This window comes from Streptomyces sp. NPDC052020 (assembly GCF_040680575.1).
GTDB lineage: Bacteria > Actinomycetota > Actinomycetes > Streptomycetales > Streptomycetaceae > Streptomyces.
In genome coordinates this window covers 55,628-113,298 of the sequence record NZ_JBFAWY010000011.1, presented here as the reverse complement: position 1 = coordinate 113,298, position 57,671 = coordinate 55,628, and the positions used below count along the sequence as shown (strand labels likewise).

Sequence of the window (57,671 nt, the reverse complement as noted above, 5' to 3'; positions counted from 1 at the left end):
GATGCAGGCGGGCGCCGTCGGCGGTGCTCTGGCCCTCGACGTCCAGGCAGCGTCCGGACTTGACGTTCTTCAGGGTGCCGTCGGACTGGAAGGCCCACTTCTGGCTGTCCCAGCCGCCGCAGTCCCACAGATGCGCCTTGGTGCCGTTGGCGGTGGCGCCGCCTTCGACGTCCAGGCACGTGCCGCCGGACTTCACCTGCTGCCCGTCGAGCACCCAGCTCATCGAGGCCGCATCGGCGCAGGACCACTGCTGGACGGCGGTGCCGTTGGCGGTGGAGCCGCCGGCCCGGTCGACGCACTTGGAGGTCGCGCCGTTGACGATGTTGCCGCCCGTGACCGGGCCGGGGCCGGGGGTGCCGCCGCCCGGTCCCCAGGCGTTCCAGTTGTCCCAGGTCTCGGCGTCGAAGCCGAGCCGGCCCAGCTTGTCGGCGGCCCAGTTGGTGCCGGACTTCTGGATGACGGTGCCGCCGACGGTGTAGTTCTCCAGCTTCAGGCCGCGGCTGTCACGCGTCTCGTTGCCGAGGGTCACCTTCTGCCCGGCGCTGTTGCTGTAGCGCTTGAGCAGGCTGACCTGGGAGGAGGGGTCCAGCTGGTTCCAGGCGTCGATCTTGAGGTTCTTGACGTGGATGTTCTCGGTGCTGGACAGGGCGAAGACGCGGATGGCGCAGTTGGTCATGCCCTCGACGGTGATGTTCTCGAAGGTCATGTTCTTCACCCACGCGCTGGGGTCGGCCGTGGTGGTCGAGCCCGTGTTCTCCCAGTGAGAGGAGGAGTTCAGGACGCAGGTGTTGTACTTGACGTCTTTCCAGTACATCCGGTTGTGGATGACGTGGGTGTTGCTGACCCGGACGTTGTCGATGGTGCGGGGGGTCCAGCCCCACTGGATGACGGGACCGTTCTCGTTCTTCCAGATGACGGTGTTATCGATGCTGACGTCGCTGTGGTACATCTTCAGCACGTCGTCGTTGGCGTTGAAGAACGTGTTCTTCATGGTGCTGCCGCGGTACAGCTCGATGCCGTCGGTCTGCCAGTACCAGGACCCGACCTGCTTGTAGTTGTCGACCCGCATGCTGAAGGTCTGCTCGTCGCCGTAGACCACGAAGGAGTGGTACGGCGGCTCGTTGATGGTCACGCCTTGCAGGTCCAGGTGCTGCTGGCGGCCCTGCGCGGAGGCGAACTGCAGCATCTTCACGCAGCTGGTGTGGCAGTTGGAGGCGCCGGAGAGGTGGTCGTAGTTGTTGTTGGTGTCCGCCTCGTAGACGTACTGCTCACCGGAGAGCACGCCGTAGCCGGTCACCTTGTACAGGCCCTGGCTGTCGTCGGGGAAGCGGATGGCGCCCTTCACGTACGCGCCGGGGGCCAGGTAGACCCACTTGACCTGCTTGGGCAGCAGGGCGTGGTACTTGGAGGTCATGTAGTAGGTGCCGGGCCTGAAGTAGACGATCTCCTCGCTGATCGTGTTGAGGTTGGTGACCTGGCCCTGCTGCGGGTAGTGGATGCTGCCGGAGGCCGCCGTCGGGATCAGCCGGTCCTTCTCCGTGCCGGTGGGCGCCGGCTCGGCGAAGATCATCATGGAGTTGCGGGGCTCGGTGTGGACGGCCCGGTTGCCGCCGCCGCCCTGGGTGGTCAGCTTGCCGGCGTCGTTCGCGGGGCCGGACATGTCGTTGTAGGCCGTGTACAGCTGCGGGGCGAACTCGACGGAGAACCGGTAACCCTTGGCGCCGTAGGGGACCTTGACGCGCACGGTCTTGCCGTCGACCAGTTCCTTGGCGAAGTTCAGGCTGCTCGGCTTGATCCTGACCTGGTCGGCCGAGGAGATCATCTGGCCGGTGCGCAGGGAGACGTCGACCCACACGTCCGTGGAGTACTGGAAGGAGGACCAGCTCATGGTGAGGTTCGCCGACGAGGAGAACTCGGCCCCGTCCTCCTTGGTGTAGCCGATCTTGCCCTTGCCGCCGCGCGGGATGCTCATGTACGCGAACGAGTCGTACCTGGTCGTCGGGGCCGCCGCGGTGGCGACCCGCACGTCGTAGAACGACGACCGCCGCACCTTGTCGTTCGCCACCGGGCTGGTGGTGTTGAACTCGTGGTTGTCGTGCCACCACGTCTTGAGCTGTGCGCTGTCGGCTGTGATGACGTCCGCGGCCACGGCGGCGGAGGCCGCCTGTTCCGGGGGCGTCCCCGCACTCGCCGCGCCGGCGGGCACCACGGCGGTGGCCAGGGCGAGTGCCAGGCCGGCGGCGAGCGCCGCCAGCCTGCTCAGTCTTGCTGCGGGCATGACGAAGTCCTCTTCTCATTGCTGGAGGGGCGGCGCCTCGGGCACCGCGCCTGCCGCAAGCCCTGCGCTGTGCCCCCAGAGGGCAGGCGTCAGGCTGCCGGCAGGTGCGGGAAGTCACGGGAAGGTGAGTCGCGCCGAGGCGGGTATGGCTGGGTTCGGGGCGGACACAGGGGTGCGGCGCGCGCTGTCCGAGCGGCTGCGCGGGCCGTCGGTTGATCGAGCTCCCTTCGCGCCGGTGTACCGGATGCGGGGATGCGTCCGGGGTCGTCCGGGAGACCGGGACGGGGTGTGTCTCCGGATCGCCCGGGCCTGGGACGCTCCCCGGATACGGGGGCCGGCCGGAAGGGCCGCCGTCCATGCGCTTCCAGCCGCCCTGCGGCCGGTTGCCGCGCCGCGGTCGCCAGATAACGTCGCGTCATTTCTTCTTCGTGTCAATGAAATGAACAAGATCTGTTTCGCGGATCAGCCGAGGGCGTTGGTGCCTGTGGGACAAATTCGCCCAAAAGTCCCGCATGCCACCAAGGGGCGGCCGCAATCACGGTTGCGTAACGCACTGTTTTCTTTCTTGACGCACTAAAACGCGGAGAGTCAGACTCATGCCCTACGCAGTCGACCGCGGCCGCCCAGGCGGCCGTCGAGACACCCAGGGGGCCCGGCGGCACGGTCGCCGTACTCGCCCTGCCGTCGACGGCCCGACCGGTCGGCACAGCAGTGCGGAGCCCAAGTGATACCGGTACCCCTCTTGACCGATCGCTGCTTCGGAGGCATGTGTGATGAGCCCGTCCAAGATCCGTTTCTCGGAGCTTGTCGGTGAGCAGACCCGCGCGGAGATCTTCGCGACCGTCCTCACCTCGGGCCCCATCTCGCGCACCCAGCTCGCGCAGCGACTCGGGCTGGTGCCGTCCAGCGTGACGCGGATGCTGCCGCCGCTTCTGGAGCACGACTATCTCCGCGAAGCCGACACAGCCCCCCAGGGACGGGGCCGGCCGCAGAAGATGCTCCAGGTCAACCCGGACAAGCACATCGTGGTCGGGGTGAAGATCGGCCCTGCCCAGGTGTCCGCGGTGGTCACCGACATGGCGGCCAAGGTGCTGGCCCGCGCCGAGGAGCCGATCGCCGACCGCACACCCGAAACCGCCCTGTCCGCCGCCGCGGCCCTGACCAGCAGGCTCCTTTCCGAGGCGCCTGAAGCGGCGGACCGGGTGCTGGGCCTCGGGATCGGCGTCAGCGGCCACGTCGACTCCGGTGCCGGGATCTGCCGCTACTCCGCGCTGCTGGACTGGAACAAGGTGGACGTGGCCGGGCCGCTGCGCGAGGCGACGGGTCTGCCGGTGGTCGTGAACAACGACGTCAACACCCTGGTGGTCGCCGAGCGCTGGTTCGGTCAGGGCCGTGATGTCGATTCCTTCGCCGTCGTCACGGTCGGCCCCGGCATCGGCTGCGGCCTCCTTCTCGACGGCACGCTGTTCTCCGGCGCGACCGGCCTGGCCGGCGAACTCGGCCACCTGCCCCTCGATCCCGCGGGGCCGATGTGCAGCTGTGGCCGCCGCGGCTGCCTGGAGGCCCTCGCCGGTGACCGAGCGGTCCTGCGCCACCTCCAGGACGCCGGTGTCCCCTGCGCCACCATCTCCGAAGCGATCGACCTCGCCCGCTCGCCCGGCGGCTCGGCCCGGACCGTCGCCCGTTCCGCCTTCGCCGAAGCCGGAACGGCCCTGGGCCGAGGGCTGGCCGGCATGTGCAACCTGCTGAACCTTCAGAAGATCATCATCGCCGGAGAGGGAGCGGTCGCCCATGACCTCTTCGGCCCGGCCATGTCCCAGGCGCTGGAGGCCCACGCCTTCTCCACCGCCGCCCGCGACTGCGACATCCACGTCGACCCCGTACGCCACGACCTGTGGGCCCGGGGCGCGGCCTGCCTGGTCATCCGGGACGCGGTCGGAGCCGCTCTCTCCTGACCCGGCCGCCCGAGCAGCATCACCGAACACGACCAAGACCCACGATGAGGATGTGACGTGCCCGAAAACCCGGCCGGCCCGGCCGACTCCTGGTGGAGCAACGCGGTGGTCTACCAGATCTACCCGCGCTCCTTCGCCGACTCCAACGCGGACGGTATCGGTGATCTCCAGGGCATCATCGAGCGCTTGGACTACCTGTCCGAACTCGGCGTGGACGTGTTGTGGCTCTCCCCGGTCTACCCCTCGCCGCACGACGACAACGGCTACGACATCAGCGACTACCAGGACATCGACCCGCTGTTCGGGACGCTGGCCGACTTCGACCGGCTGCTGGCATCGGTGCACGAGCGCGGCATGAAGCTGGTGATGGACCTGGTCGTCAACCACACCAGCGACGAGCACGCCTGGTTCACCGCCTCCCGCGACGGCGGCCCGGACGGCCCGCGGCGCGACTGGTACATCTGGCGCCCGCCCCGCGAGGGCATGGCACCCGGAACGCCGGGCGCGGAACCCAACAACTGGGAGTCGTGGTTCTCGGGCCCGGCGTGGACTTTCGACGCGGCGTCCGGCGAGTACTACCTGCACACCTTCTCCCGCAAGCAGCCCGACCTGAACTGGGACAACCCCGAAGTCCGGCAGGCCGTGTACGCGATGATGCGCTGGTGGCTGGAGCGCGGGGTCGACGGCTTCCGCATGGACGTCATCAACCTGATCTCCAAGGATCCGGCCCTGCCCGACGGGATCGTTCCCGAGGGCGCCCGCTACGGTTCGGGCCACCCGTACTACGTGTGCGGTCCCCGCATCCACGAGTACATCGCCGAGATGCACCGTGAGGTCCTCGCCGGCCATCCCCGCAGGCTGCTCACCGTCGGCGAGATGCCCGGCGTCACGGTGGAAGAGGCCAAGCTCTTCACCGATCCCGCCCGGCGGGAGCTCGACATGGTCTTCCAGTTCGAGCACGTCGGTCTCGACCAGGGACCCGGCGGCAAGTTCGACGTCCGGCCCCTGAAGCTGACGGACCTCAAGGCCAGCCTCGGCCGCTGGCAGACCGGTCTGGGCGACACCGGCTGGAACAGCCTCTACTGGAACAACCACGACCAGCCGCGCGTGGTCTCCCGCTTCGGTGACGACAGCCCGGCCTACCGCGACCGCTCCGCCAAACTGCTGGCCACCGTGCTGCACCTGCATCGCGGCACGCCGTTCGTCTACCAGGGCGAGGAACTGGGGATGGCCAACGCCCCGTTCACCCGCATCGACGACTTCCGGGACATCGAGTCGCTCAACCACCACCGCGACCAGACGGCCCTGGGAGTCGAGGAGGAGCACGTCATGGAAGGGCTGCGTCACCGCAGCCGGGACAACGCCCGCACCCCCATGCAGTGGGACGCCACCCAGCACGCCGGCTTCACCGCCGGCACCCCCTGGATCGCGGTCAACCCCGACCACACGCACGTCAACGCCAAGGCCCAGCTCGCCGACCCGGACTCGGTCTTCCACTACTACCGGCGCCTGATCGCCCTGCGGCACACCGAGCCCGCCCTCACCCACGGTGATTTCCACATGCTCCACCCCGACCACGAACAGCTCTACGCCTTCACCCGCCACGACGCGGCCACCGGCACCGAACTGCTCGTCCTGGCCAACTTCAGCGGAGCCGACCTCACCGTCGACCTGCCCCACGGCTGGGAGCACAGCGAGACCCTCATCGCCAACATCCCCGCCACCGCCCCTCTCACGACCCCGCACACCCTGCAACCGTGGGAAGCCCGCGTCCACCGCCGCACCACCGGCTGAACCGCCCGCCCTTGCCGCAACGTCGCACCCCGAGGAACATCCATGAACAACCCGCGCATCCGCCCAGCCCTGCGCAGAAGGCCGCTCCTGCTCGCCGCCTGCGCCCTGGCCCTGCTGACCCCGCTGACCGCCTGCGGCGGCTCCGGCACCGCCGAGGGCGACGGCAAGACCCTGCGCCTGTGGCACTACGAGGACAAGGACGGCGCCCTGGGCAAGGCGTGGGCCGCGGCCATCGCCGAGTTCAAGAGGACACACCCCGACGTGAAAGTCGTCTTCGAGCAGAAGACGTTCGAACAGATCCAGCAGAACGCCGGCATGATCCTCAACTCCGACAAGGCGCCCGACGTCATGGAGTACAACAAGGGCAACGCCACCACCGGTCTGCTCGCCAGGCAGGGACTGCTCACCGACCTCACCGCGGCTGCCGAGGAACGCGGCTGGGACAAGAAGATCGGCGACAGCGCTTCCGTCACCGCCCGCTACGACGCCAAGGGCGAGATGGGCGGCGACAAGTGGTACGGCATACCCAACTACGGCGAGTTCGTCCTCACCTACTACAACGACGACCTGTTCAAGAAGCACGGTGTCGCCAAGCCCACCGACTTCAAGAGCTTCGAGGCCGCGCTGGCCAAGTTCAAAGCCGCCGGAATCACCCCGCTCGCCAACGCCGGCAACGACCACCCCGCCGGCCACTATCTCTACCTGCTCGCCCTGTCCAAGGCGAACGACACCTGGGTCGACGACTACCAGCTCTACAAGGGCGAGATCGACTTCCACGGCAGCGAGATGGCCTACGCGGTGAACAAGTACAAGGAGTGGCTCGACAAGGGCTACTTCGACAAGAAGGACGTCGGCCTCAAGGGCAGCGACATGACCGAGCAGTTCGTCTCCCAGAAGCGCCCCATCATGGTCGGTGGCAACTGGTGGTTCGGCGGCCTGTCCACCGACATCACGGATTTCGAGTGGTCCACCGCCCCCTACCCCGGCAGCGAGAAGACCCCCGGCTCCGGGGGCAACCACTGGGTCGTCCCCACCAAGGCCAAGAACAAGCGGCTCGCCGAAGACTTCATCGACATCACCATGTCCGAAAAGATCCAGAAGCTCATCGGCGAAGAGGGCAACGTCCCCCTCGCGGCCGAGGCGGACACCATCACCAACGCCAAGGCCAAGGAACTGATCACCGCGTTCAACGCCTACCAGGACAACAAGGGGCTGGCCTTCTACCCGGACTGGCCGGTGGCCGGCTACTACGACACGTGGCTGGGCGCCACCCAGAATCTGATGAACGGCGCCAAGCCCGACGCGGTCCTCGACGAACTCGCGGCCCCGTACGAGAAGTACATCGCCACCAGGTCCTGACGTCTCCGCGCCGGCCGCCGCTTCCCCGGCGGCCGGACACCCCGCGTTCCGGGGACGGCGCCCGGCCCGGCCGGACCGCCGTCCCGCCCACCTAGGAGCAACAGTGAAACCCACACGTCACCCGCGGTCCACGACGGGGTACGCCGCCTTCCTCGCACCGGGCCTGCTGCTGAGTCTGCTCTTCCTCGTCGTCCCGCTGGTGATGACCTTCTACTACAGCCTTACCGCATGGCAGGGCATCGGCGATCCCGTCTTCATCGGCGCGGACAACTACACCCGGCTCTTCCAGGACGCCGACTTCTGGGCTTCCTTCCGCAACATCGCCTTCGTCATCATCGGCATCGCCGTGGTGCCCACCCTGCTCGGGCTGTTCCTGGCCGCGCTGCTGTTCGACTACATCGGCAAGAAGCACGGTGACGCAATCGTCGGCGTCTTCCGCTCCGGCCTCTACCTGCCGCAGGTCATCCCCGTCGCCGTCACCGGCCTGATGTGGGGATGGATCCTCGCCCCCGAAGGCGCCGTCAACAGCATCCTCAAGACCATCGGACTGTCCTCGCTGGCCCAGAACTGGCTCGGCGACCCCGACCTCGCCCTCTGGGTCGTCCTCGGCGTCCTGGTCTGGATGCAGCTCGGCTATCCCCTGGTGCTGTTCCTGTCCGGCCTCCAGCGCATCGACCCCGAGCTCTACGAGGCCGCCTCCCTCGACGGCGCGTCCTGGTGGCAGCGCTTCACCCGCATCACCGCGCCCATCCTGCGGCCCGAGGTCTACGTCGTCCTCGTCACCACCACCATCGCCGGCCTGAAGGTCTTCGCCCAGATCTTCGTCCTCACCGGCGGAGGCCCCGGCAACTCGACCCTCGTCCCCGCGTACTTCGCCTACCAGAACTTCTTCGAGCGCGCCGACGTCGGCTACGGATCGGCCATCTCCAGCACGATCACCCTGCTCGTGCTGCTCATCGCCGCAGCGATGCTCACCCGCCAGGCCCGCGAGGACGGATGACCATGACCCTCGACACCACCACTCCCACCGCGCCTCCCGTCCGCGAGACCGCGCCACCGGGCCACGCCGCCCCGAAACGCCGCCGGAAGAGCACGGCCGGTGGCCGGGGCCCGGGATCCTACGCCGTCGTGGCCGCCGTGACCGTCTTCGTCCTGGCCTTTCTCGCGCCCTTCCTGGTCATCCTGGTCAACTCCTTCAAGACGAGCGCCGACTACCGCGCCAACGGCTCGCTCTCCTGGCCCGAGCAGTGGAACTGGGGCATCGTCGGCGACGTCTGGGCACGCGTCGACTTCACCCAGAAGCTGATCAACAGCGTCCAGATCAGCCTCGGCGTCGTCGTGCTCGCCGTCGTCCTGGCCCTCTTCAACGCCTACGCCATCGGCATCGGCCGGATCCGCTGGCGCACCGCCTTCCTCGTCTTCTTCCTCGGCGTCAACGTCCTGCCGCAGGAGGGTCTGGTCTACCCCGTCTACTACCTGTTCAAGGAGCTGGGCCTGTACGACGGCAAGCTGGGCTACACCATCCTCGTCGGAATCACCTACAGCGCCTTCGGCACATACCTGCTGTCCTCCGTCTTCAGCAGCTTCCCCAAGGAACTCATCGAAGCGGCCTCGCTCGACGGCGCGGGCCGCTGGACCATCCTCTGGCGCATCATCCTGCCGATGAGCTGGCCCACCCTGTCGGTGATGTGCGTCTTCTTCTTCGTCTGGAGCTGGAACGAGTTCCTCTATCCCCTCGTCCTGCTCATCTCCAACGACAACCAGACGGTCCCCCTCGGCCTGTCCGCCATGCAGGGCCAGTACACCAGCAACCCCACCGCCCTGAGCGCTGCCGCCCTCCTCGGCGTCATCCCCATGGTCGTCTTCTTCCTCATCTTCCAGCGCTCCCTCACCCGCGGCGTCACCGCCGGCGCCGTCAAGTAACCCCTGAGGGCCCATGCCGCCCCGGATCCGGATCTTCAGCCGCCCCGCGACCGGATCCGGGGCACGACCATCACGTCCCGGGAAGGCCGTCCTCGCTCCGCCGGGAAAACCCCGGCTCCCTCGTGAGCGACGGCCGACACGAACGGTACGTGGCCGTCGCCGCACGAGATCGGTCCCGGCGGGGGCAGGGATCTCAGGCGCCGCTCCGCCCGCGCCGCGCCACCCGCTTCACCAGCGGCCAGGCCAGCAGCAGCGCGATCACCGCGTACACCGTCACCGCGAACGGCGTGTCGACCAGGCCGGTGACGCTGCCGTCGCTGATCTGCAGGGCGCGCCGCAGCTGCTGTTCCGCGCCCGGGCCGAGGATGACGCCGATGACGGCGGGCAGAACCGGCAGGCCGTAGCGCCGCATGCCGAAGCCGATCAGGCCGATGACCAGCAGGATCACCAGATCGACGACCTCTCCGCCGACCGCGTAGGCGCCGACGGCCGCGAAGAAGAGGATGCCCGCGTAGAGGTAGGGGCGCGGGATGCGCAGCAGCTTCGCCCACAGCGGCGCGAGCGGCAGGTTCAGGGCGAGCAGCAGCACCATGCCGACGAAGAGGGAGGCGATCAGCCCCCACACCAGATCGGGCTCCCGCTCGAACAGCAGGGGGCCCGGCTGAATGCCGTACTGCTGGAAGGCGGCCAGCATCACCGCCGCGACCGCCGTGGTCGGCAGGCCCAGGGTCAGCATGGAGACCAGGGTGCCCGCCGCCGAGGCCGACGCCGCCGACTCCGGGCCCGCGACGCCCTCGATCGCGCCCTTGCCCCACTCGTCCTCGTGCTTCGACAGACGCTTCTCCATGACGTACGACAGGAAGGTGGGGATCTCGGCGCCACCCGCCGGGATCGCGCCGAACGGGAAGCCGATGAACGGCCCGCGCAGCCAGGACTTCCACGTCCGCCGCACATCACCGCGGCCCAGCCAGGGCCGGCCCACCGGGATCGGCTCGGCCGGCCGGCGCCGCAGATGGGCGGAGACCCACAGGGCCTCGCCGATCGCGAAGAGACCGACCGCGACGATCACCACGTCGATGCCGTCCGCCAGTTGCAGGGAGCCGAAGGTCAGGCGCTGCTGCCCGGTCATCTGGTCCAGGCCCACCAGACCGATGGTGAGGCCGATCAGCAGGGAGGCCAGACCACGGATACGGGAGGAGCCCAGCACGGACGTCACCGCGATGAACGCCAGCACCATGAGGGCGAAGTAGTCCGGCGCGCCGATGTCCACCGCCAGGTCCGCGACCGTCGGCGCCAGCGCCACCAGCAGGACGGTGCCGACCATGCCGCCCGCGAAGTGGCCGATGGCCGCCGCCGCGAGCGCCTGGGCGCCACGCCCCGCCTTGGCCATGGGGTTGCCCTCCATCGCCGCGACGACGGCGGCGCTCTCACCGGGGGTGTTGAGCAGGATCGAGGTGGTCGAGCCGCCGAACATCGCGCCGTAGTAGATGCCCGCGAACATGATGAACGCGCCGGTGGGGTCCAGTCCGTACGTCACCGGCAGCAGCAGCGCGACCGCCATCGCGGGACCGATGCCCGGCAGGACGCCGATCGCCGTGCCGAGCAGCACGCCGAGCGCGGCCCACAGCAGGTTGAGCGGGGACAGGGCCGTGCCGAAGCCGTCCAGGAGGGAGGTGAGGGCGTTCATGTCACAGCACTCCCATCAGCGGGCCGCCGGGCAGCGGCACCCCGAGCAGCTTGTCGAAGACGGCGTAGGTGATCAGGGACAGGACGGCCGCGATCAGCGGGTCGCGGTCGACGCGGCGGCTGCCGAGCGCGAAGGCGGCGCCCCAGAAGAGCAGGGCGCCCGCGACGGGGAAGCCGGCCGGTTCGATGAGCACGGCCGCACCCAGGAAGATCCCCGACAGCAGCAGCACGGTGCGCCAGTCGGCGGGCTCCGACAGATCGACGTCCTCCCCGCCCTCCGCCTCGCCCCGGCCGCCGCGCAGGACGTCGACGGCCAGCAGGGCGGCGATGACGAGCAGACCGGCACCGACGGCGACCGGTACCGTCCTGGGGCCGACCGGGCCGCGCTGGGCGATGTCGACGTCCATCGTCAGCGCGTCGGTCAGGACGAGCACACCGAGCGCCAGCAGCAGGGCGCACACGCCGAGTTCGGAGTGGTCGCGCAGCCAGGAGCGCCGCCCGCCCGCCCTGTCCGGCGCGCGGTCCGTCTCTGTCGTCACAGTCCCAGCTCCTTCAGTACCGACACCACGCGCTTGTCCTGGGCGTCCAGGAACGCGCCGAACCTCTCCCCGGCCAGGAAGGCGTCGTCCCAGCCGTTCTTCTCCAGGGACCGCCGCCACTCGGGCGAGTCGTGCAACTCCTCGGCCAGGCGGATCAGCTTTCCCCGCTCGGCGTCGGACAGACCGGGCGGGGCGACGATGCCGCGCCAGTTGGTGAACTCCACGTCGTAGCCGGACTCCTTGAGCGTGGGCGCGTCCTTCAGCCCGGTCACCCGCTCGGGACCGGTGACCGCCAGGACCCGCAGCTCACCGGCCTTGATCTGGTCCAGGTACTCGCCGACTCCGGAGACGCCGAAGGCGACCTTGCCGCCGAGGATCGAGGCGAGCAGCTCGCCGCCGCCGTCGAAGGGGATGTAGTTGACCGCCTTGGGGGAGATGCCGGCGGCCCGCGCCATCAGCATCGGCGCCAGATGGTCCGGCCCGCCCGGGGAGGAGCCCCCGCCCACCGGCAGCTTGCCGGGGTCTTTCCGCCAGGCGCCGATCAGCTCGTCGATCGTCCGGTACGGGGAGTCCTTGCCGACGACCACGACGTCCTGCTCCTCGGTGAGCCGGGCGATGGGGGTGGTGTCGGCGAGTGTCCTCGGCGCGTGGTTGGATCGGACGGCGCCGACGACGCCGAGCCCCATCGACATCGCCAGCCTGCCGTTGCCGTGCTCGCTGACCAGCCGGCTCAGGCCGACGGTGCCGCCGGCCCCGGGCAGGTTGAACACCTCGACGTTGTGCGTGAGTCCGGCGTCCTCGGCGTTCTTCGCGGCCGTACGGGCCGTGATGTCGTAGCCGCCGCCGGGTGTGTTGGGGACCATGAAGCGCAGGCCCGGGATCTGTGTGCCGGTCTCGGCGCCGCCGCCGGCGGAGAGCAGCGGCGGTCCCACGAGGACGAGCACGGCGGCCCCGAGCAGGGCGAGGGGGGTGCGCAGGCGCACGAGTGCCACCACCTGTCGGTTTGGGTCTGTCGGTAAGGGAAGCCCTGTGGGGCAGGGGGATGAGGGCCATATGGTGCCCGCCCGCCCGCGGGCTGTCTGCCTTGCGGAACCAATGGAGGTTGTGGTCATTGAGGTCACGGTTGGCCGGGCGGCGCCCGGTATCCCTTTCCTTCCCCGCAGGTGGGCGCCATCATGGGCGGTCCGGCACACCGGCCGCCCGCCGTGCCGCCGGAGCGGGGGAACGACGCGGCGGTGGAAGGAGCGGAAGGAGCGGACCGATGACCAGCACGCGGGAGGGACCGGCCACGGGCGGCCAGTCCGGTACGGCCGGTGCGATCGACGTGCTCGTCGTCGACGACGACTTCATGGTGGCCCGGGTCCACCGCGCGTTCGTCGAGCGGGTCGCCCCCTTCCGCGTCGCCGGTGTCGCGGGCACCGGCGAGCAGGCCGTCGCCGCCGCCGACGAGCTCCGCCCCGATCTGGTGCTGCTCGACCTGTACCTGCCGGACGCCTTCGGCCTGGACGTCATCCCCCGGCTGCGGGCCGCCGGGCACGACTGCGACGTCATGGTGGTCAGCGCCGCCCGGGAGGCGGACGCGGTACGCGGAGCCGTCCGGCACGGCGTCGTCGACTACCTGCTCAAGCCGTTCGAGTTCGACGACCTGCGCGCCCGCCTGGAGCGCTACGCGGTCCGGCGGGGCCGGCTGCGCGACGCGGTGGTGCGCGGCCAGGCCGACGTCGACCGCGTCCTGGCCGGCGCCCCGGCCCCGGCCCCGCCGGGCCCGGCGCTGCCCAAGGGCATGAGCGCGGAGACCGCCGCCCTGGTCGAACGGGTACTGCGCGACGCCGACGGCTCCCTGTCCGCCAGCGAGTGCGCGGCCCTCACCGGCCTCTCGCGCGTCAGCGCCCGCCGCTACCTGGAGTACTTCCACACCGTCGGCGACGCCGACGTCTCGCTGCGCTACGGCGCGGCCGGCCGGCCCGAACGCCGGTACCGCTTCCGCGGCCGGCCCGAGGAGCCCGGCCCCGGCGCGGCGGCCCGCGGCACGCGCGCGCGGGCCGGGGCGTCGTGCGGCCCGGGCACGTTCGAAGGGTGAGGGCCGGGTGCGGCGCGCGCGGCCGCCCCGCGTCGCCGCCGCGGTCGTACCGGTGAACGCGCCTCCTGCTCCCGCGTCGCCGCCGCGGTCGCGCCGATGGCGCGGCCCCCGCTCTGGCGTCGCCCGGGCAGCTTCCGGCGGGCCGTGCTGATCGACTGGTGACGGCCGGGGCACGGGCGTACGGTCGAACGGTGACCGCGCGGTGGGCGCAGCCGTTCACAGCCGTTCACAGCCCTTCGCCCACCCCCTCCCGAGGGGGTGGGTCCCCTTGAGAGCGCGAACGCCATGAGCAGCAGCCCCCGATCCACCTCCGCGCCGTACACCACCGCCCGGGAAGGCGGCGGTGGCGGAAGCGGGATGGCGCTGCTGGTCATCGCCTCCTGCCAGCTGATGGTGGTCCTGGACATCACCATCGTGAACATCGCGCTGCCGGACATCCAGCGCTCGCTGGACTTCTCCACCACCGGCCTGTCGTGGGTGGTCAACGCCTACACGCTCACCTTCGGCGGACTGCTGCTGCTCGGCGGCCGGGCCGGCGACATCCTCGGCAGACGGCGCGTGTTCGTCTTCGGCGTGCTGCTCTTCGTGCTCGCCTCCCTGCTCGGCGGGTTCGCCCAGAACTCCGGCCAGCTCCTCGCCGCCCGGGCTCTCCAGGGCGTCGGCGGCGCCATCGCCTCCCCCACCGCCCTCGCCCTGGTCGGCACGACGTTCCGCGAAGGCCCCGAACGCAACCGGGCGTTCGGGGTCTTCGCCGCGGTCTCGGCGGGCGGCGGCGCGATCGGCCTGCTGGCGGGCGGCATGCTGGTGGAGTGGCTGAACTGGCGCTGGGTGCTGTTCGTCAACGTCCCCGTCGGGCTGCTGGTCGCCCTCGCCACACCCCGCTGGATCACAGAGTCCGCGCGTCATCCCGGGCACTTCGACATCACCGGCGCGCTGACCTCCACCGCCGGCATGGCGCTGCTGGTGTACGGCTTCATCAGGGCCGGGCAGGACGGCTGGCTGGAGAGCATCACGCTGGCCGCGTTCGCCGCGGCCGTCGTCATCCTCGCGGTGTTCGTCCTGACCGAGCGGCGGTCCGGGCAGCCGATCACACCGCTGCACATGTTCGCCGACCGCAACCGGGCGGGCACCTACGGCGTCATGCTGTGTCTGGCCGCCGCGATGCTGGGCCTGTTCTTCTTCCTCACGCTCTTCGTGCAGAACGTGCTGGACTTCAGCCCCTTGCGGGCCGGGCTCGCCTTCCTGCCGGTCAGCGCGGTCATCGCGATCGGTGCCGGGCTGGCCTCGCGGTTCCTGCCCCGGCTGGGCCCCAAACCCTTCATGGTCGTGGGCGGGGTCCTCGCGGCGGCGGGGCTGGCCTGGCTGACCCTGACCGACGTCCACTCCACCTACGCGGGCAGCGTCCTCGGCCCCTTGCTGGTCTTCGGCCTGGGCATGGGCATGGAGTTCGTCGCGCTCACCCTCATGGCGCTGTCCGGTGTCTCCAGCCGGGAGACCGGCGCGGCCTCCGGACTGCTCAACGTCACGCAGCAGGTCGGCGGCTCGCTCGGACTGTCCGTCCTGGTCACGGTGTTCGGCACGGCCGGCGACGCCGAGGCCCGCAGGCAGATCCCCCGCTTCCTGGCCCAGGCGTCCCCGGCCGAGCGCCTGCGGTTCCGGCGCACGGGGGAGCTGCCCGGGCGCTGGGCCGACGAGATCCTCACCGCCGGGGTGTCGGCCGCCTTCGTGACGGCGGCGATCTGCACGGTGGCCGCCGCGCTGATCGCCTTGGTGGTCATCCAGGTCCGGCCCGGCGACCTGGAACGCCTCCAGGGTGGCAGGGGCCCCGGCCCGATGTGAGGCCGGGGCGCCGCACGTCAGTCCACGGTGCAGGAGGCACCGTTGAGGGCGAACGTGGTGGGGCTGGGGTTCGCCGTCCCCCGGGAGGCCGTGAAGCCGAGGGTGACGGAGCCCGCCGCGGGGATGGACGCCGTGTACGGGGCGGAGGCGACGGTGACCTCCGCGCCTTCCTGCGTCGCCGTACCGCCCCACAGGTTGGTGACCCGCTGGCCGTCGGGGAAGGTCCAGCGCAGGGTCCAGCCGTTCACCGCCGAGGTGCCGGTGTTGCGCAGGACGATCTCGCCCTGGAAGCCGCCGGGCCACTGGCCCGTGACCTTGTAGGCGACACCGCACGTGACCGGCGGACCACCGGTGGGGGTGGTCACCGCGACCGTGCCGGACCGCTGCGAGCGGTTGCCGGCGGCGTCGCGGGCGTACACGGCGAAGGTGTACGACGTGGCCGGCGCGAGGCCGGTGACGGTGGCGGAGGTGCCGGTGGTGGCGGCCACGACGGTCTCCGCCCCGCCGCCGATCCGGACGACGTCATAGCCGGTCACGCCGCTCGCGTCGGTGGAGGCGGCCCAGGACAGGGTGACGGACGAGGAGGTCACCGCCGAGGCGGCCGGGGTTCCGGGGGCGGTCGGTGCGGTGGTGTCGCCGCCGGAGGAGGAGTAGACGGCGGCCTCCTTGGCCGTGGCGGCGATGCCGTTCGCGCCGTTGAAGAGCCGCTGCCCCCACGAGGTGAGCTGGTTCGGGTCGAAGTTGGTGACCATGTCCAGGTACTCGACCCCGCCGCCGTTGCCGCTCCAGGACCAGCCGAGGTAGCCGAGGCCGAGCTGCCGCGTCACCGACAGGATGGCGTCCTCGTCGGGGTTGCCGTCGGAGTGGTCGTGCCCGAACTCGCCCACGACGATGGGGAGCTTCGCGGCGACGAAGCGGTTGAGGTAGTCGCCGACCTCGGCCGCGGTGTCGAAGACGCCGTACATGTGGATGGAGAAGACCGTGTTGCGGTCCGGGTCGGCCGCGAACACCGAGGCGGCGTTGTCACGCATGGTGAACGCCCAGTCCTGGCCCCAGTTGGGCGCGTCCACCATGATCGTGTGGTCGAATCCGGCGTTCCGCAGCTTCTGGACGGCCGTCTTCGTCTCGGCGGTCCAGTTCGCGTAGGTGGTGTTGCCGAACGGCTCGTTGCCGATGTTGACGATGACGTAGTCCTCTTGTCCCGTCAGGGCGCTCTGCACGCTGATCCAGTAGTCGGCGGCGCGGGAGAGCGAGACGGCTCCGCTCTGCTCGCCGTAGCCGGTGGTGTCGTGCACCTCCAGGACGCAGATCAGGCGGTTGCGCTTGCACTGGCTGACGACGTTCGCCACGTCCGCGGCGTCGTTGCGGGTCCAGCGGTCACCGCTGGAGAGGACCACCCGGACGGTGTTGGCGCCCTTGGCCTTGATGTGGGCGAGGGAGCTGATCCGGTCCGGGTACCAGGTGTGGGCGTGGTTGACGCCGCGCATCACGAAGTCGTTCCCCGACGCCTCCAGCAGCCGGCCGTTCTCGACGCGGAAGCCGGTGGGCGCCGCGTGGGCCGGGGTGCCGAGGGCGAGCAGCGGAAGGAAGAGCCCCAGCACGGCGGCCGCGACGGCGGCCAGGCGGGGGACGGTGGCGGTGGGGGATCTCATGGCGGCTCCAGGGGAGTGGGAAGGGGGGCGGGGTCAGGACGTGGCGGCGCGCGCCGTGCAGCCGACGGCCGCCGACGGGGTGCCGGCCGTGCCCGACGTGGTGGCGAGGAAGCCGAAGGTGGTGCTCGCTCCCGGCGCGAGGGTGCCGTTCCAGGCCGTGTTGGCGACCGTGGCCGTGCCGTCGGCGGCCGTGGTGAGGCTGCCGTTCCAGACCTGGGTGACCCGCGCGCCGCCGGACGGCGCGACGGTGGCGGTCCAGCCGGAGACGGGCGCGGTGGAGGTGTTGGTCACCGTGACCTCGCCCTGGTAGCCGCCCTGCCAGGTGGAGACGGCCCGGAAGGCCGTGGCGCAGGCGGGCTCGCCGCCGCCCGGCTCACCCGGATCGCCGGGGTCCCCGGGGTCGCCCGGGGTGCCCGCGTCGAGCAGCGCGGCCAGGGCCGGGTACCAGCGGGCGGCGATCTTGGCGTCGCCCGAGGCGTTGGGGTGCACGCCGTCGTAGGTGTCGGCGGCCGTGCTGAAGCCGGTCCACTGGTCGACGACGGTCACCGGGGAGTTCGCGGTGCTCGTCGCCCGGGCCCAGCCGGGGATGCGCGCGTTGAGATCGACGACGCGCTGGGCGCACTGTGCGCAGTTGCCGGGGTTCATGGGGATGAGCTGGGCGACGAGGACCTTCATGTCCGGCCGGGAGGCCCGCATCTGCTCGACGAGCCTGGTGTAGGCGGCGAGGATGCGGTCCGGGGAGACGTTGCTCCAGACATCGTTCGTCCCGAAGTGCATGACAACGATGTCGGGACGCGTCGCGGCGAGCCGGGCCGGCAGCAGGTTGCGGTCGGCCACGTTGGTCACCAGCTCGCCGCCGTGGCCTTCGTTGTCGCCGTCGTGTGCCTGGCCGCAGCCCTGGGGGCCGAGCGTGCCGACGAAGTCGATGTCCGTGTACCCGGTGCTCTGGAGCCGGTTCCACAGCACCGCCCGCCAGCAGCCCGGCGAACCGGTGATCGAGTCGCCCAGCGGCATGATGCGCACCGGGTCCGCCGCCGTGGCCGCCGGTGCCGCCGCGGCGCGCGGGGCGAGCGTCCATCCGAGCGGCAGCAGCAATGTGGCCAGCAGGCCGAGAACCGGGAGGATCGGTAAGCGTGTGGGGTGGGTCCTGCGCATGGTGGTCCCTTCTCCGAAAAGGGGCTGGGAGCGCTCCCACACACATCAAGCCATCGTTGTCATTTACGCGTCAAGACTGCTGCGGCAGGAGTGTGCCCCGAAGGGCCCCGGGGGAGCCGGGGGCCGCGCCGACCGAGCGGGGCGGAACGTCGCGGGCGCGCCCCGCGGGCGCGGTTCGGCGGCGGATCAGCGGCCCGGCGCCCCCGCCCGCAGGCCGTCCATGATCAGGTCCAGCAGCCGGGTGACACGCGGCTGCCAGTCCTCGCGGGGGTCGATCTGCCACAGGCCGGCGATGGCGAGGAAGAAGTCGTCGCCGCTCACACCGGGGCGGATGACGCCGGCCTTCTCGCCCGCCCGCAGCAGGAGTTCGGCCGCCGCCACCACCGGGGTGGGCCCCGGCTTCGCGGGACTGCCCGGGGCGCTGGTGGCCTGGCGGATGGCGTCCGCCAGCCCCGCCTTGGTCATGGCGAAACGGGCCAGGCGGTCCATCCACTCGCGCAGCGCCCGCTCGGGCTCGCGGGTCGCCAGCAACTGCGCCGCGGCGTCGGCGACCTGCTGCATCTCGTACCGGTAGACCTCCAGGACGAGCGACTCGCGGTTGGGGAAGTTCCGGTAGAACGTGCCCTGCCCGACGCCCGCCTTCTTGGCGATCGCGCTCAACGGGATCTCCGCGCAGCGCGTCAGTTCGGCCAGTGCCGCCTCCAGGATGCGCTCGCGGTTGCGCTGCGCGTCCGAGCGCAGAGGAGAACTCTCCTTCGGCTGCCGCACTCGTCCTCCTCGGGGGCTCGTGGCCGAATCGCGGCCCTTGCTAAGCGGACAACTGTCCACTACGTTTCCAGTGATCGGACAACTGTCCGGTTGCGCTTCACCATACGGCGGAGACGGCCGACGCGGGGCAGCCGGTGGCCGCGGGCCGCCGGCACGCGCCCTCACCCTCTCGCCGTCTCCGCGATCCCGGCCCGGTGGCGGCCGCGTACGACCCGTCATCGTCCCGCACAGCGCCGTCCCCTGCCACCGACTCGACCCGACCCCCTTGCCCGGACCGTCCCCACCCGTTCCGGATACGGAAAGAAGGCTGATCATGGGCCCAGCCCCCGCGCCGACGCACAGCGCCATCACCCTCCAGGTCAACGGCGAGAAGTACACGCTGTCCGTCGACCACCGCACCACCCTCCTCGACGCCCTGCGCGAGCGCCTGGACCTGACCGGCACCAAGAAGGGCTGCGACCAGGGGCAGTGCGGCGCCTGCACGGTCCTGCTCGACGGACGCCGCGCGGTGTCCTGCCTGCAACTGGCGGTGGCCGCCGAAGGCCGCGAGATCACCACGATCGAGGGCCTGGCCGACGGCGAGCGGCTGCACCCGGTGCAGCAGGCGTTCCTCGACCTCGACGGCTACCAGTGCGGTTACTGCACGCCGGGCCAGATCTGCTCGGCCGTGGCGGTGATCGAGGAGCACGCGGCGGGCTGGCCCAGCGCCGCCACCGACGACGTACGGCCCGAGGCGGGACCGCCCGAGCTGACCGCCGAGGAGATACGGGAACGGATGAGCGGCAACCTGTGCCGCTGCGGCGCGTATGTGTCGATCGTCCAGGCCGTCGCCCGGGCCGCCGGCGCCGAGGAGGCGGCCGTATGAGGGAGTTCGGTTACCGCCGCGCGGCCGATGTCTCCGGCGCCGTGGCGCTGCTCGCCGCCGACCCGGAGGCGCGCTTCCTCGGCGGCGGCACCAACCTCGTCGACCTGATGAAGACGGGCGTCGAGCGCCCCGCCCGGCTCATCGACGTCCGCGACCTGCCCCTGGACCGCATCGAGCCCGCCTCGGACGGCGGCCTGCGCATCGGCGCCACCGTCACCAACAGCGACCTCGCCGCCCACCCCGAGGTCCGCCGCCGCTACCCGGCGCTCGCCCAGGCGGTGCTGGCCGGTGCCTCCGGACAGCTGCGCAACATGGCCACGGTCGGCGGCAATCTGCTCCAGCGCACCCGCTGCGGCTACTTCGCCGACGTGAGCAAACCCTGCAACAAGCGCGTCCCGGGCAGCGGCTGCCCGGCCATCGAGGGCGTGCACCACAATCACGCCATCCTCGGCTCCTCCGAGCACTGCGTCGCCGTCCACCCCTCGGACATGGGCGTCGCGCTGGCCGCCTTCGACGCCGTGGTGTCCTACGAGACCGCCGACGGGCCGGGCGCGCTGGCGCTGGCCGACTTCTACCTCCCCGTCGGCGACACCCCGCACCGGGAGACCGCCCTGCCGCCGGGCGCCCTGATCACCGGCGTCACCCTGCCGCCCGCCCCCGTCGCCGCCCGGTCCCGCTACCGCAAGGTGCGCGAGCGCGCCTCGTACGCGTTCGCCATCGGCTCGGTCGCCGCCGCGCTCGACGTCACCGACGGCGTCGTACGCGAGGTCCGCCTGGCCTTCGGCGCGGTCGCGTCGCGGCCCTGGCGGGCCCGCGCGGCCGAGCGGGCGCTGACCGGCGCCCCGGCGGACGCCGACGCCTTCGCCGCCGCGGCCGACGCCGAGCTCGCGGCGGCCCGCCCGCTGCCCGACAACGCATACAAGGTGACCCTCATGCGCAACCTCACGGTGGCCGTGCTCACCGAACTCGCCGAGGAGGCCGCCCGATGACCACCGCCCCGACCCGGCCGGCCACCACCCCGCGGGGTTCCGTCGGCACCGCGCACACCCGCGTGGAGGGCCGCGACAAGGTCACCGGCGCCGCCCGCTACGCGGCGGAGATCCCCTTCACCGGCCTGGCCCACGGCTGGCTGGTGCTCTCCACCGTCGCCCGCGGCCGGATCCGCGCGGTGGACGCCGACGCGGCGCTCGCCCTGCCGGGTGTGCTCGCCGTCCTGCACCACGGCAACGCCCCGCGCCTGACCACCGACTACGTCGGCCTGCTCGGCGTTCCCGACCCGACCGCCGCCGTCTTCCAGCACGACCGGGTGCCGCACGCCGGCTGGCCCGTGGCGCTCGTCGTCGCCGAGACGCCCGAGCAGGCCCGCGAGGCCGCCGACACCCTCGCCGTGCAGTACGACGAGGAGCCGCACGACATCGCCTTCTCCGCCGCCCGCCCCGACTCCTACCCCGCGGACGGGTATGCCCCGGCGGTGACGGAGAAGGGCGACGTGGAGGCCGGCCTCGCCGCGTCCGCCGTCGTCGTGGACGCCGAGTACACCACCCCGGAGGAGCACCACAGCCCCATGGAGCCGCACGCGGCGACCGCGCGGTGGGACGGCGGCCGGCTGGAGGTCGTCGACTCCAACCAGGGCAGCACCTGGGTGCAGAGCGAACTCGCCGCCATGTTCGCACTGGACGCGTCCGCGGTGCGGGTGGTCTCCGAGCACGTCGGCGGCGGCTTCGGCAGCAAGGGCGTGCGGGCCCACCAGGTGGCCGCCGCGATGGCCGCGAGGGAGCTCGGGCGCCCGGTCCGCGTCGTCCTGACCCGGCGCCAGATGTTCTCGCTCACCGGGTACCGCAGCCCCACCGCCCAGCGGATCCGGCTCGGCGCCGACACCGAGGGACGGCTGCGCGTACTGGAGCATCGCGCGTGGAACCAGACCTCCACCGTGTACGAGTTCGTCGAGTCCAGCGCCGGCCCGTCCCGCGTCCTGTACGACGCCGACGCCCACCGCACGTCCCAGGAGGTGGTACGGCTCGACGTGCCCTCGCCGACCTGGATGCGCGCCCCGGGCGAGGCGCCGGGCTCCTTCGCCCTGGAGTCGGCGTTCGACGAGCTCGCCGAGAAGTGCGGCGTCGACCCGATCGAGCTGCGCCTGCGCAACGAGCCCGAGGCGGGACCGGTCTCCGGGCTGCCCTTCGCCGGCCGCAACCTCGCCGCCTGCTTCCGGGAGGGCGCCCGCCGGTTCGGCTGGGCGGAGCGCGACCCCCGCCCCGGCGTGCGCCGCGACGGCCGCTGGCTGCTCGGCACCGGCACGGCCGCCGCCTCCTTCCCCGTGGGCGCCGGGGCCTCCACGGCGGCGCTGACGGCGGAGCCGGACGGCACCTTCACCGTGCGGATCGCCGCCGCCGACATCGGTACGGGCGCCCGTACCGCCCTCGCCCTGGTCGCCGCCGACGCGCTCGGGACGGCACCCGAGCGGGTCCGGGTACGCATCGGTGACAGCGCCTTCGGGCCCGCCTGGATCGCCGGCGGGTCGATGGGCACCCGCTCCTGGTCCTGGGCGGTCACGGAGGCGGCCCGGGAACTGCGTGAGCGGCTCGCCCTCAGCGGCGACATCCCGCCCGAGGGCATCACGGTGCGCTCCGACACCACCGAGGCCGTCGGCGCCCTCGCCCAGCGGGAGCGGCACTCCTTCGGCGCCCAGTTCGCCGAGGTCGCCGTCGACGTCACCACCGGCGAGGTGCGGGTGCGCCGCATGCTCGGCATCTTCGCCGCGGGCCGCATCGTCAACCCGCTCACCGCCCGCAGCCAGCTGATCGGCGGTATGACGTGGGGCATCTCCATGGCCCTGCACGAGGAGGCGGTCCGCGACCGGGCCACCGGCGGCCACTACGGCGCCGACCTCGCGGGCTACCACGTCGCCGCGCACGCCGACGTGCCGCGGATCGAGGCGGACTGGGTCGACGACACCGACCCCGACGACCCGGTCGGCATCAAGGGCATCGGCGAGGTCGGCATCGTCGGCGCGGCGGCGGCGATCGCCAACGCCGTCTGGCACGCGACCGGCGTACGCCACCGCGCCCTGCCGATCCGGCCGGACCGCGTGCTGGCGGCGGGAGCGCCGGGCGTCTGACCCCGGCCGGGACCCGGGCGACGGCCGGGGCGGGCGGCGACCTGGCCGAGGTCCGGCCCGCACCCGGCCGTACGCGTGCCCGGCGGCCGGTCCGGGCGGCGGTCCGTCCCCGCGGGGTGGTCCGCGTCGCCGACCGGTCCGTTCTCCCCGGGGCCCGTCCCGCGTCCGCCGGTCCACGCGGACCGGGCTGTCCTGGCGCGGAGGCGGTCCGCTCTCCCCGTGGTCCGTCCCGTGTCCCGGGGGCCCCGGTGCCCCGTCGCGGCGGGTAGCGCCTTGGGGTACGCCGGTGAGGCCGGCCCCCGTTTCCCCCGCTGGTGCGGCGGGCACCCGGGCCCCGGCAGACCGGCGCGCGGAGGGAGGACGCCATGAGGCTGGACGAGTTCCTCGCCGAGGTCCGCGACCGTGGCGAGTACCGCAGCCAGGAGGAGGCCGAGCAGGTCAGTTCCGCGGTCCTGTGGGTGCTCGCCTCCCGGATCAGCCCCGAGGAGGCCGCCGACCTGGCCGCACAGCTGCCCGCCCCGCTCGACGACGCCCTGCGCCTGGAACGGGGACGGCCGGAGACCTTCGGCCACGAGGAGTTCCTGCGGCGCGTGGCCCGGCAGACCGGCGCCCGGCAGGCGACCGCGGAGTGGGACGCGAGCGCCGTGCTGTCCACCGTCGCCGACGCGGTCTCCGGCGGCGAGGTCGACCATCTGCTGGCCCAGCTGCCGTCCGATTACGCGGAGTTCTTCGGCAGGCCGGAGCGGGCTTGAGCGCCCGGTGCCGGGGACGCGGACCCGGGCGTCCCGGCCTGTCGCCCGCCGTGCCGGGGGAGGCGGCCCCGGGCGGCCCTGTCCCGGCGTCCCGCTGGTCCTTTTCCCGGGCGCACCGCGTATGACCAGGGCCGCAACAGGGCACCCGGGCCCCGTCCGGCGCAGGACCGGCAGCAGGCGTTTGGCGAGGAGGCACCATGACGGACGGTGAGCGGCGATACGACGACGAGGAGGAGACCCCGCTCGCGGGTTACGCCACGCTGGCGACGACCTTCGCGGCGGGGGTGGGGCTGTTCGCCGTGGTGGCGCGCCGCCGCGGGCTGCGGCTGCCCGACGGGGTGCCGCCCTGGGACATGGCGCTCCTGGGCACGGCCACGTTCAAGGCGTCACGGCTGCTGACCAAGGACAAGGTCACGAGCTTCCTGCGGGCACCGTTCACCCGCCGCGAGCGCGACAGCGAGGGCAACGAGGTGATGGACGTCTCCCGGGGCAGCGGGATGCGCCGGGCCGTCGGCGACCTGGTGTCCTGCCCGTTCTGCACCTCCGCCTGGGTGGCGGGCGCGCTCGTGGGCACCTACGCCTCCGCCCCGCGGGCGGCCCGCCTGGTGTGCGCGGGCCTGACCGCCGTCACCATGGCGGACTGGTTGCAGTACGCCTGGAGCCTGACGGAGCAGAAGGCCGAAGGCTGAGGACGGTGCCCGGGGACGCCCGGCGGGGCGGGACCGAGGTGGCCGTCCTGGTCGGGCTCCAGGCCTCGGGGAAGTCCACCTTCTGTGAGCAGCGCCTGCGGGAGCGTTACGCGCTGGTCAGCAAGGACCGCTTCCCGCGCGGCGCCCGGGACAAGCAGGCCCGGCAGATGCGGCTGGTCGAAGCGGCGCTGGCCGACGGCCGGTCGGTGGCGGTCGACAACACCAACCCCTCTCCCGCCGAGTGGGGCCCGCTGGTGGCGGCCGGGCACACGTACGGCGCCGCCGTCGTCGCCTACTGGTTCCCGCCCGACCTCGCGGGCTCCCTGCGGCGCAACGCCGCGCGCACCGGACGGGACCGGGTCCCGGACGTCGGCGTCCGCGCCACGCTGAAACGGCTGCGCCGGCCGACCCGTGAAGACGGTTTCGACGCGGTGCTCACCGTCCGGTTCGACGGCCGCGGCGGCTTCGACGTACGGCCGGCCTCCGCTGCCGGAGGGTGAGACCCCCGGGGGCCGGGGGCCGGCGCGCCGTCCCGTGCCCGGCGCCTCAGGCCTCGCTCTCGACCGCGCGCGTCGTGGGCAGCAGCTCCCGGATGTCGGCGGGCAGCGCACCGGCCACCTTCGTCATCTCCTCGGGGGAGACGAAGGCGTCCAGCACGTTGAGCACCACCGCGGAGCGCTGGAGCGCGGCCTCCTCGGTGATACCGGCCCGCCAGGCCACCCGGCCGGCGAACGCGGTGAGCCCGAAGCGCTCCCCGGTGCCCCGCGTGTGCCCGCTCTCCTCGGCCGGCGCCCCCGCCGGGGGCACGGACCCGGCCAGCTCGTGCGGCAGCTGGGCCGCCAGATGCTCGGCCAGCCCCTCGGGGAGACGCTCGGCCAGGGTGCGCAGTACGGCGGACACCGTCCGTTCGGCCTCGTCCCGGCTGACGGCCCGGCTCTGCTCCTGAACGGTTCGCACCAGATCGTCGTACCTCATCGGCGCCCACTCCCACGTCTCGGGCCACTAGGGTGCTTGCGCACGACGAGTGTCCGGTACGGAGAGGGTGACACCGATGCCGGTGGCCAGGACGGTGAGGACCGTCAGGACCGCTGGGCGCGCTCCGCGTGCAGCTTCTTGACGCGCGCCGCCTCCTTGCGGACCTCCGCCTGGAGTGCCTGCTCGCGCTCCAGCCACTCGGGACGCTCTTGCTTCAGCGCCTCGATCCGCTCGGTGGTGAGGGGCTCGGTGATCCCGCCCCGGTGCAGCCCGGCGATGGAGACGCCCAGCTTCGCGGCCACCACCGGCCGGGGGTGCGGGCCGGTGCGGCGCAGCTCCCGCAGCCACTCGGGCGGGTCGGCCTGGAGCGCGTTCAGCTCGGCGCGCGAGACGACACCCTCCCGGAACTCTGCGGGTGTGGCCTCGAGGTACACACCCAGCTTCTTCGCCGCGGTCGCGGGCTTCATCGTCTGGGTGCTCTGGTGCTGGGTCATGGCATCCAGGGTATCGAGCATGTGCGCGACCGATGACCACGCCCGGTAACCTGGCCAGGTGACAGCCTCGGAAGAATCCGCCTCGTTCCGGCTCGCGTACGTCCCGGGCGTGATGCCCGACAAGTGGGTGCGCGTCTGGCACGAGCGGCTGCCCGGCGTCCCGCTGTCCCTGACCCAGGTCGCCGCCGCCGAGGCCGGCGGCGTGCTGCTGGACGGCGAGGCCGACGCGGGCCTGGTACGGCTGCCCGTCGACCGGACGGTGCTCAGCGCGATCCCGCTCTACACCGAGACGACGGTGGTCGTGGTCCCCAAGGACCACCTCGTCACGGCGGCCGACGAGGTGACGGTCGCGGACCTGGCCGACGAGATCGTGCTGCACCCCCTCGACGACGTGCTCGGCTGGGAGCGCCTGCCGGGCCGGCCCGCCTTCGAGCGCCCCGCCACCACGGCGGACGCCGTCGAGCTGGTCGCGGCGGGGATCGGCGTGCTCGTGGTCCCGCTGTCGCTGGCCCGGCTGCACCACCGCAAGGACCTCACCCACCGGCCGCTCACCGACGCCCCCGCGTCGAGCGTCGCGCTGTCCTGGCCGCAGGAGGCCACCACCGACCTGGTGGAGGACTTCATCGGCATCGTCCGCGGCCGGACCGCCAACAGCACCCGGGGCCGCAGGCCGGCCCCGGAGCGGGAGGACGCGAAGCGCGCCGGCGCGAGCGGCGCCGGTCGCAAGCCCACGGCGGGGAACCAGGCCGGAGGCAAGTCCAGGGGCGGCGCGTCGGCCGGCGGCAGGACGGGCGGAAACAGGTCGGCCGCCGGCAAGCCGGCCGGCCGGAACCCGCGCCGGGGTTCCGGCGGCACCGCCAAGGGCGGCGGCCGGCGCGGCGGCCGCCGGTCCTGAGTTCAATTCGGGCCGCGTCAGGCGGCCGGGTGTTCACCCCTCACGGGACGTACGTGGACCTGCGCGCCGTCTCCACCACCCGGCCGCCCTCGGCCCGCCCGAGCAGGCCGGCGGTGCAGTCGTCCACCGCCGACGGGACCCGGGCCAGCGGCGCCGCCTTGCCGACCAACGGCGCCCCGGCCCGGATGTCGTCCAGCAGCGTGGTGCCGTCGGGCCGCGCCGAGTCGGCGGCCCTGGAGTCGGGTGCCGTCGAAGACCGCCCGGGGGTTCGGCCCGTGGCAGTAGGCGTGCGTCGGCTTCTCGGTCTCCTCGAAGAACGGCGCCGGCTCGACGCCGTCCAGCGCGTGGTGGGAAAGCGCGAACGGCCGTACGGCCCAGATCGTCGGGAATCAGCCTGGCCGCAGCTGTGTGGCGTGGGGCGTCAACGGGCTGGACGGTGAAGCCGGAAAGGCCCGACGAGTGTGTCGCCGAGCCTTTCGTATGCGGGTCACCTCGGTGGTGCGAGGCAGATGGCGCGCGTGGTGGAGCAGCCGTCGGTGTGCCGGGGCGTCACAACGCGTCGTGGTCCTGCGCGGAGTCCATGCCGGCTTCCAGGTCAACCGCGTACACGGGCCGTTCCTCGATGCCCAGGGTCCGCATCAGAGGGGTGGTCGGAACCCTGAAGCGGCCTCCCACCCGCAGCACCGGGCAGGGAAAGGCCCCTCGATGGATCAGCCGATAGGCGGTCTGCGTGCAGATCCCCAGTGCTCGGGCCGCCGTGCGGAGATCGACTGCCACAGGCAGGTCGAACACCTCGGTGAAGGTGAGAGGGTCACGCCGCGGAGAGGGGCCGCTCATCGGTGCCCCCTGCGCGGGGTCAGCGACAGGGTTCCCACGCGGCGCCTACCGCCTCTGCGGCGGGCCAGGCGGACCACGTCGTGGAGGTCCAGGCGCTTGGCGAGTACTCCGAGTCGCTCCCCTTCCAGCTGTGCCGAGGAGGTCGTGAACCGGAGCGGAGCGCGCAGCTCCGTCGGCCCGGGTGGTGGCACGACCTCCAACGCGTACTCGACAAAGTCGTACGCGTCGGCCTCTTCACCGACACCGGTTCCCGGGTGGCCGCGCCGTGTCGCGATGGCCTCGATGTGCGCGGAGGGGATGGTTCGCCTTTCGGAGCGCGCGTACCGCCACGCACTGGCGCGTGCGGCGTGGATCAATTGCTCGGCAGCGTCCGGAAGATCCGGGCCGACGGCCGGCAGCTTGTCCAGAAGGGCGAGGACCATCTCGGACTCGAGGTCCGTACGGCCGGCGCCCAGCCGTACGGTGATCCGGTGCACGGTGCCCGTGAGGCGGGGCAGGAGGAGCCACATCAGCAGGAGCTGCCACGGGCCGTGCGCGGCTTCCTCGTTCTGTGCGGCTCGGATGGCGTCCCGCCAGATGGGGGCGGCGTGTGCCGGGTTTGCCCCGTCGCCGTGCAGCATTCTGTGCAATTCGGCCGGAGAGAGCGACAGCGGCCCCTCCTCTGACCGAAGGGTGACGGGGAGCGTCATGTGCTCCGTGGCTCGGGGATCGGCGAAGTATGCCACAACGGCAGCGAAGACTCCGCCGGAAACTACCAGTGCCAAGGACTTTCCCTTCTCGGACGTATGGACGTGCCAGCATCAAAGGCGGCAGTGGGGAGGAGTGCGGGCCGCGAGACCCGACTTGACAGGGACATAGGGGATTGAAACGGGCACACGCCTCTTCCGCCTCAGATTTGCACGGGGGCATGCGCGAGCGGCCGTGTTGTGGCGGACATTGCGGCGGCGGTCGTATGAGTGGGCGCCGAGGCCGAGAGGGTGCCCGCCCGAGGGCGGGCACCCGGAGCCGGCGGACGATGCCGGTGTGGCGCTTCCTAGGAGGACTCGGATTCGGTCTCGGTGTCGGCAGGGGTGGCGGCCGGCGGCGTCTCGAGGATCGTCTCCGGCCGCACCTGGCGTTTCGACGTCTTGCCCCCGCGGATCGAGGAGGACCGCTTCCGGCCTCCTCGGCGGTTGCTGCGTCGCTGGTTCATCGGTCTTCTCCTTCGTGCTTTCTCTCGGCCCGCGGATTCGTCGCGGGTTTGAACGGGCGGTTGGTCCGGCTCCCTTCGGCGGGAGCAGCCGTGGCCCGGCGCCGTTGGTGCGCGGCTCCGGCGAGCGGCTGGTGGCGATGGTGCCGTGAACCCCGGGTCCCGCGCTCACCGTGATCTGAGGGAAATCTGAGGGCGATCTGAGGCGCTCGGAAGCACTCGGGTGTGGGAACGCCCCTGCCGGCACACGGATTCAGGAGCGGTATGCGGGGTGGCGGTCGACGGCCGCCACGGGATGCGAGGGAGAGGTCGTGGAGGGGTATGTACTCGGTCCGGTCCAAGCCATCGTCCCTGATGGACGAGGTGTGAAGGGCACATCCAAACTGGCCTGCCTGTTCGCTCTGTTCGTCGTCTCGCCCGGGCATCGGGTCCGCCGGGACGACATCGCTCACTACCTCTGGCCGGACGGCGGGGCCAACGCGGGTCTCATCAGCCGTCACCTGTCAGACCTGCGCAAGAGCGTCGACGTACGGGTGGGCTCGGCGGGGACGGGCGTATGTTCGATGGAACTGCCCCGGGCGTCCGTCGATTACCTCCGGTTCCACGAACTGGTGAAGCAGGCGCAGACATCCCGGGGCATGGGTGCGCTCACGCGCTTCGAGGTCTTGCGTGAGGCTCTGAAGCAGTGGACGCACGAAGAACCTCTCCTCGGGCTGCCAGGGAAGGGTTTCGACCTCTTGCGGTCCGAGCTGCGTCAAGAGTGGTGCGCGGCGCTGATCGACTGCCTGAGAGCCGCCTGGGAGGCCGAGGAGATCGAATGGATACTCAAGGAAACCGAGGAATTCTTGAAGCGATTCCCAGGAAATCAGAATGAGAAGGTATTCTTCTACAGGCTGCTGGCCACGGCGTCCAGGTCTTCGTCAGAAGCGAAGAAACTGATCACGGAACGCAAGAGGACTGTGGGAAAGCCGGTGGATCCGGCGCTGGCTCAGCTTTTCCGGGAGGTCACCCGGAACACTTTCAAACCCCGCGGGATATCCCCGTCGCGGCCGGAACACCCGATCCCCCGGCAGCTTCCCTACGCCGAACGCGACATCGTCGGCCGATCCGGTGAGCTGGCTTCGCTGCGGCAGTTCCTGTCGCAGCGAAAAGCCGAGGGCAGGGGAGCGGTGATCCTGCTGACCGGTATGGCGGGCGTGGGCAAGAGCGCCCTGGCGAACCATCTGTGCCGGATGGTGGAGGCGGACTTCCCCGAGGGGACGCTGTACGCGAATCTGACCGGGTTCGCAGGTGAGGGAACCTCTCCGGCCGAACCCGGGCGTGTTCTCGGCCGGTTCCTCTCCGATCTCGGGGTGCGGGCCGACACCGCCGACATCGACGCCATGAGCGGCGCGTTCAGGTCCCGGCTGGCCACCCGCTCTGTCGTCATGGTCCTGGACGACGCCGCCCACGCCGGCCAGGTGCTTCCGCTCCTGCCGGGCACCGGGTCCTCCGTCGCGATCATCACCAGCCGGAACCAGCTGCCGGACCTCAGCGCCCACAAGGACGTGCGGGTCTTCCGCATCGAGCCGTTGGACCGGGAGTCGGCGGCCGAGGTTCTGTCCACGCAGATGACTCCAGACACGAGGAGGAGGTGCGGCCCCTCCGTCGACAAGCTGGCGGAACTGTGCGGCCGGTTGCCCCTGGCGCTCGCCGTGATCGCCGGGCAGATCCGCGGCCGGCCGGCCCAAGGTGTCGCCGAGCTGGTCGTACGCCTGAGTCAGGAGCATCAGCGGCTGAAAGAGCTGCGCGGGCCCGATGATTCCCTCTCTGTGCGCCTGGCTCTGGACTGCTCCGTCGCGACGCTGTCGGCGCAGGCCGGTTGCCTGTTGCGGCAGCTGGCGCTCCATCCCGGCCCCAGCATCGACTGGGCCGCGACGATGGACCTGGGCAGCGTCGGAGTGGGAGGCGACACCGAGCGGGCCGTGACCGAGCTGGTCGACGCGAACCTCCTGGAGCTCGCCGCGGACCGCTACCGCCTGCACGACCTCGTGCGTGCCTACGCCCGCCATGACATGGCACCCGGTGCGGACGATCCGGACGGCCAGCTCGAAGAGCGGACGATCCGCCAGATTCTGGAACACCAGCTGCAGAACCTGGCGGCCTGCGACCGGGTGATCGATCCACAGCGGAGCCTGCCCATCGAAGAGCCGCGTGGACTGCGGGTCGTCGACCCGGTCACAGAGGAGGCGGCGATGGCCTACCTCGACGCCGAGTACGAGGCGCTTCTGCAGGGCATCGATCTGGCCCTGCGCGGCGGTCATCGGCGCTATGTCTGGCTGCTTTCCATGGCCTTGGTCTCGTACCAGTGGAGACGCAACCGTCATGCGGAGGCCGAGCGCCAGCTGCGGAACGCCGAGGAGGCGTCACGCGGCCTCGCCTCTCCCGCCGACCGGGCCATGGTGTACAGGATGCTGGCGGGCAGCCAGATCAGGGCCGGGCACCTCGAACTCGGTCTGGGCAACGCCGACATCGCTGTCCGGCTCAGCAGGCAGCAAGCGGACGCGGCAGGCCGGTTGAGCCTGGCCTTCTCCCTCCACTTGCGTGCCGTGGGCCACGAACGACGAGTAGACCTCCAGGCCGCGGAAGAAGGCCACAGGAGCGCGCTGGAGCTGTTCGACGACCTCGGGAACGTGGCGGGGGCGGCCGCCGCACTCAACGGCATCGGCACGGTGCACCACGCGCGTGGCGCGTTCGACGAAGCGCTGCGGACGTGTGGCGAGGCGCTGCGGATCTTCGAGACCGTCGATGACGCCAACGGCCGGGCGAACGTGATAACCACCCTCGCGGAGATTCATCTGTCGCGCCTTGAGCGGGACGAGGCGCTGCGCCTGTACGAGCGTGCCGTCGCGATCTACCGGGAGCTGAGCTACTGGCCGAACGAGGCCAAGATCCTCGGCCGGTACGCCGATGCGCTGTTGTCCGCCGGAAACGTCGAAAGGGCCGTGAAGGCGCTGGAACGCGTCGCGGTGCTGTGTGAGTTCATGGGGGACGAGCGGGGTCTGCGGCGGGTGATGGATCGGCTGGAAGGCATGAGGTGACCGGCACCGCCGGCCGCTCACAGGGTGGGCCTGTGGGTCCGGTAGTACTCGGTGGGGTCGGGATCCAGCGGCTTGGCGGGTGGCTTGGACCCGGGAGAGGGCAGGTGGGGCCGCAGGCGGTCGAAGATCTCCCGTACGTCCCGCGGGCGGTTCTCCGGAACGCGGTCCACCATGCTCAGGGCAAGGGACCGGAGCTGGAGAGGCACCTGCCGCAGACGGTCGGGCGGCAGCACGGGGCACTCCGGCGCGGGGCGCTCGCTCATGCCGGCGTAGGGCAACCGCATCACGGTCATCTCCAGCATCATGCATCCGAGCGCGAAGATGTCCGAGGACGGCGTCACGCCCTGCGGGCAGCCGTCGAGCTCGTCCGGTGGCACATAGCCGAGCGTGCCGTCACCTCGGTCCGTCTTCTCGCCTCGGAGGAGCGCGAGGCCCAAGTCGATCAGCCAGACACGGCCGTCCGGGTCGAGGATGACGTTCTCCGGTTTGACATCGCGGTGCACCAGCCGCTCTCCGTGCACCCGGTGCAGAATCTCGCACAGCTGACCGATGACGGCTGCCACTGCCGGAACCCGGAACGGACGGGCCCGGAGCATCATGTCGTAGAGAACGGTTCCGTCGACGAACTCCAGGACGATACAGCGCCGTTCGCCGCCGGAGCGGACGGTGCCGCTGGCGATGAGTTCCGGAATTCCCGGGATGCCTGTGAGCCGCTGAGTCATGGCGGCTTCTTCCTCGAACGCCTCCCCGATGTTCCGGTAACTGTCCGCCGATTCGAATACACGGGGTTTCTGGAGCTTTACGGCCACTTTCCTGCCCGTCTCGACATCCCGCCCCAGGTGGAGAACGCCTTGCCCGCCGCTGCCGATCTCGTCGAGCAGCTCATAGCGGTCCAGGACGAGCTTTCCGTGTCGCTTCACGGCCCTGCCTTCCGACCCCGCCGCACGCCTGCGTGCGGCCATCACCGAACTGAAAGGGATGAACATGACAGATTCCTGGTCACCACCCGACGGGGTGTACCGGAAATCCGACGTCTTCACGGTGTCCTTGGGCATGTTCAAGGACACCGCCTATCGCTGCCCTGCGGCCGACGCCATGAAGGCGCGTGGCTACCGGGCGCAGGTGCGAGAGGACAGAAAACGCGAAGTCCTGGAGCACTTCGCCTTCGGTCCCTTCATGAACGGCCCGACCGCCCCGCTCCACGACGGGCTGCGACAGTGGACCGCGCACGCCCGCTCCGCCTACCGTGATGCGTTTCCGGCGGATCCGGCCCGGCCGATGACCGAGGTGCCCGCATGGACCTACCGGCACCAGCTTGCCCGGCCTGACCACCGAGGGGCACACGAATATCGCATCACCGTATGGGGCCGCTGCCTTCGGTCGAAGGACGGCGCCCTGCGCGAACTCCGCCTCCCGGTGAACCGGATCGGCAAGGGAGAGCCGTACCAGGGCCATGTCGCGGCGGCGGCACTGGCCACCGCCGAAGGCATCCCCGGGCCGCTCCCCGAACAGGTCCGTATCGTGGAGTTCGCGTTGCTCGACAGCCGGACCCGCACCCTGTTCGAGGGCACGCGCGCCGAGGCCGTCGAGCGGTACCGGACGGGCGGTGGCCCCGACGCCCTGGCAGCTGTGCTGGACGGCCGGGAGTACCGGCCGGGCCCCTCGTGCGCGGGATGCGCGTACCTCTCGCTCTGTCCGGCCCTGCGTCCGGCACCCGGACTGCTGGGCTTGGACACCACCGGCCGGCCCCGGCGGACCTGGTCGGTCACCAACGGCCGCAGCTACCGCGTCTGCCCGGCGCGCGACCACATGCGCCGCCTGCACCTTCCGGCAGCCGACACCGTCGAGCGCAGCCCTGCGGCCGAACGCGGCCGCGCCGTGCACGCCTACCTCGCCGAACGCCACGGCCACGGCCCCCTTCGCCCCTGCTCGGTGGACGTCCCCGCCCAGTGGGTTCCGGACGGCTTCGAACTGCCCGAGGAGGAGATCGGTCTCGGTGCGCTCCTTCTGCGCCGTCATGCTGCGGTATGCCCGTTGCGGTGCGTGCGAGACAGGAGCGATGTGCGAGCCGAACCCCGTGTGGTCCGTCACGATTCCGCGGCCGATGTGATCGTGATCGCGGAACCGGATCTGCTCTACCGCGACGGGGACTCCTGGGTCTGGCGGGAGACGAAGACGTCCGCCGCTGGCCGAAGCCAGTCCCGCGACGTGCTGAAGCGCTATCCGCAGCTGGCGCTGGCCGTGCGGCTTCTCTCACGCGGCGCCCTGGGCGGTTCGCCCTCCCGGGCCCGCATAGAACTGGAGCTTCTGCGCCCGGCCGGCGCCGACCTGGAGATCATCGACCCGTACGCTCCCGCGGTTCGGGCCGCCGCCGAGGAAGTGGTACGGGCCTTGGCGGCCGACTGGCACCGCGACGACGCCTACCCGCCCCGCCCAGGTCACGGATGTACCCGCTGCGAAGTGGCGCGCTGGTGCTCGGTGCGCGCCGGTGAGGAGACCGTCACATGACGCTCCAGGCGCCGGACGGCGCACCGGAGCGGCCCGGGACACATCAGGGAAGCAACCTCTTTCTCGCTTGGGCGCACGTCGTGACCCTCCTGGCAGAACACGACGGGCTGCGCTCCTTCTCCCTTCCGTACCCGCGCGAAGCGCAGCACGCGCTCGACCGGACGGTCCTGCACTGCCTGAACCATGGACGGACACCTCCGAAGAGCCTGCCCGAGCTCCTGTCCTGGTGCACCCTGCGCAACGCGAGCGACCCTCTGTTCGACGTGCCGCACGCCTTGGTGACCCCGGACGCGCGGTTGATCCACCCGGTAGGGCTGATGCCCACGCGGACATGCCTGGAGCTCGCCCCATTCGGCCGGCCGGGGAGAGCCGAGCAGGACGCGCTCGACTCCCTGTCGGCACTGGAACACAGGTGCGGCTCGGCCGACCGGTTCGACCGGTGCCGGCGGTTTCTGGCACGCCGTCCCGTGATCAGTCAGCAGGACCGCTTCGGCCGCGCCTGGGAACCTGTGACCTGGAACAAAGTCAGGGAGTTGTACGAGCCCGTTCCCGAAGCCCTGTGGGACCGAGGGACGCTCACCCTGTGCGGCACCTGCGGGCTGCCGGCCCGCGCTCCGCGCGGCGAGAGGCACAGCGGGACCGACACCTGGTGCGAAGGGGAGGACTGTCCGCGAGGCATCCCGTTCCGGCGGCTGCGCAAGCCCGGTCAGTGCCTGATCCTGCGGCGTAGCCTGCGCGTATTCCTCACACTCCCGTCCCGCACGGAACAGGAGGTGCTGGATGAACTCACGCGCATCGGCGCCGGGAACACCCTCCTCCCGGACAGCGGTCTGGGCACTTACCACGTCACCGCCCCCGGCTCGCGCTCCTGGTATGTGCAGGTCCACGACCGATGGCAGCCTACGCTGCTGGCGGGCCGTGTCAGCGAGTCCTTCGCCGGTGCCGTCGATCCCGTCCTGGTGGTGGTCCCCCGGCGAGCGGCGGACCGGGCAGGCTACCGCGCCGCCTTCGAGACCGCGCTCGGCGAAGAGTCCCGCGCACGGGTGACCCTCACGACCTCTGATGACCTGGAGCGTCATCTGCGACCCCAGGACCCGACCCGGGAAGCCGAGGAGGAACATGCGTAGCCTCGCCCGTGGCCTGCACGACGTCATCGCCCCGCTCTGGCAGTTCGAGCCTGGCGTACGCAAGGCCGCGTACGAATCCCTGTGCCAGGTCGAGATCGGACTGCGCCTCCAGGAGCGGCTGATGCCGGGAAGTCCGGCGGCACACGCCTGGGTGCTCTTCAGCGGCTACCCCTTCGCCGAGGCGTGGGGCGTCCCCCTGCCTCCCGAAGGCGAGGCCGCGTTGCGCGCCGGGCGCTACTCGATGTGGACACTGCGCCGGCGCCGGGCCTGGCGAGAAGCCCTGGAGCGGTACCAGGGTTTCAAACCGGCCCTGCGCGGCTTCGACGTCCCCGATCCGGACCAGCCCGCCGAGCGCCGCGAGGTGTCGGTGGCGCACGACAGGTGGAGTGTCTACGACGAACTGCTGCGCGTCGCCCCACCACTGGCCGGTGACCGCCCCGACGTGGCCGGCCCGGGACCGCACGCCTTCCCCGTCAGCCACACCATGGCGGTGGTCGACCTCCCGCCCGTTGCGCCCGCGCACCTCGTCGCACACGACCTGGACGCGTTGCCGCCCGGCAAGGGAGAGCCGCTGGCCTTCACTTTGAAGGAGCTGAAGGAGACGGCGGCGTGGATGGACACCGTGGACGACCGCGACTGGGCCGGCAGACTCGGCAGGTTCTTCCTCTCCGTCAGGACCGAACACGGTTTCGAGGGCGCGCGGACGCTCACCGTGGACCGCATCCAGCACCTGCTCGGCATCGTCGGGGCGGGCAAGAGCACCCTGCGCGACGTCATCGCCGTACATCTGGCCACCCGCCCTCACAAGAGGCGGGTCACCGTGGTCGTGGGCGATGTCGCCGAAGTTCTCAAACTCGTCAAGCTCTACAACGTCTACACCGATGGGGCTGCCGCGCCGATCGTGGGGGCCGGCAGCCGGGAACGCCACGCCCAGCGGCTCCACCGGCGACTGGCCGGGCAGGGCGAACACCGGTTGCTCGCACACCAGGACCAGTCCTTCGACCACCTGAGCACCTCCTGCGTCCTCAACGCACTGCGCGGCGGCCCGGCCGGGGTGCTGGCCTTCGGTGAAGCTCCTTGCACCCGGTTGCACCCCGAAGCCTCCAGGCAGCGCGCGGCCACCGGTCGGCACTGGGCGTCACGCTGGCAGCAGAGGCCGGTGAGTTGTCCATACTGGTCCGCGTGCCCGCGGCATCACACCTCGCGCGCGCTGGTGGGAGCGGACATCTGGGTGACGACGCCCGCCGCGCTCGTCGACGCCTCCCCGTCCCGGGCGCAGCAGGGCGAGCGAATCCGGTACCTCGAACTGGCCTGCCGCCGAAGCGACCTCGTCATCGTGGACGAGGCGGACCGGGTGCAGATGCAGTGGGATCAGGCGTTTGCTCCGGCCGTACTGCTGGCAGGGGGAGACGAGGACGGTTTCATCGACAAATTGACCGACCACAAGATCCGGGAGCTGGCCGTTGGAGGCCGGGTACAGCTCTCCGACCGGGACGTGGAGAACTTCACCGCGGCGCTGAACACGGCGCAGGCGGCGACCGATCGCCTGTACGCGATGCTGGTCGCCGACCACGAGTTGCGCACCTGGGTGCGCACCGGCTACTTCAGCGCATGGACGCTGCACCTCAGACTCCTGGACGAGCGTTACAAGACGCCCGAAGGCGACGACACCGCCGACGGGCGCGGGCACGGCGCCGACGCCTCCGGTGCGGAACGGGAGGCTCTGCGGAGCAAGCTGGACGCCTTCCGTGACAACCCCTTCGGAGATCGCTTCCGGTTCACCAAGGAGGACTTCGGCGACCTGACGGGACTGCTCAACGAGATCCTGCACACCGGCAACCCGGAGAACACCAGGCGTCGGGTGGCGCAGGTGATGGACGACGTCTTCCGGCTGGAGTCCTTCATGGACGGCAAACACCAGGAGTACGAGCGGGAGCGTGCACTCTGGCAGGAGAAACACGATCGATGGGAGCGCAGGCGGGGCACCGGCCGGCGGCGAAAGGAGCCACAGCCGCCGCAGACTCCGGAGCAGTGGCGCACCCAGTTCGCCCAGCGTTTCGAGTTCACCCTCCTGCTGTGCGCACTGGAGCCGAAACTGGCTTTGATCAACGCGATGTGGCCGAGGGTGGAGGCGGCTCTCCACCTCGGCTTCAACACGATGTACCGCCGGCCGGCCGACTACGGGCCCATGGTGCCCGAAGCCCCCATGGGCAATGTCATCGGGTTCAAGTTCCACGTCAACGGCCAGGACGAGGGCGGAATCCGCAGTGGTGAGCTGACCTTTTTCCGTTGCAGCGGGGTAGGCCGCGAACTGCTGCGAAACCTGCCCGACATCCCGGCGGTCGACGGCCGGCCCGGGACCCACGTCCTGCTGATGTCGGGCAGCAGCTGGGCCGGCAAGTCCAGCCGCTACCACATCCCCGTACCGGTCGGCGCGATCATCGAGCCGCGGCCGGAAGACACCGAGCGCATCGCTGAAGAGAGCTTGATGCGCTTCGAGTTCATCGACGACGGCGACGCGGCGATACAGGTGTCCGGAACCGCCCCGGACGGCCGGCCGGACAGACTGCGGCGCATCGCTGCCGCGCTGGGCGCGAGCGCGGAGGAGGACGAGGAGGGCGGCCCTCTGGAACGGGAGATGCTGGATCTGCCGGACGGCCGTGACCACATCCTGCTCCTGGTGGGCAGCTACGAAGAGGCCCGAGTGGTCGCGGACACCCTGCACAACCTCAACGTGCGCTGGAAGGGCAGGGTGCTGCGACTGGTCTCGGACGACGAGGACGTCGAGGACGACGGCCACGACGGAGACGGCCACCATGCCAGGGTGCTTCGCCGGGGAGACGTGGAGCACCTGAAGGACTGCCGGGCCGACATCCTGGTGGCGCCCCTGCTCGCACTCGAGCGTGGGCACAACATCCTCAACGACGACGATGTGGCCGCCATCGGCACGGTGTACTTCCTGGTCCGGCCGAACCCGCACCCCGAGGATCTCTCACTCGCCGTCAGCGCGATCAACGACTGGATCGTGCGGGCCCAGGAGAGCGGTGAGTTCGCGCGGTGGATGCGCGGCGGCGCCACCGTGGAGGACGGGGCGGAAGCGGTCCGGCGCAAGGCGCGGTCACGGTGGTACCAGGTACTGCGGCGGAGCATGGCGTGGAGCCGGCTGGGGGACGACCGGGAACAGGTCACCTGGGACATGCTCGTGCTGATGTGGCAGGTCATCGGGCGTCTGGTGCGCGGCGGCGTGCCGGCTCGGGTGGTCTTCGTCGACTCCGCCTTCACCCCGCGCCAGGCCGCCTCCCCACCTCAGCCCGACACCCCCGAGACAAGCCTTCTGCACAGCATCAGGCATGTGCTGCAGCCCTATTTCTCCGGCACGGACAGCGTCCCGGCAGCCGACCGGTTCATCGTCCGGGCGCTCTACAAGCCGCTCTGGCAGATGCTCGACCGCTGTCTGACGGCTCAGGACAGCGCTGCCCGAGCCGGCACGGCCGTGCCGCAACCTCCCCCGACCTGAATCAGAGGAGAAACCTCATGTACGGCACCATCCGTACCTCCGCCTACGAACCCGACCCCGCACACGGACCCTTGGTGGAGTCCCTGCACGTCATGCGGCTCGGCGAGGAGCTGCACACGCTGCTCACCAGCCTGCACGGCCGGATCCGCAAGCAGAGCGACCACACCGCGCGTCTGCCGGTCCGCCAGCTCAACTCCCTGCTGCGATCCATGGCGCCAGGTGTCGTCGCCACCGCCCGCAACGCGCACACGGCGGCTGACAGCCCCTGGCTGTACGGCCGTGAACCGGTGCCCTCCGAGGTCGTCGGCCCGCTGGTGGGCACGTGGGCGGCCGGCCTGCTGCGCGGACACGAGGACGATGAGACCGAGGACGACGAGACCAGGGAGCCGGAGCTGGAGGACCGACTGCTCGAACGGCTGGACACCGTCGTGGCGCACCTACCGCCCTGGCAGGCCGAACCGGTCGACCTGACCGAGACCTCCGTATCCCCCGGCGGCACCGCCGAACCCGCCCGCCGCCTGTTCAGCCTCCTGCCGGAGTGGGCGGCCCATCACCTCGCGGCCCGGCCCTGCCGGGTACTGGGCCAGGACATCCGCTTCCGAGTGGTGAGCCGCGAGGGCGGCGCCGAACTGGTTTCCTGGCCGCCGCAGCGACACGAGCACAAGAGGCGAACCTGGTACTACTCGGCCCTGATCACCCTCACCGTGCACACCGTGCCGTTCGCCGAACGCTTCCGTGTCCACGTCGCGACGAGCATCCGTCGATGGGCTACCGGCCTGGAGATCGAGCCCAGGGAACTGCGCGGCACGACCGTACTGCTGGATGCGCCGCTGCCCTGGCCCGACGGCCCGGACCGCTCGCCCAGGCTGGTGGAGAACACCCTGGCTTTCGAGCGCAGCCGGGGACGCCTGGCGTGGCGCCGGCACAGCCCGGCCCTCCTCCTGCCTGATCTGGACATCGTCCGCCGCTATCCCGAACCCGTGGACCTGTTCTCCGCGCCGGAGCAGTGGCTCAACGGACACAAGGGCGTCGCCGCGGGCATCGTCTACAGCCCGGTCCTCGGTCCGCACAGTGTGGGATCAGGCCTGATGCCCAAGGAGAGGTCCCTGTTGGATACCTGGGTGGAGGAGGGATTGCGGCCGATGCTGCGCCGGGTGCCCGACCTCAGCCGGGTCACCAGGAAGAACACGCCCTCCCTCCTGTCCCGGCCCGCCCTGGCCGGCCAGGCGGCCACACGGGAGACGCTCCTGGCGCTCAGCCGTCGCTCGGCGCTGGCCCGTGCGTTGAACGGTGCGCCGCTCGACGTCGACCTGCGCTGGCAGACCCCCGAGACCCGCAAGGCGCTGCTCGCAGAGCTGCCGGCACTGATCGGGCTCGCGCCGGGACGGCCACGGGACGGTGCCGAAGACACCTGGTGCTGGCAGGCGGACGGAATCGACATCCGCGTCCGGACACGGCCGGCCGGGACTTTGACCGATGCCCTGAAGCTGTCAGGCGACCGTCGGCGCCCCCGTGCCCGCCGGCTGGCCGACGCCATCACCGAAAGGTGCGCTGTCGCCTCCGGCCACATTGAGCCGGCCCCGGCGGGCCTGGGCGTCGCCCTCATCGAGATCGGGGGAAAGAAGCGGTTCAAGGACGTGCCCGACTCCGACCCGAAGCACGCCTTGCGCATCGCCTGCGCCCGGCGGGGAAGGCTGACCCAGTTCATCACCGTGCCCGACGAGGAGGAGGACACCCTCGCCCACCGGGCACGGTGGACATGGCTCGACGTCCTGCGGCAACTCGGCGCCATCTCCCCGCCCGCGCACCGGGTGGGTGCGGGGATCCCGGGCGATGTGCAGTACGCGGCTCTCTGGCTGGTGCGCCACACCAGGAAAGGGCCGACCCGCTGCCCTGTACGCCGCCTGGTGGCGGTACGGGTCCGCCCCGACGAGGGCACCGTCCACGGCTGGAACCCGGAGCGTGCCGAGTGGGTGCCCTACCACCGGCTGCTGCGTTCGCTGGCGGACAGTTCCGGGGTGGACTCGCCGATCACGCCGGAGAGCGACTTCCCGAAGGGCGGCCGCTCGCGGTCGGAAGCGGAACAGCATGGGCAGCAGGAAGCCGAGCGGCAGATCAGGGCCTTGTTCTATCAGTTCCGTGAACGGCCGACGCTGCTGCTGGCCGACCTGGGCAACCTGCGCCAGTGCTGGCCTCGTCTGCGCAACGGAACGCTGGCACGGGACATGCTGGGATTCGGCGCCGACCCGGATCAGCGGCTCGCCGTCTACGGACCCGATTTGCGGATCGTCCTCGCCCGGGACGGCAACGGGCGCGATGAGGTGCCCGAGTGGTACGCCCATGACGGCAAGGGAAAGGTGGGCTTCTCCCAAGGCGTATGGGGGCCGGCCCAGCCGGACAACCGAGTCTTCGCCAGCACGACCGACGTCCCGCACACGGCCACGCTGCCAAAAGGCCTGATGAAGCTGATCCCCACCACGACATACCCCACAGCCCCCAGGAAGACCGCATGGAACCCCGTGTACCTGGAATTGACGGTGCTCGGCTGCCTGTCGCACAAGGCCCTGGCAGACGCCGGGCGGGAACAGGAACAGGCCGACTCGCCCGCCGAGTGGGCGACACTCGCCCACCAACTCCGCTTCCACGATGACTACCCACCGCTCTCCCGCCCGCTTCCTCTGCACCTGGCACGGCTGGCGGGGGAGTACGTTCTGCCTCTTGTCCCTCCTCGTTGATCTCTGTCTCGACGCCAGGAGGTGAGCGGGGCGCGTGGTGTGGAGGGGCACCCCCCATCAGTCGTGCGGTGCGACGGGCTGAGGTACCGAGCTTTTACCGCCGACTTCGGCCATCGCATCCGGGCCTGGCCCGGCCCACACGGTGGTCACCAGGTGTCGACGAACCTCCGCCGCCCCGCCCTCTGCGCGGACCCGCCCTCCAGCGCACTGAGGATCCACCCCCGCGACGCCGCCGGATCGATCACCCCGTCGATCTCCAGCGCCGCCGCCGCGTTCACGGCCTTCCCGTGCTCGTACAGTTCCGCGACCCGTGCCTCGAAGGCCCGCCGCCGCTGCCCGGGGTCCTCGATCGCCGCGAGCTCCTTGCGGTAGCCGAGGCGGACCGCGCCCTCCAGGCCCATGCCGCCGAACTCGCCGCTCGGCCAGGCGGCGGTGGCCAGGGGGGCGCGGGTGGAACCGCCCATCAGGGCCATCGCGCCCAGCCCGTACGCCTTGCGCAGCACCAGGCTCACCAGTGGCACCCGCAGATGGGCGCCGGTCACGAAGAGACGGGCGAAGTGCCGTACCGTCGCCGTCCGCTCCGCGTCGGGGCCGACCATGAAGCCCGGGGTGTCGCACAGCGAGACGACCGGCAGCCCGAAGGCGTCGCACAGCTGGAGGAAGCGGGCCGTCTTGTCGGCCGCGTCCCGGTCGATCGCCCCGCCGAGATGGGCCGGGTTGCTGGCGATCAGTCCCAGCGGCCGGCCCTCGATGCGCACCAGGCAGGTCAGCACCCCCACGCCGAAGGCCGGCCGCAGCTCCAGCACGGAACCGGTGTCGGCGAGCCCGGTGATCACCGTCCGGACGTCGTAGGCGCGGCGGCGGTTCTCCGGCACCGCGTGCCGCAGCGGCCGCTGGTCCGGTGCCTCCCAGCTCTCCTGACGCCCCTGGAAGTACGAGAGATAGCGCCGGGCCGTCCGGACGGCCTCCGTCTCGTCGGCGACCGCGATGTCCACCACCCCGTTGGGCACCTGCACCGACAGCGGGCCCACCTCCTCGGGCCGGTACACGCCGAGGCCGCCGCCCTCGATCATCGCGGGCCCGCCCATCCCGATGGTGGCCTCGGGCGTGGCGATCACCACGTCGCAGCAGCCCAGCAGGGCCGCGTTGCCCGCGAAGCAGCGGCCGGAGGCGATGCCGACGAGCGGGACCAGGCCGCTGAGCCGGCCCATCCGGTGGAAGGTGGACACATGCAGGCCCGCCACGGACGTGGTGTCCGTGTCGCCGGGACGGCCGCCGCCGCCCTCCGCGAACAGCACCACCGGCAGCCGGCGTTCGGCGGCGATGTGCAGCATGCGGTCGGCCTTGCGGTGGTTGTTCAGCCCCTGCGTGCCGGCGAGGACCGTGTAGTCGTACGACATCACCACGCACGGCTCCCCGCCGATCCGTGCGGTGCCGGTGACCATGCCGTCCGCCGGGGTGTCGCGGATCAGTTCGTCCAGCGGGCGGCGGCGGCGCTGCGCGGCGATCGCCAGGGCCCCGAACTCGGTGAAGGAGCCGGGGTCGCACAGGTCGCCGATGTTCTCGCGGGCCGTGCGCCGGCCCGCCGCGTGCCGCTTCGCCACCGCTTGCGGCCGGTGCTCGTCCAGCCCGGCGGCGTGCCGGCGCAGCGCCTCGGCCAGGTCGGCGCGGATGTGGTCCGGGTCGGCCGCGTCGGCCGGCGCGGCCTCGGCGGGCGCGCCGGACACGCCGTCGAGGGTGACGAGCACCCGGCCCTCGCCGACCGTGGCGCCCACGCGCGCGTGCACGGCGTCCACGACCCCGGCGCCCGGGGCCCGCACGACGTGCTCCATCTTCATGGCCTCGATCACCAGCAACCGCTGCCCGGCGCGCACCGGTTCGCCGGGCAGGACGTCGACGGAGACGACCGTGCCGCTCATCGGCGCGGGCACCGCCCCGTCCGCGGCCCGCCCGGTCACGTCCTCGGCGACGGGCCGGGCATGCTCGGCGACGACCGCGGTGTGCGCCCAGAAACGGGGCCTGGCCAGCACCTCCCGCAACAGCCCGAGCCCGGTCCGCACGCCCTCCACGGTGAACTCGCCCAGCGCCCGCCGGGCCCGCGCGCACGCCGCCTCCACACCACCCTCGGGCACATGCGCGACGACCTTCGCGAGCAGCGGGTCGTAGCGGACGTCCACCTCCGTCCCGGTCCGGGCGGCCGTGTCGACCCGGATGCCGGGGCCGGCCGGCACGTCGAAGCGGGTCAGGCGCCCGGCCGACGGGCGCACGCTCCCGTCCGGGCCCGCCGTCTCGGCGTAGACCCGCGCCTGCACGGCGCAGCCGCGCGGCGGCGCGGGCGGACCGGCCAGGCCCAGGTCCTCCAGCGTCCGGCCGGCGGCCAGCCGCAGCTGGGCGGCGACCAGGTCGACGCCGGTCACCTCCTCGGTGACCGTGTGCTCCACCTGGAGCCGCGGGTTGGCCTCGATGAAGTGGAAGGAATCGCCCCGGACGAGGAACTCGACGGTGACCAGGCTCGTGCACCCGGCGGCGCGAGCCAGGCGCAGAGCGCTGTCCAGGATCCCCTGCCGTACGGCGGCGGGCAGTCCGGGCGCCGGGGCGATCTCGATCAGCTTCTGGTGGCGGCGCTGGGCACTGCAATCCCGGTCCCACAGGTGGGTGACCGCCCCGGTCGCGTCCCCGACGACCTGGACCTCGATGTGCCGGGCACCCTCCAGCAGCCGTTCCACGTACAACTCGCCCCGGCCGAAGGCCGCCTCGGCCTCCGACGCGCACCTCTCCCAGGCCTCCGCCAGTTCCCCGGCCCGCCGTACCACCCGCATGCCGCGCCCGCCGCCCCCGGCGACCGCCTTGATCATCAGCGGTCCGTCCGCGAGGAACTGCCGGGCCTGCGCCCGCGTGGTGGCGCCCCCCGTCCCGGGCAGCACCGGCACCCCCGCCGCGACCGCCAGGTCACGGGCGCGCGCCTTGTCCCCGAAGACCTCCAGCACCTGTGGCGGCGGCCCGACGAACACGATCCCCGCCCGCGCGCACCGGCGGGCGAAGTCCGCGTTCTCGCTCAGGAAGCCGTAGCCCGGGTGGAGGAAGCCGCAGCCCGTGCGGTGGGCGGCGGCCAGCAGGGCGTCCGCGTCCAGGTACCCGGCCACCGGGACCGCCTCGTCGGCGGCCCGGACGTGCGCCTCGTCCCCCTCGGCGTGCACGGCGACCGCGCGCATCCCGGTCTCCGACGCGGCCCGCAGCACCCGGACGGCGATCTCCCCGCGGTTGGCGACGAGCACGGCGGCAGAACCCATGGAAGCCCTCCAGGACGGCATCGACCGGCTTGTCATGGTCATTGACATTGACGTCAACGTCAATACGCTGGGCCGGGTGGCACGCACACACCAGGCATGGGCCGTCCGCACCGCCCGCGACCGCACCGAGGCCCCGGCCCGCGCCCACCTCCTCGACGCGGCCGAGACCGTCTTCGCCCGGCTCGGCCACGGTCCCGCCACCGTCGCCGACATCACCGCCGAGGCCGGGGTGTCCCGCGCGGGCTTCTATGTGTACTTCGCCTCCAAGGAAGAGATCTTCCGCGTCCTCGCGGCGCGTGTGCGAGACGCCTTCCTCGCCGCGCAGGACGTCCCCGGCGTCGACACCGACGACGTGCGGGCCGTCGCGGAGGCCGCCGTCGGCGCGTTCGTCGCCGCCTACGCCCGGCATCTGCCGCTGCTCGGCCTGCTGGAACAGCAGGCCCGCACCGACCCGGACGTGGCGGAGCTGTGGCGGGAGATCCGGGAGCGGCCGGTGCGCCGCCACGCCCGCTACATCCGCCGTCTGGCCGCCGAGGGCCGCGCCCGTCCGCTCGCCGAGCCGCTCACCCTGGCCCGCGCGGTGGGCGGCATGTGTGTCGAGTTCGCCCGCCGCACCGCCGAGCGGCCCGGCATCCACCAGGACGCCGTACGCGATGTCACCGCCCTGTACCTGCACCTGCTGCGAGCCGAACCGGCACGTCGGGAGTGACCGCACCATGACGCAGTGGTTCGGTGATCACGGGATCAGGGAGACGGAACCGACCGCGCGAGCCAGTCGTAGGCGGCCCGCGCGGTGAACTCCCGCTGGCCGCCGCGCAGCAGCAGCCCGGCGGTGGCGAACTCCGGGGCACCGGCCTGGGCGGCGACGTACGGGATCGCGATGCAGCGCATCCCGGCGGCGTGCGCGGCGACGGCGCCCGGGGCGGCGTCCTCCAGCACCACGCAGTCGGCCGGACGCGCGCCGAGGCGGCGGGCCGCCTCCAGGAACACGTCGGGCGCGGGCTTGCCCCGGGCGACCTCGTCGGCCGAGACGACGGTGCGCAGATAGGCGTCCAGGCCGGTCCCGGCCAGGATCGCCGCGATGGCCTGCGGCGAAGAACCGGAGGCCACGGCCATGGGCACGTTCTCGGTCGCCAGCAGCTCGACGAACTTCCGCATCTCCGGATACACGCGGGTAGCGGCGCGGGCCAGCTCCAGGTAGCGACGGTTCTTGGCGGCGACCAGCTCCTCCACCGAGGCCGTCAGGCCGTAGCGGCGCCTCCAGTCGGCGACCGTCTCCCGCGTGCTGATGCCGACGTACTCCTCGTGCTGCTCCCAGGTGAAGTCCGGGACGCCCTGCTCGGCGAGGATCTGCCGACCCGCTTCGAAATAGTTCGGCTCGCTGTCCACGAGCGTTCCGTCGAGATCGAAGATGACCGAGATGCCGCCGAGAGTGCTCATGCTCCCCAGCATGTCAAAGATCGCGCGGGCCCCGGAGCGACGCGGTCAGCCCCGGGCAGCGCGGCCCAGGGACTCCACCAGCGGCAGCAGCCGGTGGGGGACGCGCTCGCGCAGCGCCACCTCGGTGCGGGTGCGCACCACGCCGGGCAGGCTGATCAGCTTCTGGATCACGTCCTCCAGGTGGGCGTTGTCCCGCGCCACGACCCGGGTCAGCAGATCCCCGCCGCCGGTGATGGAGAACGCCTCGACGATCTCGGGCACCGCGGCGAGGGCGTCGCCCACGTCGTCGAGGTGGCCCTGGGTGACCTCGATGTGCACGAAGGCGAGCACCGGGTGACCGAGCGCGGCGGGGGAGAGGACGGGGCCCGTACCGGTGATGACCCCCTCCCGCTCCAGCCGGTCGAGGCGGGCCTGGACCGTGCCGCGGGCCACGCCCAGGATGCGGGCGTACTCGCGCACGCTGGTGCGCGGCTGCTCCAGCAGCAGCCGCAGAATGCGGGTGTCCAGCTCGTCCACGGCCACGGTGACCCGTCTCCTCGTCCCTCGGTGAATCCGTCCGACTGTACCAATGGCCCAGCCGCGAGCTCAGCCGGTGTGCCACTCGTCCTGGGCCGTTGGTCCGCTCGCGGCCGAACCTGAGCGGGCTGGACTGTGCCAATGGACCAGTCTGAAAGGTAGCTCTTGAGCCACTGGTGTCCGGGATGCTGATATGGATACGTCGATGGCGCTGCGGATCCCGCGGCGCCTTTTTCATGCCGGTCGGTGATCAGTGAACGAAGGGGGCGGTCCGTCAGTGCTGAAGAGAGTGTTCGTGGCTCCGGATCCGGGGCGGACACGGTTGCGTTTCGCCACGCGGGCCGTCCTCGGCATCGGACTGGCCGTCGTCGTCTGCGGTCTGGCCGGACACTCCCTCCAGGGCGCCGTCACCGGCGGCCTCGCCGCCCTGCTCGCCCTCTTCACCGTCACCGACGCCACGGTCCGCGGGCAGGCGGTCACCACCGCGCTGCTGCCGGCCGTGGGCCTGCCCGTGCTCGCGCTCGCGGCCGGGCTGCACGACCACCCCGTGGCCCGGGACCTCGCCTTCCTGGCCATCGTCGGCCTGGGCGTGTACGCCCGCCGCTGGGGACCGCGCGGACACAGCCTCGGCGTGTTCGCCTTCATGACCTACTTCGTGGCGCAGTTCCTGCACGCGACCACCGGCCGGCTGCCCGAGCTGTTCGCGTCCGTGCTGCTGTCCGTGCTCACCGCCGCGGCGGTGCGGTTCGGCCTGTGGTGCTACGAGCGGCGCCTCCCGCCCGCCCCGGTGCCCGCCCCGCCGGGAGGCACCGGTCTGGCCCGCGTGACCACGCGCCAGGCCGTCCAGGCCACCGCCGGCGCGGGCTTCGCGCTCGTCGCCGGCCAGCTGGTCTCCGGGCAGCGCTGGTACTGGGCCGTCGGCGCGACCTGGTGGATCTTCGTCAACACCACCTCGCGCGGCGAGACCCTCGTCCGCGGCTTCCGGCGGGTCCTCGGCACCGTCCTCGGCATCGGTCTCGGCCTGCTCGTCGCCGTGCCCGTGCAGGGCGCCGCGGTGCCCACGGCCGTGCTCGTCGCCGTCTGCGTCTTCGGGATCTTCTACACGGCCGCCGTGTCGTACACCTGGATGATGCTGTGCGTGACGGTGCTCGCCGGATCGCTCTACGGCCTTCTGGGCGTCCTCACCCCCGGCCTGCTCGCCCTGCGGCTCGCCGAGACCGCCGTCGGCGCGCTCGGCGCGGTCCTCGCCGTGCTCCTCGTCCTGCCCGTGACCACCCACGCCGTCACCGACGCCTGGATCCAGCGCGCGCTGCGCTGCGTCCACGCCTGCACCGCCGAGGCCGCCGCGCGCCTGGCCGGCGACGAGAACGCCGACCCGGCGCCCCGGGTGGCCGAGCTGGAGCAGCTCCTGGGCCGGGTGCGGCTGTCGGTCGCCCCGCTGGTGCACCCGCTGAACCCGGCCCTCGGCCGCAAGCGGCGCGCCCGCCGTGTCCTCGCCCTGCTCGACGACTGCGCCCGGGAGGTCCGCGGTCTGGTCGCGGTCGCCGCCGACCCCGAGGCGTCCCACGACGCCCGCCTGGCCGCGGCCTGCTGGCGTGTCGAGTCCGCCGTCGAGGCGCTCACCGGGGGTGGCGCCGTTCCCGCGCGGGAGCCCGGCCGCGAGCCCGCCGCCGAACCCGCCCTGGTCCACCTCCACGGCCTGGAGCGGGCCCTGGCCGAACTCGCCGTGCCGCTGCGCGCGGGATCGGGCTCACCGCTGGTCGGGGCCTGACGCGACGGGGCCGGGCGGTCCCCGGCCCCGCGGTCCCGGCACCACGTACGGCGTTTGGTCTAGACCTGGCCTGATCGACTGCTACCGTCACCCCGGACGGCACGGGGACGACGAGAGGGGACAGCGGTGGCAGAGGGCGGCAGGCGGCAGCGGCGGGCGTTCATCGGGTCGTTCACGGCGGCCGGGGGCCCCGGGATCGTGACGGCGGCGGTCGCCGCGGACACCGGTGCGCTGACCGCTGTGAGCACCCTGGACGGCGTACCCGACCCCTCCTACCTGGCCCTGTCGCCGGACGGGGGCACGCTCTACGCCGTCAGCGAGACCGCCGAAGGGGCGGTGGCCGCCTACCGCGTGCGCGGGGACCGGCCCGAACCCGCCGGGGCGCCGGTGCCCGTCGACGGCAGCGGCCCCACCCACCTCAGCCTGTTCGCCGGTCACGTCCTGACCGCGAACTACGGCTCCGGCAGCGTCACCGCCGTTCCGCTGCGCGCCGACGGCACCCTCTCCCCGGCCGCGTCCGCCGTGCTCCGGCACACCGGGGCGGGCCCGCACACCCCGCGCCAGCAGGGCCCGCACGCCCACCAGGTACAGCCGGACCCGAGCGGCCGGTGGGCGGTCAGCGTCGACCTCGGCACCGACTCCGTACGGGTCTGCACGCTGACGGACGGCGCCCTGGCCGTGCACCGGGAGACCGCGCTGCGCCCCGGCTCGGGGCCGCGGCACCTGGCCTTCCACCCGGACGGCACCCGCGCCTACGTGCTCAACGAACTCACCCCGACCGTCACCGTGTGCCGGTGGGACGCGGCCGGCGGCGCCCTCCAGCCGCTCGCCGAGACTCCGGTGCTGCCCGGCGCCCCGGCGGGTGACGCCTACCCCTCGGGCATCGTCGCCTCCCGCGACGGCCGCTTCGTATGGACCGCGACCCGCGGGGCGGACGTCCTGTCGGTCCTCGCCGTCGAGGGGGAGACCCTGCGGCTGCTGGGAACCGTCCCCTGCGCGGGCCGCTGGCCCAGGGCGATCGCCGAGTCCGACGGTGTCCTGTACGTGGCGAACGAGCGGTCCGGAGACGTGGCCTGGTTCCCGGTCGACCCCGGCACCGGGATGCCGCGCCGCGGCGGCTCCCTCAAAGTGCCGGCGGCCTCCTGTGTGATCTTCGACTGAGCCCGGCCGCCGTGGCGAGGCCGCCTGGCGGCCCCGAGCCCCTGCCGCCCGGGTGCCGCGGCGGCGTCCGTTCCCCGGGGGGCGGGGCGGAACACGGCGGGACACGGCGAAGGGCCCGCTCCGGAACCGGAGCGGGCCCTTTCGGCGCGGCAGCCGGAACGTCCGCAGACCTTCCGCAGACGTGACGGGACGTCCCGAAGCGCCCGAGACGTCCCCCGCGTCAGCGGACCGGCGCGCTCTGTGCCGGCTGCGGCGCGATGCCCAGGGCGGTCGTGTACTTGGCCAGGGCCAGCTTGCCGATCGCCGGGTAGGGGCCGAGGGGCTGGGAGGCGGGGCAGCCGGCCTCCGCGGCCGCCGCCTCGATCAGCGACGCGTCGATCTCCGGGCCGATCAGGTACGGCGCGAGGGCCAGCTGCTGCGAGCCCGAGGACCGCAGCTGCTCGGCCACCGACGCGATCGAACCCTCCACGTCCAGGGCCGCCGCCATCACCGGCACCGCGAGGCGCGCGGCGAGCAGCATGCCGGTGATCCCGGCCGCCTGCGCGGCCTCGTCACCGCCCACGGACGCCAGGATGATGCCGTCCGCGGCGGTCGCCACCGTGAACAGACGGGCCCGGTCGGCGCGGGCCAGACCGGCCTCGGACAACCGCACGTGCAGCGCCTCGGCGAGCAGCGGGTGCGGGCCGAGCACGTCGGTCAGCTCCGCGGCCACCCGGCTGTCCATGACGGCCTGGCGGACCTGGCGCAGCAGCGCGCTGTCCGGGCCGGCCAGCAGCGGCACGACGACGGCGACGGGGCCCTCGGGCTCCTTCACCTCCGCACCGGCGGCGAGCGCCAGCTCGTAACGGGCCGTGCGCTGTTCGGCGGCGTGGGCCAGCACCGACCGCAGCGAGGGGAACTCCTCGTCGTCCCCGTCGAGGTACCCGATCAGGGCGTTGAGGCCGGGCAGCTCGGAGCGGGCGACGCTCACGACCTCCTCGGCGAGACCGCGCGTCGCCCCGCTGGGCGTGCCCGGCACCGCGAGGACGAGCGCGGGCGCGCCTTCGGGAGCCACCAGGGGCTCGGGACGGCGGTGCCGTCCGGGCTGGCGGGGGCGCGGCATTCGTACTGGCAGGCCGGACGCGGGCCCAGTGGGGGAGCTCATGGCGCCGCATGTTACTGGTTTCCTGGGCTCCCCTGTTCGGGGAGGGTGCAGGTGAGCGGTATCCGTCCGGTTTTGTCGGATGAGTTACGTACGGAAAGGAAGACATCCGCACGAATGCGGCCGCGGCGGGGGCCGGCGAGGGCCCGGAAAACCGTGCCAGGGGCATCCTTTCCGGGCGCGGACGGCGGCCCCTCCCCGGACCGGCGGAGGCGGGTGCGGACCGGCCGCCGGGAGGGCGTCAGCTGTCCGCCGCGGTCGTCACCCACAGCATCGCCTTGTCCTCCGGGAGGGTGAGGGAGCCCGTCACGAGCCCGGTGGCGACGCGGACCGAGCCGTCCAGCGGGTCACCTTCGGCCACCACCCGCCGCGCGTGCGGCAGCCGCTTCGCCAGTTCTTCCTCCAGAGGCCCGACGAGGGCGTCGCCCAGCTTCAGCAGGCCGCCGGTGACGGCGACCCGGGCCTCGCCCGCGCCCGGGCACACCGCGGCGGCCGAGCCGGCCATGTGCCGGGCCGCGGCGCGCATCACGTCCGCGGCGACCGGGTCGCCGTCCGCGCAGGCGGCGGCCACCTGGGGCGCGAAGGAGGCGAGGACGGCCGGGCGGTCGGGACGCGGGTACAGGGCGCCGGGCAGCCCGGAGACCGGCCCGAACTGCTCCTCGGCCCGGGCCAGCAGCCGGGCGGAGCCGCCGTCGCGTCCGTCGTGGGCCCGCAGGGCCGCCTCCAGCCCGGCCCGCCCGATCCACGCGCCGCCGCCGCAGTCGCCGAGCAGGTGCCCCCAGCCGTCCGCACGGCGCCAGCGGGTCAGGTCGGTGCCGATCGCGATCAGGCCGGTGCCGGCGGCGACGACGGCACCGGGCCGCGGGCCGAGCGCACCGACGTAGGCGGTGACGGCGTCGGCGGCCAGCGCGACCGTCCGGGTGCCCAGCTCCCGGGCGAGGGCGGCGGGCAGTACGTCGCGCAGGCCGTCGCCCAGGGTGGCGAGACCGGCCGCCCCGACGACGACGGTACGGGGGCGCCGCACGCCCGTCTCGGCCGCCAGCGCCCGGGCCATGGGCACGAGCTGTTCCATGAAATGGTCGGGATCGATCCCCCGCGCACCGGTGCGCACCGGCTCCCGGGACGTCCGCAGGCCCAGCACTCCGTGCCCGGCCCTCCCGGCGACGACCCGGAGCCCGGAACCACCGGAGTCCACGGCGAGGAAGCCGGCCGCCTCCGCCGGGACCGGCCCGCCGGCCGGTCCGCCCCCCGCCCCCCGGCCGGTCACGGCAGGCACCGGTCCACGGGCCGGGGCCACGGCACCGGGCCCTCGCCGGACGACCGGGGTGGTCCCGGATCGGCCGCCGGTTCCCGGCAGACGCCGGCGAGACGGCCGGGCAGCGGACGCCCGCCGGGCGCGGTCGAGCGCGACGGCCCCGCCGCCTGAGCGGGGGTCGTGAGGGCGGCCGCGGGTGCGGAACGAGGCGGCTCACCAGGGCGAGGACGCCTGCGGAGTGGGTGGATCACTGGACTCGACGTGCCCCTCTCGTCCCGGACGGCCGGCTGCGGGATCTGCCCGACACTCTGGCAGAAGACCATGAGGAAGAGTAGGGGCCGGGGGCGCGCCCCCGGCGGCCGGGGCCGCCGACCCCCCGCATACGCCAGTAGAGTGATCGCCCGTGGCACCACGACCCCTACATGAACTCGTCGAGCCCGGCTGGGCCAAGGCCCTGGAACCCGTGGCCGAGCGCATCGCCCGCATGGGCGACTTCCTCCGCGCCGAACTCGCGGCAGGCCGTACCTACCTGCCCGCCGGACCCGACGTCCTGCGCGCCTTCCAGCAGCCTTTCGACGATGTGCGCGCCCTGATCGTCGGGCAGGACCCGTACCCCACGCCCGGGATGCCGATCGGCCTCAGCTTCGCCGTGGCTCCCGAGGTGCGCCGTCTGCCCGGCAGCCTGCTCAACATCTTCCAGGAACTCCAGAGCGACCTCGGTCTGCCCCGTCCCTCCAACGGAGACCTCACCCCGTGGACGCGGCAAGGGGTGCTCCTGCTGAACCGGGCACTGACGACGAGGCCGAACAGTCCCGGCTCACACCGGGACAAGGGATGGGAGGAGGTCACCGAGCAGGCGATCCGCGCGCTCGCCGAGCGGGGCAAGCCCCTGGTCTCCATCTTGTGGGGAAGGGACGCCCGCAATCTGCGCCCGCATCTCGACCGGTACCCGGTGATCGAGTCCGCCCATCCCTCGCCCCGCTCCGCCGACCGGGGGTTCTTCGGCTCGCGTCCCTTCAGCCGGGCCAACGAGCACCTCACCCGCCAGGGCGCCGCGCCGGTGGACTGGCGCCTGCCCTGACGCTCGTATCCGCTCGTGAGCCGGCCGTCCTCGCGTGGTCCCCGCCGACCGGGGCGACGTGGTTCCCGGTCGGCTCACCGGGCACCCGGCACGCCCCGCGGGCCGGCGCGGCGCCGCCGTACGCCCGTCGCGCGTCCCGCTCTGCGCGGGGCAGCCGGTCTCGTCGGCGACCGGCGGGGCACCGACGGCGCCGGGGCGCGCGGCGGCGCGGGGGACGCCGGCACCGGCGAGACCGGCTCCGGCCGGCCCCTGCGGAGTCAGGCGTCGTAGTAGAGCGCGAACTCCTAGGGGTGCGGGCGGTGGCGGATCGCGTCGATCTCCCGCTCGCGCTTGAGCCGGATGTGGGTCTCGATGAGGTCGGGGGTGAACACGCCCCCTTCGAGCAGGTAGTCGTGGTCCTCCTCCAGGGCGCGCACGGCCTCGCCGAGGCTTTCGGGCAGGCGGCCGAGGGGCCGCCCGTCCGCCCCCCGGCTCGCGTAGAGATCGGCGTCGACGGGCGCGGGGGGCTCCGTCTTGTTGCGGATGCCGTCGAGCCCCGCCATCAGCAGCGCGGAGAAGCCGAGGTAGGGGTTGCCGGTCGCGTCCGGGAAACGGATCTCCACGCGTTTGGCGCGGGCGTCGTCCCCGGTCACCGGGATTCGTACGCAGGCCGACCGGTTTCCCTGCGAGTCACGAGGTTGACGGGGGCCTCGAAGCCGGGAAGCAGGCGGTGGTACGAGTTGAGCGACGGGTTGGTGAGCGCGCACAGGCTCGCCGCGTGCCGCATGACGCCGCCGATGTAGCACCGGGCCGTGTCGGACAGCCCGCCGTAACCGAGCGGGTCGTGGAAGAGCGGTTCGCCGTCCTTCCACCGCCCTGTCCGCCACCGCCTCCGCCCTCGGCGTCATCCCCGCCGGGGCGGTCGCCCTGCCGCTCGGCGTGGACCGCGTCATGGACGCCATGCGCGTCGCCACCAACCTGCTGGGCAACTGCGCCGCGGCCTTCGTGGTCTCCCGATGGGAGGGCGCCCTCGACCGTGACCGCACCGAGGAGGCGCTGAAGCGGCCCGGCCCCGCCCGGCCGTGACGGCTGCTCGCGCCGGCGGCCGGGTCAGGCCCTCCGTCCGGTTCAGCCGACGACCGCGGCCCGTACGCACAGCACGTCCGGCAGGTGTGCGGCCAGCTGCCGCCAGCCGTCCCCGTCGTCGGCCGACGCGTACAGCTCGCCGTTGCGGTTGCCGAAGTACACGCCGGCCGGGTCCGCGTCGTCCGTGCACAGCGCGTCGCGCAGCACCGTGCCGTAGTGGTCCCCCGGCGGGAGCCCCGCCGTGAGCGGCTCCCAGCTGCGGCCCGCGTCGGCCGTGCGGAAGACGCGGCACCGCCGCCCGGCCGGCACCCGGTCCGCGTCGGCGTTGATCGGGAAGACGTACGCCGTGTCACCGCGGTGCGGATGGGCGGCCACGGCGAAGCCGAATGTGGAGGGCAGGCCCTCGCCGATGTCCGTCCAGTGCGCGCCCCCGTCGTCGCTGCGGTAGACGCCCCAGTGGTTCTGGAGGTACAGCCGGTCGGGGGCCGCCGCGTCCCGCGCGACCTTGTGCACGCACTGGCCGAACTCCGGGTCGGGGTCCGGCAGGAACACCGCGGAGACCCCGGAGTTGGACGGCGCCCAGCTCGCGCCGCCGTCGGTCGTGCGGAACACCCCCGCGGCCGAGACGGCGACCGTCACCGCCCGGGGATCGCGCCGGTCGGTGAGCACGGTGTGCAGTCCCTCGCCGCCACCGCCCGGCGCCCACTGTCCGCGCGTGGGGTGCTCCCACAGCGGACGGACCAGTTCGAAGCTCTCCCCGCGGTCATGCGAGCGGTACAGCGCGGCCGGTTCCGTGCCCGCGTACACCACGTCGGGTTCCGCGGCGGACGGGTGGAGCTGCCACACCCGCTCCAGCGAGGCCCCGGTGTCCTGCGGGAACCTGACGGCGGGACGGGCCGGCTCGGTCCAGGTGCGGCCGAGGTCGTCGGAGTGGAACACCGACGGCCCCCAGTGCGCGCTGTCGCCGCCGGCCAGCAGGCGCGGGGTGCCGCCGCGGGTGTCGATGGCGACCGAGTACACGGCCTGCGCGTTGAAGTGGGGACTTTCGTCGAATTCCCAGGCGGCGCCCCGCCGGCGCCCGATGAACAGGCCCTTGCGCGTGCCCACGGCGAGCAGTACCTCGGTCATGCCGATCACCTCCGCGGCGTCCCCGTCGACGCCATCTACCGGACACCGGCCAGTCTGCACCCCGGCACTGACAGACTCCTGTGGAACGGCGTCCGCGCAGGTCACACGGTGTGGCACGGCGCGGCGGCCGTACGGAGGCCCGCCAGGGCACTCCGTACGGCCGCGCTCACGGGGCGGGGCTCACCGGTAGGTGATGTCGGACGCCGCGTACTTGCAGTAGGTGCCGTCGGGCCCCGAGCCGTTCGTGGTCGGCTCGTCGCCGTCGTCGTTGCCGATGTACTTCTGGCACGGGACGATCTTCCGGCTGGTGTCGCCGACGATGGTGATGTTGCGCAGGGTCGCGCTGTCGCCGTAGTTGGTGTTGATCCCGACCAGCCGGCTGCCCTTCCAGGTCACCTCGACGGTGTTGAGGTTGATCGTCCGCTTGTACTGCGTGGAGCAGTTGCCGCAGGACCGGATGAAGGTGCCGAAGTTCTGCACGGCGAAGTTGGAGACGTTGAGCGTCCCGGCGCCGTTGAACTGGAACACCTTGTCGCTGGCTTCCTTCGCGCCGCCGCCGACGACGTTGTAGACGTTCGACGAGGAGGAGCCGCGGAAGGTCGCCGCGTCCTCGCCGACATCCTCCCACCAGACGTTCTGCAACGTGCAGCTGCCCTTGCAGTGGACGCCGTCGGCGGCGGGCGCGCCGAGGATGACGTTCTTCAGGACGGCGCCGGGCTCCAGTTGCAGGATCGGGCCCTGGTCCTCGCCCTGGCCGTCGGAGCCCAGGGCGCCGGTGCCGTACAGGCGCTTCATCCCGTAGTCCTTGGTGCCGGACACCGAGATGGTGGAGGAGACGCCCTGGCTGCCGTTGGCGGTCGGCCAGGTGGCGGCGTGCGCCGTGGACTCCATGGTCATGATCATGCCAACCGAGAGTCCGAGCGCGGCCAGCGCGCCGGTCGCCGCGCGGACGCGGGGGCGTCGACGTGTGGCAGAAGTCATGTCCCGTTTCCTTCTGTGATGTGGGGTGATGGGTGCCCGAACCCGCCGGGCGCCGGAGTGTCCCGGCGTCCGCGTCCGTGTCGCCGGGGCGACGGCGGACGAGGCGGGCTCGGCGGTGTGCCGTACGGGGCGGTGCGGGTGCCGGTCCGCGCGATCCCGTTCGCGGCTCCGCCGGGATCGGGCGGCCGGCGCGGGCACCGTGACCGCGGGTGCGCCGCCGTCTACGGCCGTCCGGGTGCCGGGGCGCGGACCGCCGGTGCGGGCCGAGCGCGGTCTGGGGGAGTGGTGGTTCGCCGGGTGGGACCGTGTGGGGGGAGGGGGCGCATGACGGGTGCATCCCTTCAGGTGCCTGCGGAACAAGCGGTCATGTACGTGAACACTGTTCGTTCACCTGCTCGCAGCCCGTGGGGGAGTGGCGAGCGGGTCAACCTGTTGAACGGAACGTAGAGGGCAAGCGCTTTCTAGTCAACGGTTCGCGCAACACCTCTTGCGTCACCGCGCGGACGGCGCCGCGTGGGGTCCGGTTCCTGGCGTGGGAGCGCTTCCATCAAGGGCATGTGCATGCCATCATGCGGTCGACCCGGTCCCGAGCCGTGGCCGACGCCAGGAAGGGGCTCCACGTGTCCGCCACCCCCCGCACCCTCACGAGACGGCGGCGCCCCGCCGTGCTCACCGCTGTGACGCTCGCCCTGGCGGCGCTGCTCGCGGCGCTGGCCCTGGCGCCCGCCGCCGATGCCCGTGCCGCGGCCCCCGCCCGTGCCGCCGCCGCTGTCCCCGCCGCGACCCTCACCCGGGTCACCGGCTTCGGCGCCAACCCCAGCGACCTGGAGATGTACCTGTACGTGCCGGAGTCCGTCACCGACCGCCCCGCGGTCGTGGTGGCCCTGCACTACTGCACCGGTTCCGGCCCGGCGATGTACTCCGGCACCGAGTACGCGCGGCTGGCGGACCGCTACGGGTTCATCGTGGTCTATCCCTCCGTGACGCGGGCCGGCAAGTGCTTCGACGTCTCCTCGCCCCAGGCGCTGCGGCG

General features: G+C 72.3%; 45 protein-coding genes and 2 pseudogenes (2 of these 47 running past the window's edge). 25 read left to right on the top strand and 22 right to left on the bottom strand.

The window, feature by feature from the left end:
- Window positions 1-2,278, bottom strand: partial view of a family 49 glycosyl hydrolase gene (locus AB0L74_RS14210; RefSeq protein ID WP_365650357.1) — the 5' portion only. The gene continues 50 nt to the left of window position 1, outside the view; the window shows 2,278 of its 2,328 coding nt (coding positions 1-2,278); it begins with the start codon at window positions 2,276-2,278; its stop codon lies beyond the left edge, outside the window.
- A 773-nt stretch (window positions 2,279-3,051) separates the two neighbouring features.
- On the opposite strand from AB0L74_RS14210, the gene AB0L74_RS14205 reads away from it, so the two are divergent.
- The 5 genes from AB0L74_RS14205 (at window position 3,052) to AB0L74_RS14185 (ending at window position 9,309) form a co-directional block, all read left to right on the top strand.
- On the top strand, window positions 3,052-4,233 hold the full coding sequence (locus tag AB0L74_RS14205; RefSeq protein ID WP_365650354.1) for an ROK family protein: 1,182 nt from the start codon (window positions 3,052-3,054) through the stop codon (window positions 4,231-4,233).
- A gap of 57 nt (window positions 4,234-4,290) precedes the next feature.
- Window positions 4,291-6,027 (top strand): alpha-glucosidase, encoded by a 1,737-nt coding sequence (locus tag AB0L74_RS14200; protein WP_365650351.1) that lies wholly within the window; start codon window positions 4,291-4,293, stop codon window positions 6,025-6,027.
- 42 nt (window positions 6,028-6,069) lie between these two features.
- On the top strand, window positions 6,070-7,386 hold the full coding sequence (locus AB0L74_RS14195) for an extracellular solute-binding protein (RefSeq protein WP_365650348.1): 1,317 nt from the start codon (window positions 6,070-6,072) through the stop codon (window positions 7,384-7,386).
- Between the two features lie 103 nt (window positions 7,387-7,489).
- Entirely contained in the window at window positions 7,490-8,386 is an 897-nt protein-coding gene (locus AB0L74_RS14190; RefSeq protein ID WP_365650346.1) for a sugar ABC transporter permease, read from the top strand.
- Window positions 8,387-8,388: 2 nt separating this feature from the next.
- Complete coding sequence (locus AB0L74_RS14185) at window positions 8,389-9,309, top strand: carbohydrate ABC transporter permease (RefSeq protein ID WP_365650343.1); 921 nt, start codon at window positions 8,389-8,391, stop codon at window positions 9,307-9,309.
- A 193-nt stretch (window positions 9,310-9,502) separates the two neighbouring features.
- On the opposite strand, the gene AB0L74_RS14180 is transcribed toward AB0L74_RS14185, so the two are convergent.
- Genes AB0L74_RS14180 through AB0L74_RS14170 form a run of 3 tightly spaced genes read right to left on the bottom strand, consistent with a single transcriptional unit; the run spans window position 9,503 to window position 12,517 of the window.
- The gene (locus tag AB0L74_RS14180; RefSeq protein WP_365650340.1) at window positions 9,503-10,996 is read right to left on the bottom strand and encodes a tripartite tricarboxylate transporter permease; all 1,494 of its coding nucleotides are present in this window, start codon (window positions 10,994-10,996) and stop codon (window positions 9,503-9,505) included.
- Between the two features lies 1 nt (window position 10,997).
- The gene (locus AB0L74_RS14175; RefSeq protein ID WP_365650337.1) at window positions 10,998-11,534 is read right to left on the bottom strand and encodes a tripartite tricarboxylate transporter TctB family protein; all 537 of its coding nucleotides are present in this window, start codon (window positions 11,532-11,534) and stop codon (window positions 10,998-11,000) included.
- Window positions 11,531-12,517, bottom strand: a complete 987-nt coding sequence (locus tag AB0L74_RS14170) for a tripartite tricarboxylate transporter substrate binding protein (RefSeq protein WP_365650668.1) — start codon at window positions 12,515-12,517, stop codon at window positions 11,531-11,533. The genes AB0L74_RS14175 and AB0L74_RS14170 overlap by 4 nt, the downstream gene beginning before the upstream one ends.
- A gap of 278 nt (window positions 12,518-12,795) precedes the next feature.
- On the opposite strand from AB0L74_RS14170, the gene AB0L74_RS14165 reads away from it, so the two are divergent.
- Window positions 12,796-13,614: a response regulator gene (locus AB0L74_RS14165; protein ID WP_365650334.1), complete on the top strand. Its 819-nt coding sequence runs from the start codon at window positions 12,796-12,798 to the stop codon at window positions 13,612-13,614.
- Window positions 13,615-13,899: 285 nt separating this feature from the next.
- Window positions 13,900-15,453 carry an MFS transporter gene (locus tag AB0L74_RS14160; RefSeq protein WP_365650331.1) on the top strand — a complete coding sequence of 518 codons (1,554 nt, stop codon included), beginning with the start codon at window positions 13,900-13,902 and terminating at the stop codon, window positions 15,451-15,453.
- A 17-nt stretch (window positions 15,454-15,470) separates the two neighbouring features.
- On the opposite strand, the gene AB0L74_RS14155 is transcribed toward AB0L74_RS14160, so the two are convergent.
- The 3 genes from AB0L74_RS14155 to AB0L74_RS14145 form a co-directional block, all read right to left on the bottom strand.
- The gene (locus AB0L74_RS14155) at window positions 15,471-17,105 is read right to left on the bottom strand and encodes a cellulase family glycosylhydrolase (protein ID WP_365650328.1); all 1,635 of its coding nucleotides are present in this window, start codon (window positions 17,103-17,105) and stop codon (window positions 15,471-15,473) included.
- A 33-nt stretch (window positions 17,106-17,138) separates the two neighbouring features.
- A complete protein-coding gene (locus AB0L74_RS14150) occupies window positions 17,139-18,260 on the bottom strand; it encodes a GDSL-type esterase/lipase family protein (RefSeq protein ID WP_365650325.1) in 1,122 nt (373 codons plus the stop codon).
- Between the two features lie 186 nt (window positions 18,261-18,446).
- Window positions 18,447-19,028, bottom strand: coding sequence for a TetR/AcrR family transcriptional regulator (locus AB0L74_RS14145; protein ID WP_365650322.1), 582 nt, complete (start codon window positions 19,026-19,028; stop codon window positions 18,447-18,449).
- Window positions 19,029-19,341: 313 nt separating this feature from the next.
- Here AB0L74_RS14145 and AB0L74_RS14140 point away from each other — a divergent pair, with 313 nt between their 5' ends.
- From AB0L74_RS14140 to AB0L74_RS14115, 6 genes are all read left to right on the top strand, one after another.
- Window positions 19,342-19,893, top strand: a complete 552-nt coding sequence (locus tag AB0L74_RS14140) for a 2Fe-2S iron-sulfur cluster-binding protein (protein ID WP_029383974.1) — start codon at window positions 19,342-19,344, stop codon at window positions 19,891-19,893.
- Window positions 19,890-20,882, top strand: a complete 993-nt coding sequence (locus tag AB0L74_RS14135) for a xanthine dehydrogenase family protein subunit M (protein ID WP_365650318.1) — start codon at window positions 19,890-19,892, stop codon at window positions 20,880-20,882. The genes AB0L74_RS14140 and AB0L74_RS14135 overlap by 4 nt, the downstream gene beginning before the upstream one ends.
- Window positions 20,879-23,011, top strand: coding sequence for a xanthine dehydrogenase family protein molybdopterin-binding subunit (locus AB0L74_RS14130; RefSeq protein ID WP_365650315.1), 2,133 nt, complete (start codon window positions 20,879-20,881; stop codon window positions 23,009-23,011). The genes AB0L74_RS14135 and AB0L74_RS14130 overlap by 4 nt, the downstream gene beginning before the upstream one ends.
- A 365-nt stretch (window positions 23,012-23,376) precedes the next feature.
- Window positions 23,377-23,763 (top strand): DUF2267 domain-containing protein, encoded by a 387-nt coding sequence (locus tag AB0L74_RS14125; RefSeq protein ID WP_365650312.1) that lies wholly within the window; start codon window positions 23,377-23,379, stop codon window positions 23,761-23,763.
- Window positions 23,764-23,960: 197 nt separating this feature from the next.
- Complete coding sequence (locus tag AB0L74_RS14120; protein ID WP_365650310.1) at window positions 23,961-24,452, top strand: DUF1360 domain-containing protein; 492 nt, start codon at window positions 23,961-23,963, stop codon at window positions 24,450-24,452.
- Window positions 24,453-24,457: 5 nt separating this feature from the next.
- On the top strand, window positions 24,458-24,952 hold the full coding sequence (locus AB0L74_RS14115; protein WP_365650307.1) for an ATP-binding protein: 495 nt from the start codon (window positions 24,458-24,460) through the stop codon (window positions 24,950-24,952).
- 46 nt (window positions 24,953-24,998) lie between these two features.
- Here AB0L74_RS14115 and AB0L74_RS14110 read toward each other — a convergent pair whose 3' ends face one another.
- Window positions 24,999-25,427: a DUF2267 domain-containing protein gene (locus AB0L74_RS14110; protein ID WP_365650304.1), complete on the bottom strand. Its 429-nt coding sequence runs from the start codon at window positions 25,425-25,427 to the stop codon at window positions 24,999-25,001.
- 104 nt (window positions 25,428-25,531) lie between these two features.
- Window positions 25,532-25,921, bottom strand: a complete 390-nt coding sequence (locus tag AB0L74_RS14105) for a DUF5997 family protein (protein WP_365650301.1) — start codon at window positions 25,919-25,921, stop codon at window positions 25,532-25,534.
- Window positions 25,922-25,979: 58 nt separating this feature from the next.
- On the opposite strand from AB0L74_RS14105, the gene AB0L74_RS14100 reads away from it, so the two are divergent.
- Window positions 25,980-26,816, top strand: coding sequence for a LysR family substrate-binding domain-containing protein (locus AB0L74_RS14100; RefSeq protein WP_365650299.1), 837 nt, complete (start codon window positions 25,980-25,982; stop codon window positions 26,814-26,816).
- 40 nt (window positions 26,817-26,856) lie between these two features.
- Here the strand turns inward: AB0L74_RS14100 and AB0L74_RS14095 are convergent, their stop codons facing one another.
- The 4 genes from AB0L74_RS14095 to AB0L74_RS14080 all read right to left on the bottom strand — a co-directional run bounded on the left by AB0L74_RS14095 (window position 26,857) and on the right by AB0L74_RS14080 (window position 28,845).
- Complete coding sequence (locus AB0L74_RS14095) at window positions 26,857-26,985, bottom strand: hypothetical protein (RefSeq protein ID WP_365650296.1); 129 nt, start codon at window positions 26,983-26,985, stop codon at window positions 26,857-26,859.
- 380 nt (window positions 26,986-27,365) lie between these two features.
- Window positions 27,366-27,653, bottom strand: coding sequence for a helix-turn-helix domain-containing protein (locus AB0L74_RS14090; protein ID WP_365650293.1), 288 nt, complete (start codon window positions 27,651-27,653; stop codon window positions 27,366-27,368).
- Complete coding sequence (locus tag AB0L74_RS14085; protein WP_365650290.1) at window positions 27,650-28,273, bottom strand: hypothetical protein; 624 nt, start codon at window positions 28,271-28,273, stop codon at window positions 27,650-27,652. Before AB0L74_RS14085 ends, AB0L74_RS14090 begins: the two co-directional genes overlap by 4 nt.
- A 413-nt stretch (window positions 28,274-28,686) precedes the next feature.
- Window positions 28,687-28,845 (bottom strand): hypothetical protein, encoded by a 159-nt coding sequence (locus AB0L74_RS14080; RefSeq protein WP_365650288.1) that lies wholly within the window; start codon window positions 28,843-28,845, stop codon window positions 28,687-28,689.
- A 362-nt stretch (window positions 28,846-29,207) separates the two neighbouring features.
- Between AB0L74_RS14080 and AB0L74_RS14075 the strand changes: the two genes are divergently transcribed.
- Window positions 29,208-31,922: a tetratricopeptide repeat protein gene (locus AB0L74_RS14075; RefSeq protein WP_365650285.1), complete on the top strand. Its 2,715-nt coding sequence runs from the start codon at window positions 29,208-29,210 to the stop codon at window positions 31,920-31,922.
- Window positions 31,923-31,939: 17 nt separating this feature from the next.
- On the opposite strand, the gene AB0L74_RS14070 is transcribed toward AB0L74_RS14075, so the two are convergent.
- Window positions 31,940-32,977: a serine/threonine-protein kinase gene (locus AB0L74_RS14070; RefSeq protein ID WP_365650282.1), complete on the bottom strand. Its 1,038-nt coding sequence runs from the start codon at window positions 32,975-32,977 to the stop codon at window positions 31,940-31,942.
- Between AB0L74_RS14070 and AB0L74_RS14065 the strand changes: the two genes are divergently transcribed.
- Genes AB0L74_RS14065 through AB0L74_RS14050 form a run of 4 tightly spaced genes read left to right on the top strand, consistent with a single transcriptional unit; the run spans window position 32,976 to window position 41,809 of the window.
- Window positions 32,976-34,430: a PD-(D/E)XK nuclease family protein gene (locus AB0L74_RS14065; protein ID WP_365650279.1), complete on the top strand. Its 1,455-nt coding sequence runs from the start codon at window positions 32,976-32,978 to the stop codon at window positions 34,428-34,430. The genes AB0L74_RS14070 and AB0L74_RS14065 overlap by 2 nt on opposite strands.
- Window positions 34,427-35,557, top strand: coding sequence for a hypothetical protein (locus AB0L74_RS14060; RefSeq protein ID WP_365650276.1), 1,131 nt, complete (start codon window positions 34,427-34,429; stop codon window positions 35,555-35,557). Before AB0L74_RS14065 ends, AB0L74_RS14060 begins: the two co-directional genes overlap by 4 nt.
- On the top strand, window positions 35,550-39,074 hold the full coding sequence (locus AB0L74_RS14055) for a hypothetical protein (protein ID WP_365650273.1): 3,525 nt from the start codon (window positions 35,550-35,552) through the stop codon (window positions 39,072-39,074). Before AB0L74_RS14060 ends, AB0L74_RS14055 begins: the two co-directional genes overlap by 8 nt.
- Before the next feature lie 17 nt (window positions 39,075-39,091).
- Entirely contained in the window at window positions 39,092-41,809 is a 2,718-nt protein-coding gene (locus AB0L74_RS14050; protein WP_365650270.1) for a DUF3962 domain-containing protein, read from the top strand.
- A gap of 146 nt (window positions 41,810-41,955) precedes the next feature.
- On the opposite strand, the gene AB0L74_RS14045 is transcribed toward AB0L74_RS14050, so the two are convergent.
- Window positions 41,956-45,099 (bottom strand): carboxyl transferase domain-containing protein, encoded by a 3,144-nt coding sequence (locus tag AB0L74_RS14045; RefSeq protein WP_365650267.1) that lies wholly within the window; start codon window positions 45,097-45,099, stop codon window positions 41,956-41,958.
- Window positions 45,100-45,175: 76 nt separating this feature from the next.
- On the opposite strand from AB0L74_RS14045, the gene AB0L74_RS14040 reads away from it, so the two are divergent.
- Window positions 45,176-45,808, top strand: a complete 633-nt coding sequence (locus tag AB0L74_RS14040) for a TetR/AcrR family transcriptional regulator (protein WP_365650264.1) — start codon at window positions 45,176-45,178, stop codon at window positions 45,806-45,808.
- Between the two features lie 35 nt (window positions 45,809-45,843).
- Here the strand turns inward: AB0L74_RS14040 and AB0L74_RS14035 are convergent, their stop codons facing one another.
- On the bottom strand, window positions 45,844-46,539 hold the full coding sequence (locus tag AB0L74_RS14035; protein ID WP_365650261.1) for an HAD family phosphatase: 696 nt from the start codon (window positions 46,537-46,539) through the stop codon (window positions 45,844-45,846).
- Between the two features lie 45 nt (window positions 46,540-46,584).
- Complete coding sequence (locus AB0L74_RS14030; RefSeq protein ID WP_365650258.1) at window positions 46,585-47,061, bottom strand: Lrp/AsnC family transcriptional regulator; 477 nt, start codon at window positions 47,059-47,061, stop codon at window positions 46,585-46,587.
- Window positions 47,062-47,332: 271 nt separating this feature from the next.
- Between AB0L74_RS14030 and AB0L74_RS14025 the strand changes: the two genes are divergently transcribed.
- Complete coding sequence (locus AB0L74_RS14025) at window positions 47,333-48,826, top strand: FUSC family protein (protein ID WP_365650255.1); 1,494 nt, start codon at window positions 47,333-47,335, stop codon at window positions 48,824-48,826.
- A gap of 126 nt (window positions 48,827-48,952) precedes the next feature.
- Window positions 48,953-49,987, top strand: coding sequence for a lactonase family protein (locus tag AB0L74_RS14020; RefSeq protein ID WP_365650252.1), 1,035 nt, complete (start codon window positions 48,953-48,955; stop codon window positions 49,985-49,987).
- Window positions 49,988-50,207: 220 nt separating this feature from the next.
- On the opposite strand, the gene AB0L74_RS14015 is transcribed toward AB0L74_RS14020, so the two are convergent.
- Both AB0L74_RS14015 and AB0L74_RS14010 read right to left on the bottom strand, forming a co-directional pair.
- Window positions 50,208-51,131, bottom strand: coding sequence for a hypothetical protein (locus AB0L74_RS14015; RefSeq protein WP_365650249.1), 924 nt, complete (start codon window positions 51,129-51,131; stop codon window positions 50,208-50,210).
- A gap of 238 nt (window positions 51,132-51,369) precedes the next feature.
- Entirely contained in the window at window positions 51,370-52,395 is a 1,026-nt protein-coding gene (locus AB0L74_RS14010; protein WP_365650665.1) for a BadF/BadG/BcrA/BcrD ATPase family protein, read from the bottom strand.
- A gap of 391 nt (window positions 52,396-52,786) precedes the next feature.
- Here AB0L74_RS14010 and AB0L74_RS14005 point away from each other — a divergent pair, with 391 nt between their 5' ends.
- Complete coding sequence (locus AB0L74_RS14005; RefSeq protein WP_365650246.1) at window positions 52,787-53,464, top strand: uracil-DNA glycosylase; 678 nt, start codon at window positions 52,787-52,789, stop codon at window positions 53,462-53,464.
- A gap of 284 nt (window positions 53,465-53,748) precedes the next feature.
- On the opposite strand, the pseudogene AB0L74_RS14000 reads toward AB0L74_RS14005, so the two are convergent.
- Window positions 53,749-54,305, bottom strand: a pseudogene (locus AB0L74_RS14000) (type I glutamate--ammonia ligase); the annotation flags it as partial.
- Between the two features lie 11 nt (window positions 54,306-54,316).
- On the opposite strand from AB0L74_RS14000, the pseudogene AB0L74_RS13995 reads away from it, so the two are divergent.
- Window positions 54,317-54,481, top strand: a pseudogene (locus AB0L74_RS13995) (cation:dicarboxylase symporter family transporter); the annotation flags it as partial.
- A 90-nt stretch (window positions 54,482-54,571) separates the two neighbouring features.
- Here the strand turns inward: AB0L74_RS13995 and AB0L74_RS13990 are convergent.
- Together AB0L74_RS13990 and AB0L74_RS13985 are read right to left on the bottom strand one after the other, a co-directional pair.
- Complete coding sequence (locus tag AB0L74_RS13990; RefSeq protein WP_365650244.1) at window positions 54,572-55,657, bottom strand: exo-alpha-sialidase; 1,086 nt, start codon at window positions 55,655-55,657, stop codon at window positions 54,572-54,574.
- Window positions 55,658-55,837: 180 nt separating this feature from the next.
- Entirely contained in the window at window positions 55,838-56,638 is an 801-nt protein-coding gene (locus tag AB0L74_RS13985; protein ID WP_365650241.1) for a pectate lyase, read from the bottom strand.
- Between the two features lie 620 nt (window positions 56,639-57,258).
- Between AB0L74_RS13985 and AB0L74_RS13980 the strand changes: the two genes are divergently transcribed.
- On the top strand, window positions 57,259-57,671 hold the start of the coding sequence (locus AB0L74_RS13980) for a PHB depolymerase family esterase (protein WP_365650238.1). Its footprint extends 922 nt past the window's final position; only the first 413 of its 1,335 coding nucleotides appear in the window; it begins with the start codon at window positions 57,259-57,261; its stop codon lies beyond the right edge, outside the window.

Excerpts from the sequence above, each read along its gene's own strand:
- AB0L74_RS14065 (WP_365650279.1), top strand. The coding sequence starts at position 32,976 with ATGTTCAAGGACACCGCCTATCGCTGCCCTGCGGCCGACGCCATGAAG.
- AB0L74_RS14160 (WP_365650331.1), top strand. The coding sequence starts at position 13,900 with ATGAGCAGCAGCCCCCGATCCACCTCCGCGCCGTACACCACCGCCCGG.
- AB0L74_RS14085 (WP_365650290.1), bottom strand. The coding sequence starts at position 28,273 with ATGCTGCACGGCGACGGGGCAAACCCGGCACACGCCGCCCCCATCTGG.
- AB0L74_RS14155 (WP_365650328.1), bottom strand. The coding sequence starts at position 17,105 with ATGAGATCCCCCACCGCCACCGTCCCCCGCCTGGCCGCCGTCGCGGCC.
- AB0L74_RS14070 (WP_365650282.1), bottom strand. The coding sequence starts at position 32,977 with ATGCCCAAGGACACCGTGAAGACGTCGGATTTCCGGTACACCCCGTCG.
- AB0L74_RS14125 (WP_365650312.1), top strand. The coding sequence starts at position 23,377 with ATGAGGCTGGACGAGTTCCTCGCCGAGGTCCGCGACCGTGGCGAGTAC.
- AB0L74_RS13990 (WP_365650244.1), bottom strand. The coding sequence starts at position 55,657 with ATGACCGAGGTACTGCTCGCCGTGGGCACGCGCAAGGGCCTGTTCATC.
- AB0L74_RS14060 (WP_365650276.1), top strand. The coding sequence starts at position 34,427 with ATGACGCTCCAGGCGCCGGACGGCGCACCGGAGCGGCCCGGGACACAT.
- AB0L74_RS14110 (WP_365650304.1), bottom strand. The coding sequence starts at position 25,427 with ATGAGGTACGACGATCTGGTGCGAACCGTTCAGGAGCAGAGCCGGGCC.
- AB0L74_RS14035 (WP_365650261.1), bottom strand. The coding sequence starts at position 46,539 with ATGAGCACTCTCGGCGGCATCTCGGTCATCTTCGATCTCGACGGAACG.
- AB0L74_RS14135 (WP_365650318.1), top strand. The coding sequence starts at position 19,890 with ATGAGGGAGTTCGGTTACCGCCGCGCGGCCGATGTCTCCGGCGCCGTG.
- AB0L74_RS14150 (WP_365650325.1), bottom strand. The coding sequence starts at position 18,260 with ATGCGCAGGACCCACCCCACACGCTTACCGATCCTCCCGGTTCTCGGC.
- AB0L74_RS14130 (WP_365650315.1), top strand. The coding sequence starts at position 20,879 with ATGACCACCGCCCCGACCCGGCCGGCCACCACCCCGCGGGGTTCCGTC.
- AB0L74_RS14080 (WP_365650288.1), bottom strand. The coding sequence starts at position 28,845 with ATGAACCAGCGACGCAGCAACCGCCGAGGAGGCCGGAAGCGGTCCTCC.
- AB0L74_RS14140 (WP_029383974.1), top strand. The coding sequence starts at position 19,342 with ATGGGCCCAGCCCCCGCGCCGACGCACAGCGCCATCACCCTCCAGGTC.
- AB0L74_RS14045 (WP_365650267.1), bottom strand. The coding sequence starts at position 45,099 with ATGGGTTCTGCCGCCGTGCTCGTCGCCAACCGCGGGGAGATCGCCGTC.
- AB0L74_RS14105 (WP_365650301.1), bottom strand. The coding sequence starts at position 25,921 with ATGACCCAGCACCAGAGCACCCAGACGATGAAGCCCGCGACCGCGGCG.
- AB0L74_RS14090 (WP_365650293.1), bottom strand. The coding sequence starts at position 27,653 with ATGAGCGGCCCCTCTCCGCGGCGTGACCCTCTCACCTTCACCGAGGTG.
- AB0L74_RS14180 (WP_365650340.1), bottom strand. The coding sequence starts at position 10,996 with ATGAACGCCCTCACCTCCCTCCTGGACGGCTTCGGCACGGCCCTGTCC.
- AB0L74_RS14195 (WP_365650348.1), top strand. The coding sequence starts at position 6,070 with ATGAACAACCCGCGCATCCGCCCAGCCCTGCGCAGAAGGCCGCTCCTG.
- AB0L74_RS14185 (WP_365650343.1), top strand. The coding sequence starts at position 8,389 with ATGACCCTCGACACCACCACTCCCACCGCGCCTCCCGTCCGCGAGACC.
- AB0L74_RS13985 (WP_365650241.1), bottom strand. The coding sequence starts at position 56,638 with ATGACTTCTGCCACACGTCGACGCCCCCGCGTCCGCGCGGCGACCGGC.
- AB0L74_RS14120 (WP_365650310.1), top strand. The coding sequence starts at position 23,961 with ATGACGGACGGTGAGCGGCGATACGACGACGAGGAGGAGACCCCGCTC.
- AB0L74_RS14015 (WP_365650249.1), bottom strand. The coding sequence starts at position 51,131 with ATGAGCTCCCCCACTGGGCCCGCGTCCGGCCTGCCAGTACGAATGCCG.
- AB0L74_RS14205 (WP_365650354.1), top strand. The coding sequence starts at position 3,052 with ATGAGCCCGTCCAAGATCCGTTTCTCGGAGCTTGTCGGTGAGCAGACC.
- AB0L74_RS14055 (WP_365650273.1), top strand. The coding sequence starts at position 35,550 with ATGCGTAGCCTCGCCCGTGGCCTGCACGACGTCATCGCCCCGCTCTGG.
- AB0L74_RS14050 (WP_365650270.1), top strand. The coding sequence starts at position 39,092 with ATGTACGGCACCATCCGTACCTCCGCCTACGAACCCGACCCCGCACAC.
- AB0L74_RS14165 (WP_365650334.1), top strand. The coding sequence starts at position 12,796 with ATGACCAGCACGCGGGAGGGACCGGCCACGGGCGGCCAGTCCGGTACG.